Genomic DNA, 42,139 nt, shown 5'->3' with positions numbered 1-42,139 from the left:
CATTCGCCGTAGAGCTTGTCGTCTTCGGTGCCGCCTTCGAGGGTGTCGTTACCGTGGCCGCCAACCAGGAGATCGTTACCGTGCTCGCCGACTAAGTGGTCATCGCCGTCGTTACCATAGAGGCGGTCGTTGCCTGTGCCGCCGTTAACGTAGTCGTTGCCATCGCCGCCGGAGAGGCCATCGTTACCGTCATTGCCGTATACACGGTCATTGCCTGTGCCGCCGTCAATACCGTCGTCGCCAGTCCCGCCGGAGAGGGTGTCATTGCCGTCTTGACCATAGATAACGTCATTGCCTGCGCCACCATCTACGGTATCGTCGCCCGTACCAGCTTCGACATAATCGTTTCCGTTTCCGCCGCTAATCTGGTCGTTACCGTCTTGTCCAAAGAGCCTGTCGTTATCATCACCGCCATCAAGCTCATCGTCACCTGAACCGCCAACGAGAACGTCGTTCCCATCACCGCCGAACAAGCGGTCATTGTGGTTACCACCATCTAAGTGGTCATTGCCAGTTCCACCTACAAGCGTGTCATTTCCATCTTGACCATAAAGCACATCATTTTCGGAGCCGCCGTCAAGAAAGTCATTACCGGTCCCACCTACTAATCGATCTGCGCCACTTTCGCCGTAAAGGGAGTCATTGTCTGCACCGCCATCAAGGTTGTCGTTATCCTCACCACCATGCAGAAGGTCATCGCCAAGACCACCAGAAAGGGTATCGATCCCTTTACCGCCGTGTAACTTGTCGTCACCTGTTTCGCCGTAGAGTTTATCGTCACCACCTTCACCGTAAACAGTGTCATTACCGTCGCCCGCATGGATGGTGTCATTGCCAGCAGCAGCAACAGCAGCCGTTGTTGACAGGTTTCTTGTCGAATTGAGTTCATCGAGAGGTGGGTGAGAGTCGGTTGAGCCGTCTAGGCCCGTATCACCGAATAAAACATCGTCACCTTTACCACCACTAATGGTGTCGTCTCCGCTTCCGCCATAGACGGTATCGTTACCATCATCACCAGCAAGGTTATCGTTTCCGTTGCCTCCAGAGAGGGTATCGTTACCTATGCCGCCTTTGAGGTTATCTGAGCCATCTCCGCCAAACAGTGAATCATCACCGGATCCGCCATCGAGAGTATCGTTGCCAGCGTCGCCATAGAGACTATCATTGCCTTCACCACCGTTTAGGGTGTCATCACCATCTTGGCCATGAAGGTTGTCATCGCCAGCATCACCATTTAACTTGTCATTGCCGTCTCCGCCCCAGAGTCCATCGTTGTCATTACCTCCGTTGAGCGTATCTTCTCCTTCATTACCCCAGAGAATATCATTGCCATTGTCACCATTGATTGTGTCGTGACCGTCGTCACCAAACATGACGTCGTTTCCATCGCCGCCATGTGCAATGTCGTCGCCTTCCCCACTGCGAACTTTGTCGTCACCTTCACCGCCATAAAGATTGTCATTACCTTCACCGCCATAAAGCCTATCGTTACCTGTGCCGCCATAAAGGTTATCGTCACCGTGGAAGCCTTCTATTCGGTCATCGCCCGAGTCGCCATATAGATTGTCATTCAGCAGTCCACCGCGAACCCAGTCGTTTCCTGCATCACCATGCACCTCATCTGTACCATCACCGCCAATAACAGTGTCATCACCATCGCCACCATAGATATAGTCAGTGCCGTCCCAGCCTTCGATGTAATCATCGCCACCATATCCATAGATAATATCTACGCCGTCTGTTCCTTTTATCTTGTCGTTTCCTTCAGTTCCTTTGATGATGTTGGCCATTTTGCTCTCCAGAAATGATGCACTTGTTTTATTGTGAGTGATTGTTTGTTAATGCAATCGATTGATGCATTAATATATATCTAACATTTGTGATTTTTCACAGAGCCAAATGTCTCATGATTGAGGCTGTTAATGTGAGGTTATGAATTGGATTTAAGCTAAGTATGAAGAAAGACTTAATTATATATAATCGGAAGAGCCACACCTGGAGGGTGTGAATGTAGATGCCTATTCTCTCAATATAACTGTTTCACATGTAGAGCTTTGTAATTTAATGATTAAATTGAATGCGAGAAGGTGTGGAAGTATTAAGAGTATTTTTTCATTCGTTTATTCAGCGTTTTCTAATGTTTATATGATTCTATTAGGTATTAAATAAGTATGGAAAAAGTAGGGCATTACATTGAGTAAATGCATTTATCATTGAAACTGAGGTGCATGACTTTCAAGTAGTCAATACTTCAGCGTTACGTTGTCGAAAACATGTTTATATTTCAATGACTTATGCTGTATCGGTGTGGTTGTGTGGATTGGTTGAAAAATACTGAACTCTTCTGGCTAGGCGGCCTTTAGTCTGCATTGGGTGATATGTTGCTAAATGTGAATACTTATACAGATATGATGTTTTAGTATTAATGATTTCTCTTGGTTGATAATTTGGCTCATAGATAAATGATTTACCTTACTCTTTTGCTGAGTGTGTAATTGATTACTAAACTAGATGAGTATCATGTTCGAATAATTAGAACACTCTAATGTTTATTTTTTAAGTGTATGTAAAAGATAGGTTTGGTTTTTTCGTTTGGATGAATGGGGTGTCGTAGCATTAATCAAGGCTATGGGCGTGGGATTTTAGGAAAGAAATAACCCGCTTTATATCGAAATGGGGGTAATCAACAACGTCTCCGAACAATTAGCACGGGCTTCGGGTTCGAGGGAGTTTCCGTTAAGCGAAACCAAGGTGAAGGGGGAGTCAGTGAGAAAGGGACGTGATGGCATTCACCGCCAGGCTTGCAGCATCTAGAGCCCCTTCTAAATAACCGCCAAAGCTATGAGAGGCTTCCGTTCCTGCAAAGAAAATATGTGGGTGTTCGATGTTTTCAATGTCAATGCCATAGATGCCATGTGAGGCTGACAGGTAACTGGTTGTAGTTGTAAAAGTTTCTTGGTACCAATCAACATATTCGATGCTCAGAGGGTGTTGCGCTTCTGGTCCAAATAACTTCGCCGCCTGTTGAAGGATGAGACGTTTCAACGTGCCATCACCAGCTGTTTTTCTTGCCGCACCATTGATGCCAATAAAACCCATCAAGGCTCCATATTCCGGCTCTGCTTGATCATTCTCTGGAGAGGCGTCATGTATTTCCACCATTGGCCCCACGCGGCTAGATGCAGAGCCAGAGAACCCTTTGTCGCGCCAAAAAGGTGTGGCGTATGTTAATACGACTTTGGCGTGGGCGGCCATCCATGTTTCAGTACCATCAAATGCTCTTTTCAGCGCTGGAGAGAGAGCTGGGTGGAAGGATATCGTGTTAGAGATGAGTCTCAGGGGCATGGCAAACACAACATGTTTTGCGACCAATGCGCCTTTGCCACCACGATGCTCATACTCTAATAGATAAGTATTATCGCTTTGTTTGGTGACTGATTTCACTGGTGTACCGAGGAAGCATTGTTCAGAACGTATCTTCTTCAACAAGCCATTGATCAGTGCCTGCATTCCTCCACGAAGACGGTAAGTGTCTGGCATGATGTCCTGACCGATATCGATGGCTTGAGCAGGTGCACCGCGCGTTTCTTCGATGAGATAACGACCTGATGAAAATTGCTTGTAGCTCATGATTTCAAGTGCGGTGACGAGTGCAGATAGTCGTGGATTAATGTTTGGCCAATACCAAGATGGACCTAAATCAACGTTCGCTTGGTTAGCATCATTTGAGGGGAGTGAGATAATTCGACCACCGAAACGCTCTCGAGCTTCAAACAGCACATAGTCTCGCCCTTGTCGTTCTAACAGGTGTGCGGCGAACAAACCGCTTAACCCGCCACCGATGATTGCTGTTTCAACTACTGTGCTCATTCCAAACTCCATAGCCATTTATCCCTTATGGATTTTATCGAACAAACAATCGGTGACGAGGCATGATTTGTTCAGCGGCGAGATAGTTTTTCTTCCCCAGTAAAACGTAGCATTACCGCTGGGTATTGGTATGCTCTCAGCATATTCACTGCCATGATTTATGACGCGCTGTAATACAGTCAGGACATATAAATAGGCCAAACGTGATGTTTTGCATGCTAAATTGATATAACTAAACAACCTGAATTCCGCATCTTCAGGTTGATTGGGTATACAAATGAATGAGTTCGACGACATGACGCGCTTTTATGCACTCAGGCCATGTTAGCAATGAGGTAGATGATGGACGCATCTAATAAACGGCTAAAAAAATTTAGAATGAATAAAATTACCCATCTAAACGGTATACGGGCATTTGAAGCGACCGCGAGGCACCATAGCTTTGCTGGTGCAGCGCAGGAACTTAATGTCACGCCTGCTGCAGTGGGTCAACAAGTCAGACAATTGGAAGACTGGCTCAATGTTCGACTATTTAATCGTGCGACGTCGGGATCATCCCGCTTAACATTGACGGCTGAGGGAGTGAATGCATTCCCTGATATCCATAGAGGGTTTGAACTGATCCTGCGGGGGTTAAATCACCTTATTGATGAACCCGCAGAGGATATTATCACCGTATCTGCTAGCCCTTCGATTGCATCTAAATGGCTGCTAACGCGGGTAAATCAGTATCAAATGCAGCATGATGATATTGATATTCAGGTGGAAACAAGTATCTCCATTGTTGATTACGCCGAGCAAGGAATTGATGTTGGCATCCGTTATGGGCTTGGGCAGTGGGAAGATCTGTGTGCTCAGCATTTAATGTTTGAAGATGTTTTTCCAGTGTGTAGCCCTGAGTTTGCGAAGCAGCATGGCCTGAATGAAACTCCGCCTCATTTGCTGAAAGGTATTCCTCTACTTCATGATCACTCCGTAGCTTCCAGCAGTGGATACCCTTCCTGGCAAGAATGGTCAGATCGCGTGGATGTCGCCGTTCCGAATAAATTGCATGGATTAAAGATTAATGACTTCGCAAGCGTGATTGAACTCGCGCGCAGAGGGAATGGACTTGCCTTGGGCAGAAGTCGATTGATTGAAGATGAACTCAAGTCGGGGGAGTTAGTGTGCCCGTTTGACGTGAGTAAATATCAATTCCGGTCTAGATTTTGTTATTTTCTCGTTTGGAAACAAGATGAAGTGCAGAGTGACATGAGCGAACACATTGATGCTTTTAGGAGTTGGTTGCTTTCTACAGCGTGAATGCGTTGCTTATTACATACCTCGAGGAAAGGGACTCACACATTGTGAGTCCCTTTTTATTACGTTAGCTATTGGCCGGTAAGCGGAAAGTGAGATTGAATGGAATCGCGACGTTCAACAGTTTTGGCTCCAAGAGTGAACGATCTCTTCTGTCTCGCGAAAAGACATATTCATTCAGGGAGGTCTGTTGATTGAGCATGACGTTCCGTCTTTTTTGCCAGTCCAACTTTACATGCGTTGTTGGTGAAGCTCCCAACGGAGGGTAGTCGTGGCAGAGATAAACGGTTGTGTCATTCGGTAACTGATAGAGCTTTTGTATCGAATGAAACAACGTTGTTGAACTACCGCCTGGAAAATCAGCCCTCGATGTGCCCTTGTCAGGGGCAAAAAGTGTGTCCCCAACAAAAATATGACCATCAATTTTATATGTAATGCAAGCAGGGGTATGCCCTGGAGTTTCGATGACTTCGATGACTTTTGAACCAAACGGAATCCTAGAGTCACTATCGACAAAGTAATCGAAATTCGCGACATTTTTCAGGTTTAGCTTTGCTTTCCATTGACTAAATACTTCTTTTATCTTCGCGCTTATCATTGATTTAGCACCTGTGATGTCTTTCACATATTGAGATGCAGAGAGATGGTCAGCATGAATATGTGTCTCTAGCACAAAGCGTAAATCCAGTCCTTTCCGTTTGATATAGTCCAACACAGAATCAACATGTGTGTGCGTAATATTGCCATCTTTATAGTCGAGAACAGGGTCTACAATGAGTGCGAACCCACTGTCAGATACAACATAGGTGAGTGAGCCCGTTTCCACATGAAAAAAAGGTTGTACTTTCATGTTCTCACTCCTTAGTTAGTTTGCCGAGAAACAGTCTCTTTGAGACATGGTTTCGCGCCATGCAATGAGATTTGTCAATTCGCTAGGAATCTGAAGACCTGCAAATTCGGCAAACGCCAGCCCGTAAAACAAGGTGATATCAGCCATAGAAAACGTATTAGCAGCGACGTATAAGTTGTTTTCTAATAGCTTGTTAAAATAGGCAAACCCGGCGAGAGCACGTTGTTTCTGATGGTTGCCCCATTCCGAACATTGGTAGGTTTCTAGCGCTGGGCCTAACCCGTCGGTGGCGTGGTGAAAATAGGTTGCTACCGCATCCATAACCATCGACTCGGCTCTGCGTTGCATCATGTGGATCACCCCACGCTCTAACGGTGTTGTTCCCGTGAGCGATGGACCATCAAAAAGTGCATCAACATATTCAGTAATGGCTGTAGATTCGGAGAGGTATTCACCTTCTAATGTGCGAAGTACAGGCACGGTTCCTGTCGGATTCATGGCATAGAAATCCTCTGAACGATGCTCAAGATTCATGACATCAACTTCGATAAATGCCACCTGATTAAGCGCATTTTTCTCTGCCAGTGCAGCGCGAATACGTGCAGGGTTAGGGAAGCCTGTGGTTTCATAAAGGGTAATTGTATTTTCTGAGGACATGACTTTTCCTTATCCGAGTCTTCTCGGTCGTTATGTTTTTAATCCAATATGATTTTTTGGGAGACTAGACGCGTACTTCGCCTGATCCTATTTTTTGATAAACCACTGCGCCCAATTCCGTGGACATGGTTATTGTGGTACCTGCTGGAAAACGCATCCAAGAGTGGTGTTCGTAACTAACGTCGTTAATGATTGCTGTGCCTGACAACACAAAGAATTCAGTTACTTCCTCATTCTTGATTACGCCCAACGTATAGCCTGGTTTAAATTGATTTAAGGTCGTATCTTCGATGTCTGATTTCCAGAGGCGAAGTTGCATATGCTTATCTTCAATGGTTTCCCAATTCGCGTCATGAGTATTGAGGTAGAAGTAATCAGGCTCGTTAGAGGGTACTTGGGAAAGCTTGACGAAAATTTCACAGCCTTCTTTGGTGAATGGCGCATGGGTTGAACCGACGGGGTTTCTCACATACCAGCCTTTGGTGAAATCGCCGCTGTGATCGGAAAATGTGCCGTCGAGAACAATGTATTCTTCACCCCCGGGGTGGCTGTGAGGTTTAAATGAACTGCCTTGTGCATAGCGAACACACGATGTTGCTCGTCTCGCTATTTCATCACCACGACGTTCAAACATCATTCGTTTCACACCAACCATCGGGGTATCAGAGAAAGGCAATGAACCGCCAGATATGGTAATCGGAACAGACAGATCCACATTCCATTCGATGTATTCTTGGCTGGCTGTTTTTGTGTCTGTTGCTGCCATTTCGTCGCTCCTTATCTTTGATTTATAGCCAGTCTAAGGAGAGTGAATTCTGCGCACGAGGCATAAAATTTATGAGGGTGAGATAGTTTTGGTATGTCGGTGGGGAGGGTTTGGTCTAATTACTTATATCTAAAGGGAAATGGTTTCCATATTACGATCGAGGAGTGGCGTTAAGGCAATAAAAAACCCGCTTATCAGCGGGTTTTTGGAATCAAAAACGTCTAGTGACTGATGGTAAAGACGGCTTATTCAACCAACTCTTTTGCCGTTTCAACCACGTTTTCAACAGTGAAACCGAACATCTTGAACAGCTCACCCGCTGGTGCAGATTCGCCGAAGGTGTGCATACCGATGATACGACCGTCGAAGCCAACGTACTTGTACCAGAAGTCAGCAATACCTGCTTCAATCGCAACACGCGCTGTCACGTCTGAAGGCAATACCGATTCACGGTATGCCGCATCTTGCTTATCGAACACGTCAGTTGCAGGCATAGAAACAACGCGTACTTGTATGCCATCAGCAGTTAGCTTAGTTGCCGCGTCCACTGCCAGTTCAACTTCAGAACCCGTCGCGATAAGGATCAGCTCAGGTTGGCCAATGCTGTCTTTCAGGATGTAACCACCCTTAGCAATGTTCGCCACTTGTTCTGCATCACGCGCTTGTTGTGCCAAGTTCTGACGCGAGAAGATCAGTGACGTCGGACCGTCTTTGCGTTCAATCGCCAGTTTCCACGCAACCGCAGATTCCACTTGGTCACACGGACGCCATGTGCTCATGTTTGGCGTTAGGCGCAGTGAAGAAATTTGTTCAACAGGCTGGTGAGTTGGACCATCTTCACCCAGACCGATTGAATCGTGGGTGTAAACTTGGATGTTTTGAACCTTCATCAATGCAGCCATGCGCATTGCATTACGTGCGTATTCCATAAACATCAGGAAGGTAGCACCGTAAGGTACGAAACCGCCGTGCAGTGCAATACCGTTAATGATCGCGGTCATTGCGAACTCACGCACACCGTAGTGGATGTAGTTGCCTGATGCGTCGTCTGCTGTCACGGCTTTCGAACCAGACCACATGGTCAGGTTTGACGGTGCAAGGTCAGCAGAGCCGCCCATGAACTCAGGTAGCATCGCACCGAACGCTTCTAGCGCGTTTTGAGACGCTTTACGTGAAGCAATGTTTGCAGGGTTCGCTTGCAGGTCAGCAATGATTGCGTTTGCTTTTGCATCCCATTCTGCTGGCAAATCGCCGTTTACGCGGCGCTTGAATTCAGCAGCTAGTTCAGGATGAGCCGCTTCGTACGCTGCCAGCTTCTCGTTCCAAGAAGACTCTTTCGCAGCACCTGCGTTTTTTGCATCCCACTTTCCGTAGATATCCGCAGGGATTTCAAACGGGCCGTGTTCCCAACCAAGCTGTTTGCGGGTTGCTGCGATTTCATCTGCACCTAGTGGTGCGCCGTGACAATCGTGGGTGCCTGCTTTGTTAGGTGAACCGAAACCAATCACAGTTTTGGTACAGATGAGGGTAGGGCGGCCTGTTTCTGCTTTAGCTGCTTCAATAGCGGCATTGATTGCGTCAGCGTCATGACCATCAACAGCAGGAATAACGTGCCAGCCGTACGCTTCAAAACGCTTAGGCGTGTCGTCAGTGAACCAGCCTTCAACATGACCATCGATAGAAATACCGTTGTCATCCCAGAATGCAACCAGCTTGCCCAAGCCTAATGTACCCGCCAGTGAACAGGCTTCGTGAGAGATGCCTTCCATCAAACAGCCGTCGCCCAAGAACACGTAAGTGTTGTGGTCAACGATGTCGTGACCGTCACGGTTGAATTGTGCTGCCAACGATTTCTCTGCCATTGCCATGCCCACCGCATTGGTGATGCCTTGGCCTAGCGGACCGGTTGTGGTTTCAACGCCTGGTGCATAACCGTATTCAGGGTGACCTGGAGTTTTTGAATGCAGTTGGCGGAAGTTTTTCAGATCGTCAATCGACAGATCGTAACCAGTGAGGTGAAGCAGAGAGTAAATCAGCATTGAACCGTGACCGTTCGACAGGACGAAACGGTCGCGGTCAGCCCACTCAGGGTTTTGTGGGTTGTGGTTCATGTGGTCACGCCACAGGACTTCTGCTATGTCAGCCATGCCCATTGGGGCGCCAGGGTGACCAGAGTTGGCTTGTTGTACACCGTCCATGCTTAGCGCACGGATCGCATTGGCAAGGGTTTTACGTTCCATCTTGGGCTTACCTTAACTATGAATTTCAGACCTGATATCAATCAACAGAATGATATAAGAAATAAGAGAGCGGCAATAGCCGCTCTTGAAAATGTGTTTTGCGAGTTTACAGCTTTTCGCGAATCATGACTTCTAGTTTGCCTTGGTCAACCGCGAAATTGCGAATGCCTTCGGCAAGTTTTTCTACTGCCATCGCATCCATATTATGCTCCCAAAGGAACTCAGCGTGTGTCATTGGCGATGGACGTTGTTGAACTTCTACGTCATCAGACAGTTTTTGTACCACTTCACCTTGTTCTTCAGACAGAACTTGTAGCAAGTCAGGGCTGATAGTCAGGCGGTCACAGCCAGCCAATTCCAAGATTTCGCCAATGTTACGGAAGCTTGCGCCCATCACGACAGTGTTGTAGCCATGAGATTTGTAGTAATCGTAAATGGCAGACACAGATTGTACACCTGGATCTTCTGACGCTTCGAAATCGCGGCCTTCTTTCGCTTTATACCAGTCCATGATGCGACCAACGAAAGGAGAGATAAGGTAAACACCGGCTTCTGCACATGCGCGTGCTTGCGCGAATGAAAACAACAGCGTCAGGTTACAGTTGATGCCTTCTTTCTCTAGCACTTCTGCTGCACGGATACCTTCCCACGTTGACGCCAGCTTGATCAGGATGCGATCGTTACTGATACCCGCTTCGTTATACATGCTGATCAGTTTGCGTGCTTTCGCCACGCTGCCTTCGAAATCATAAGAAAGGCGTGCGTCAACTTCGGTTGAGATACGGCCAGGAACGACGTTCAGGATTTCTTTACCGATATTAACAGCAAGGCGGTCACTCGCGTCAGCAAGTTGCTGGTCGGCGTCTTGGCTTTTTGATTTTGCGTAAGTAATCGCTTCTTCAATAAGAGGCGCATACTCAGGAATTTGGGCGGCTTTAAGAATCAATGAAGGGTTAGTGGTGGCATCTTGTGGTTGGTATTTCGCAATCGCATCAATATCACCAGTGTCCGCAACCACGGTTGTGAGCTTGCGTAATTGTTCGAGTTTCGTGCTCATCTTTTAAACCTTTAATGTAGAGTTTCACAATGACTGCTTTGGCAGCCTGCAAGCGCCCAGTGGCATTTTTAGCAACCTGTTTGAATAGCGATCTTCGAGAGAGTCAGTAACAGGTTGAACAAATGCAACACACCTGAGCAAATGATAGGGTTATGTTTGTGTTTTTGTGCGACAAAGTCAACGCTATCATTGGATAAATATCACGACGATCTCACTCATTTTACCCTTAATCACTAAATGTGTTGAAAGGGGGCTGGAAATCTAGCCAATTGAGTGTGATCGCCACGCCAATCATTAACCATTGTCGACCATGTTCAGTAGCGCCATTGCACAACTTGCACTGGTTGCTAACACATCAATGGTTTCGGTTTTTAATGCGCCTAGAATTGACAGTGCCTTTCGGCTTTCACTTGCCATGGCAATAACATTGGGAATGTTGGTGAGGTCTTGCATTTCCAAGCCGACAACACGATCTCGCATCAGGGTGTTGGCGCGACTTCCATCAAGTTTAAAGAAGTCGAATCCGCCTATATCCCCAACGATGCCATCGTTGACTCTCGCCTCGACAAATTCACGGGCAGAAAAGCACCCTAGCTTAACCATGTGACTGTTTTCGTCCATGTCACCGATGCCCACAAGCGCAAACTCCGCTTTGCGTGCTTGGTTCAATGTTTCATTGATGTTTGGATGATTGAGAAAAACATCGCGGATCTCAGGCGTATCAACGTATGCAGGGGCATATAAGGTTTCACTGCTGCCCCCGAACTTCTTGGCAAGGCGGCGACAGATGTGGTCTGCATTGATGATGTCACCACTGCGGTGTGTACCACCAATTGCGCAAACAAATCGGGCGTTACGGTGTGAAACAATACCGGGTTGGTCCGCGACAGCAGCCACGTTTTGACCTTGTCCCACCGCGACGACCATACCATCTTGTAAATTTCCATCGAGAAATGAAGACACCAGGGTGGCCACTTGCGTACGTTGCTCTTGTACGCTGGGCTGGTCAAGGGCGATTAAAGCGCGCTTGAGGTTAAACTTTTCCATTAAACGTTGTTCGAGTTGCGCACTATGTACCGGGTGGAATTTCACCGTTATTTCCACAATGCCTTCTTCGCGAGCACGTCTAAGCAGCCTACTTACTTTGGCGCGGCTAATACCAAATTTCTTTGATATCTCTTCCTGCGTTGTATTTTGTTGGTAGTAAAGAATCGCGATTTCAGTGAGAAGGTTGGTGTCGTCGAGCAGACTTTCAAAGTTGCTACTCAATGTTCGCGTGGTGCTCATTGTAACGTCCTACTCAGATTGGAGTTGGCTTAGTCTACTGACTTTTTTGAGCGTGAACAAATGTTTGATGTTCGGACATCTGTTCACTTGGAGGGGGTGGTCATAAATTGTCGATAATTTGTGCTTAGACCAGCTTTCTTGTTTGAAAAAGTGGTCATCCGTATCTAAATTGAGAGTATATGATTCAAATATTTCTGGCACATAACACATCACTCTTTTGCCAGTGAAGAAAATTAATTTGAACGCATCACATTACTTTTTGATTTCGTCGCTTGTTAGTTGGGTTGTCTATGAAGGTTACACCGAAACCATATATTCCTATATGGGTTGGCATTCTTATTGTTGTTAGATTCATCCCTTTGCAACGTCACTTCTACAGGAGGGTGATTGCATGAGGTACCAGTCTCTCATACCGAATCGCTCTCTTTGGGTTTCAGTCACGTTACTGATTGTTGTTACCTTTATCATTGCAGGCATCCGCTTTGGTGGGTTGTTTCCTTCGTTGTCATCTTTTTCTCCCAACATCAGTGTGAACTATGGGTATTTTGTTGATAGCACCAACAGTCATATTCTTGGCTATGTTAAAGAGTCCGCCATTTTTAGGAGAATTGATGACCCTAAGAATATTCCTTGGAAATTAGGGAACAAGTCGTATTGGGTAAAAATGGATCTAGAGAATTTGGCTATAGACCATCGCCATATGTCTCTGTATTTCGACACACCAATGATAGACAGACTCAATATCTATCAATACACCCCAGACGGAGAAGAGATCAATCAATGGAACTTGGGTGACAGCATTGATAGAGGCTATAGCCAAGGGAACATGCCGCCTTCTGTCCGTTTTACACTTGATGCTTTTGAGCAGTCGACAATCTATTTACACATTTATTCGACGGGCATTCCTGTTATGCCCATTTGGTTGATGGATGCAGAAGAATTCAATTTACTTGCTCAATTGATTCATACGTTATGGGGAGGCTTTATCGCGATTATGATTTTAGTCGCGGTGTATAACCTTGCTGTTTACGTTTCATTGAAAGAACGCGTCTATCTCGTTTATGCCGGTTATGTATTAACAGCCATGGTTCAATTGGGCGCTATTCACGGCTTTGGTATCTATTTGTTTCCACCAGCCCTTCAAATCTTTTTTAGTAACAACGTTGTTGCTCTGACCTTTGGGTTGTTTTTGTTGTCCCTGCTATTCGCACATTTGTATTTAAGAGTGCACAAAGTGCAATCCTTGCTGAAACAAATCGTTCACTACGGGATCATGGTGCTTCTCGGGCTAATGTTGATGTCCTTTGTACTGCCTGAACACATATCTGGAACGTTTTTGATCGCTGTTCAACCTGTGTTTTATTGTCTTATTGGCGTGTTGATTTGGCGACGTTGGAATGTGGGTGGTCGTTGGAGCGGCATGTTCATGTTTTCGTGGTTGCCTTTGGTAGTGGCTGGCATATTCCCTCCGTTGTTGGTGACGGGGGTCATTGAGTACACCTTGCTATCTCGCTATGCGTTTATGCTGGGTACTGTACTTGCCGTGTTGTGTATGGCGCTAGCACTTGCTGAACGCTTTCGCCATCAGCGTGAAGAGTCTGTCTATCAACTTACGCACGATGCGATTTCAGATCTGCCTAATGCGAACGTGCTGCGTTTAGAAATTGAAAACTTGATTGGCAAGAACGTGAGTTTCAGTTTGTGTTGTTTTCAGATTGCGCGATTCTCAAGCCTTGCGCCATATATGTCAGACAAAGAAAAGCGGCATCTTGTTGGTAAGGTCTGTTCGAGGTTGGATACGGCGCTGGACAGTGATGAAGTGCATGTGCTCGAAGTTGGCTATCGACAGTCATATCGCATCGCCAGCATTAAGGAAGGGCAGTTTGGCTTCATTGTGCTGTCAGCGGATGAGGAAAAAGTTCAGCTTCTATTGGCCAGTGTTCTTGACGAGCTAGACAGCTATGTTGAATTGAACAATTTTGCGATTCGGATACAAGGGTCCATTGGAACCAGCGTGCATCCCAAAGATGGTAACCGCACGGACGTGCTGTTCAACAAGGCACTGCAAGCATTAACGGAGACCTCGTCGTCAAATAATAAAGTCAACGCCTACGACTCACTCAACAACTTCAATCGAACTTTGAATATGTCTCTGGTGGCTGACCTAAGAAAAGCCATCGACAACGATGAGTTGCAGCTTTATCACCAACCTCAGATTGATTTACGTACGGGCTCAATTCACGGCTCAGAAGTATTGCTTCGTTGGGAACACCCTAAATTTGGACAAGTTTCACCGGAAGTGTTCGTTAAGCTCGCGGAAGAAGTTGGGATGATTAACGATCTGACCATCTGGGTGATTAAGCGCGCTTTCTATCAACAAAGTAAATTGGTTGAACTTGGTTTTGGCCGTCGTTTGTCTATTAATGTCAGTGCCTCAGATATCGCGATACCGAATTTAGTCGATAAAGTGGCCGACATTGCCCATCACTACAATGTACCCACTGGAACACTGTCACTTGAACTCACTGAATCGACCATGGTGTCAGATTATGATCGATTGAATGATGTGATTGAAAAACTGTCACAGCACGACATTGAAGTCTCCATCGATGACTATGGGACTGGATATTCTTCGTTGACGTATCTCTCCCAGTTACCGTTTACTGAGCTGAAAATTGATCGCAGTTTCATCCAAACCTTAACGAACAGCCCACGTCAGCAAAACATCGTTCGAGCAACGACAGAAATGGCCAAATCATTGGGGTTAATGGTTGTTGCGGAAGGCGTGGAAGACTTAGAAACCGCTGTAGTACTTAAGCGATATGGTGTTGATATCGCACAAGGCTATCATTACTCACGCCCGCTGAGTTTCAGCCAATACTTGCTGTACCTTAAACGGACGTGTGATAAAACGCCAATGCCGACCAAACGTTCACGTCGAATGGGTTCTCAGTCGGGGTAATGCATCTGTTCGATGAATCCTTAGTCCGGATGATAGATAGCACCGAGACGGCATGCTCGGCTTGCGCCTGTGACTTCTGGAAGGTTGCCAGGTTCGCCGTTGAGCGCTTGTCGTGCGAGCCATGCAAACGCAAGTGCCTCTAATGAATCTCCCTCTACGCCTTTGGCATCGGTTGGCATAACGTGCCAGCGAGGAAGGGCGGTTTGCAATGCCTTCATCAGTGCGGTGTTTCTTGCGCCACCACCACACACTAACAACTCTCCCGCATCGTCGTTGCTCAACTCATTGGCAATAGATTGCGCAGTTAGTACCAGCAACGTTGCTTGTACATCTTCTGGTGATATTGCTTGACTGAACTGCGCAAGTTGCGCTGTTAACCATCCGTGATGGAAACGCTCTCGCCCAGTACTTTTCGGCGCAGACAGTGCGAAGTAGTCGTCATTCAGCATTTGGGTTAGAAGGGCTATGTTGACCGTCCCTGATGCCGCCCAAGCACCATCTTTGTCGTAGGGTTGCTGAAGATGTTGATCGATCCAGCTGTCCATCAGCATGTTGCCAGGGCCTGTGTCAAAACCGATCACAGGTGTGTTTGGGGCAAGTACTGAAATGTTGGCGATACCGCCAATGTTAAGCACCACACGAGTTTGATCTGATTTACCGAATAGATAGCGATGGAACGCTGGAACCAGCGGCGCTCCTTGGCCTCCTAAAGCCATGTCTTTTCGGCGAAAATCAGCCACTGTCGTGATCCCCGTTAGTGCCGCGATGAGATTGGCATCGCCAAGTTGCATGGTAAAGGGCATAGGCCCATCGGGTTGATGAAAAACCGTTTGCCCGTGGCAGCCAATGGCAGTGATGTCTTTAGCGTTCAGTCCGGCTTCGCCTAAGAATTGATTGACCACTCTGGCGTAAGTTTTGCCGAGAAAATGGTCAATGGTGCCAATTTCTTGCAAGGTCACAGGTACACCTTGGCTTAGGGCAATGAGTTTGGATTTGAGTTCTTCCGGAAAGGGATACATGGCTTGGTGATGGAGTTGGGCGGAATGATTTTCGAAATCTGCTACGACCAGATCGATACCATCCAAACTTGTGCCGGACATAATGCCAATATACATGCTCACGGATAAGCCTCTTTTTGATTTAGTTTGATAACTTAAGTCTCTCACAGACCAAAGAAATTGGTGATCGAAATTGTGTTGAAGATGTGACTCATCGTAGTATTAACCCTAGAGATATTTATCTAATAGGAGAGCACCATGGGCCCATTGTGGCTTGATGTGGAAGGATGTGAGCTAGACGCAGAAGAGCGTGAGTTATTGGCACATCCGACTGTTGGCGGCGTGATTATTTTTTCGCGTAATTTTCATGATAGCCAGCAACTTGCTGCGCTGAACCAATCGATCCGCAAAGCAGCGAAACGCCCAATTTTAATTGGCGTTGACCAAGAAGGCGGACGTGTTCAGCGATTCAGAGAGCAATTTACAATTATTCCTCCCGCGCAGTCTTATGCACTTATGCCACAAGGTGACGTGCTGGCTCGTGAATCAGGCTGGTTAATGGCAGCAGAACTGATGGCGCATGACTTTGATTTGAGTTTTGCGCCTGTGCTAGATCGTGGATTTGATTGCAAAGCGATTGGTAGCCGTGCATTTGGTGACGACAACGAGACGGTTATTCGCTTCTCTACGGCGTTTATGGCGGGAATGAAAGACGCAGGTATGGCAACAACAGGTAAGCACTTTCCTGGTCATGGTGCGGTTTTGGCTGATTCTCACGTAGAGAGCCCTGTCGATGACCGAGACAATCTGTTTGAGCAAGACATGGCGATATTTAAAGCCCAAGTAGATGCAGGCCTATTGGATGCCATGATGCCAGCACATGTCATTTACCCCCACTATGACGTATTGCCCGCCAGTGGCTCACCGTATTGGTTGAAGAAAATACTTCGAGAACAGCTGGCGTTTAAAGGCATCGTTTTCTCCGATGACCTAAATATGGAAGGTGCTACTGTGATGGGTAGCCCTGCCGAGCGTAGCCAACAAGCGTTGGATGCGGGCTGCGACATGTTGCTGCTTTGCAACAATCGTCAATCCTCGATAGAGGTGCTCGATAACATCGCCATTAGTGATGTACCACAAGCATCAACGTTGCTGAAGAAAACGCAGTTCTCCGTCAAAGAGCTACAAAGCTCAACAAAATGGCGTGAAGTGCAACAACGTGTGATGGCCTTCAATACGCAGTGGCAAGAGAAAAACAGCTAGACTTGAGAGCAAGAGCGGAAGAAAAAGCAAAAAGCGGAAGAGAAGGTCCTAGGTCCTAGTGGCTAGGAAGAGCGGAGCTAAAGAGCGAAGATAAAATGCTGATAGCTTACTTTCTTTTTCGCTTTTGTCTTTTTGTCCGCTCTTAGCTTTTCCTAGGACCTATGTCCTGGCTTTTCCTTCTCTTCCTGGCTCTTGTCCTTCATCAACACAGCATTCATCCTGCAAAAACGCCAATACCGCCTCCAATTGCTCAAACTGAGCGACGCAGTAAAGAACGCGTCCTTCTCGACGTTGTGCAATCAGGCCGGCTGACATCAAACTGGAAAGGTGGTGGGAGAGCGTAGAGCCGGGAATGCCGAGATCCTCTTGAACTTCACCCACGGCGATGCCGTTATAGCCTGAGCGTACCAAGCGCCTAAAAATGGTTAAACGGGTAGGATGTCCCAGTTCTTTCAATGCTTTTGCTACTGCGTCGAGTTCCATAAAACCAGCCTTCGGAAAAATTATATTTCGATAATACCAGAAATATCTTGATCTCGTCTCTATAGATAACTATATTTCGATCATTCTAGAAATATAGTTTAAGAGAGTAACTATGAATACTGACGTTATAACCGCCACGCTCGGCATGTTTGCCTTTCTCGCAGTGGAAATTACCATTTTGTTTTTGGCAATTAGCTATTTTGTGGGTGTATTGCAGATGTACATTCCGCCAGAACGGATCCGCAACATCCTTAGCAGTAAGAACGGCAAGGGCTACTTTATGGCAGCGTTCTTAGGGGCAATTACGCCGTTCTGTTCGTGCTCGACCATTCCCTTCCTAAAGGGATTGATTCGTGCACAAGCGGGTTTTGGCACCATGATGGTATTCCTGCTAGCAAGCCCACTGCTAAACCCAATGATCATTGGGCTGTTTGCGGTCACGTTTGGAATGGAAGTCACGGTTTACTACTTCTCGTCAGCGTTACTGGTATCGGTTATAGGTGGATACCTATTGGAGAAGCTTGGGTTCGAAAAGTACGTGAAAGAAGAAGCGTATGTTGAACCTGAAGCGAAAACGTCAGGATGTGGCGCGTCATGTGGTGGCAAGGCAAAACCCGTAAATAAATGGCTGAAAGTGTGGCAAGGCGTTTGGAAAGATTTCAAAAAGGCGATGCCATATATCTTGGTCGGTGTCGGTATTGGTTCGCTGATCTATGGGGCGATGCCAACTGAATGGATCGCATCTTATGCGGGTAATGACAACCCGTTCGCGATTCCATTTGCGGCGATTGTAGGTATTCCACTCTACATTCGTGCGGAAGCGGTGATTTTGCTGAGTGCGCCATTGGCAGCAAAAGGCATGAGTATGGGAGCAATTATGGCGCTGGTGATCGGCAGTGCAGGCGCGAGCTTAACGGAAGTGATTTTGCTCAAGTCACTGTTTCGTAATCAGATGATAATTGCTTTTCTCGCAGTGGTACTGGGAATGGCAGTATTTACTGGCTATAGCTACGGGATCTTTTTCTAACCAGCCTGTAGGCAGTGAGCTCATAAGCCGAGGGTAAACAATAAAAGCCAGTGATGCGTTGCATCGCTGGCTTTTTGTCATCAATCGAACGGGTAATCCTCGTGGGATGGTCGACTTGGGCGCGGTTTACGGCGCTTCTTGTCGCGTTGAGGAGCGTCTCCGAATTCGTCGTTGAACTTAGAATGTACTTTCTCTTTTCGATTAGTGTCGTTTTTCAGCCACTGTTCCCACTTGGCCATCTTATTTTACCCTGTTCTTTCTCGTTACTTTGGTTGGGGCTTAGAATTCAAGGGAAATATAGCTTCCCGTCGATAAGTCCATGTTTGTTAAATATAGCCAAAGTAACATGACATATTGATGAAGTTTCTTTGGCGTTTGCGTTACGCCAATTCAAAGCAAGCATAGTTCTAGTGTGTTAGTTAAATACAGCAAAAAAATTCATCGTGATTGATTAAAAAAATTGATTGTATCAATGTATAACGTCTCTTTTTTTTAACACTTCTTTTTACGTTCTTGTCTACCTTTGTAGTAGGCACTGAATGTTGGCTGTATCCCTGTAAAAACAGGGCATGTAGAGTAGTGGCTTCTCAGTTTTAATGTGTGATGGCGGGCGTAAATTTGAAGAAAAGTGGCATAATTTTTGTTATATGATGATGTTTTTCACATTGTTACAATAACTTACTTCATTGAGGCTCGACCAAGCAAAAGTTATTGGCTACCTTACGTTTAAAGTTAACCAATGAAGTGGTGTTAAGGGCTCGACAAGCATCCAAAACATCGCTATAACGCAATAAGAATTAAAATTCTTTATTGTCAGATTAATAATATTTTGCTTTACACCTTAATGGTTTAATGAAGAATATTGCGCAAAGTATGTAAAGGAGCTAAATAATGTTTAGTGGTCAAAGGTTTTTTGATGACAGGCATTTTCCAAAAGGTTTTGCTCGATCCGGCTATTTCACCATAAAGGAATCGCAACTTTTGGAAACCTGTGGCCGTACCATGAAAGCGCTGTTTGAAGGCACCATGGTTCCACAAGATGAAGAACAGCAAAAATTTGTTGATGAGATCAATGGCCGTCGTGCTGCGGAAACGCAATACGCGCTTTGTTGGCTAAAGTATCTAAGAGAGATCAACCACAAGCATGTGGTTTATAACCTCTGCTCAACGTCTCGCAATGGCGCAGCGGAAGATTATTCAGAAGCAGAAGCGGACGAATAAGCAGATTTCAGAATGAAAAAAAGCGAGCCTTGGGCTCGCTTTTTTGTTTTGTCGTCGAAAGGTTACCCCAGTAATTGAGCCAATGTGTAAGGTTGTCTCGTGAGGTTTAGCGCCTGTGCTGGCGTGAACCCTTCGTTATTTTGATGACATAAATTGTTCCACGCACGGAATATATCCAACAATGGAAGCAAGCCACCAGGGCGAAGCCGTCTTCTTGGTTCATCAACCAGCGAGCGGAAGTTTATATGAAAGCGGGCTTGATACTCTTCTAGCCTGAAGGTGCTGGCTTGTTGTAGCCACTTATGCTCTTTTCCCGTTTCTCGCCATAAATGGCATATCGCTTTTTCCGCTTTTCCTTTTTGTGTAAACGCCCATCGGTCTCTCCACCAGCTTAGCAACATGATATCGACGTTCTCTGCGTTGTCGTTTTCTTGCCACATTTCGTTTTGTTCTACATAGACGGGATGGCACTGCCTTGTTAGCAATTTGTCTTTGAAAATACTAAACACCGCGGAGCGCAACAGGGGCTCCTGTGGAAGATACAGCGTGATTTCGTCCCAATGAGGAACAAGTTCGCGTAGACGTAAATACTGCGCGTAGGCCGTGTATTGAGGACGAATCAAACACCCTTTCGACGGGTAGTCAATATGGATCGGCCGAGTATATAAATCTTCGACATTACTGCGAGAGAGGACTTCTTGATACTTGGCGTTGACCTGATTGAGCAAGGTGTCTTGTGCGGATTCTGGGCCATCCTCAAGATGTAAGAAACTGTCAGGCATCCGCCTTGTGTTGGGCATATAGACATCAGCATTTTCGTCAGGTTTATCCTCTTCTGGCGAATAGTTGATGTTTTGCAAGAGCACATAGCCGTGGGTAGCATCGCCAGTGGCTAACCACATAACACCATTTTCACTGCGTGGTTGCAGCGTTGTAAGGGTGGAAGCGAGTGGCGCATCTTTGGCGAGTTGTAAGTAACGGGCGTCAACACTGGCCAGTTTGTTGCGGCATCGCGCGGCAATCTGGTCTAGGTGATCATAGAACGTCTTTGGGTTCATTTGCAGTCGGCGGCAAATCTCTCGGACGGGATAACCGGTGAAGAGAAGCCCGAGGAGTTTTTGTTGCAAATCTAGCTTTGGATTTGCATTAGACCAGCGGTCTACAAACGTCGATTGACAATGTTTGCAACGATAGCGTTGTCGTTCCCCGCTATAGCCAAATGCATGGTAAAGCTCACGATGTGTAAGCACCGGCTTACCGTAAGCAATGCATGTATCGGTACTGCAAGCCGCTAAATTTCCAGAATCTTGTTTTTTGAGTCGTGAAAATTCTTTACGCACTGCATGGTTGTTAAGGAGAGGAGGAAAGGCGCCACACTCACGGCACACCAAGCCGGGGCGAGACGGATCTGTGTCTTGAAGCAGGTAATGCTTCTCGTCACTCAATCCAAAGTTTCGACACGCCAATGTTTTACAAAAGTTGAGTTGTAATCCATCTGCCGCCAACGGTAGCTTCCCTGTAGACACCAGTCCTCCTCGGATTATTTTTCTTACGTATTGATTGGTTGTTCGTTATGTGAAAACGCGCCAACCATAAGGGGTTATGAAAAGAAGTTCACTATTGCTATTTCACTTGATTGTGTTCGGGCTACCAGCAAATTTGTAATAGTAATTGTGTATGTCCTGTTAACGTTTCTGAGCCCAGTCTATGAAACCTGCAATATCCATCAGCAGATCATGATCACATTCGTCGGCATTCTATTTGTCTTTTCATCCCTAATTTACCATATGTGTTTATTTGGTGATATTTGTCACACTTTTGCTTGTGTACGTCTAGATTGCTGGTCAGTAATTAACCTTCAACAAATTGATTTTTATAGCCTCTTAATTTTCCTATTTTTTCCTGACTTAAGAAAAATCTTTTAAATCAAGTTAATAGCGTGAGCTTAAATGTGTGGCATTTCTTTGTCGCTAATTTCCACATAAAAACTAGGCTTAAATTGAATCTCAATAATGAGATGGAAATCTCTAGTTGGAAGGTGGACGTGTAAGGGGTGTTTGTATGAAAGGTGTAATTCAGCTCATCGGTATCATTGCGTTTTGCAGTGTGCTTTGGGGGTGTGGTGACAGCGGCTCTACTGCGGCGAGTACGACTTCAACCAGCAGTTTGCAATTACCACAGCAGTTGGAGGTTGTGACAAATGAAAACGACTAACACAGCATGCCTATTGCTTTCGTCAATGATGTGGTCAGGGATTTCTATGGCTGCGTTTAACGACACAGGAACTGAGTACTCCAATGCAACGACGAAGAGCTATGTGTGGAACGAAGCGCTGGAACCGATTGAACTGGTTAATAGTATTTTGTGCTTTACGGCTCAATTCAATATGACGGAATTTGCCAATTCTGGGCCTTATCTGGTGCTTGCCGATGAGGGTGCATGTTTTGATGATTCAGAAGATGGCTCGACAGGTCAGTCATCAGGGGCGAGTAATACGCCATCGTACTTGAAAGCGGTAGCAAATGTGACTCGAGAGTCTGACTCGTCCCCATTGATTGCCAACGTCTGGATCCCTGAGATGGGTACGGGGTCGGATGAACAAGCCATTCGATTTAAAGCCGTGATTACTGAGGGAGCATCAGATTCTGATCCCTTTGGTCAGTTCACCTTCAATTTTGACTTCTTCGATAATTTTTCTGACTTAACCGCACTAGGCGGCGGTGAAGTGCTGACTGTTGATTCGGTGGAAGGCTCTATTGGCTTTACCTTGTATGAGTCGAGTCAACACGGAGCAAGTACATATACCCAAAGCGCCAGTGTTGTGATGTCGAGTGATCGATCTGACGGTATTGCTTTAACGTCATCAGATAACGGTGGCGCTTATGCATTATCGTTTAGTTCAAGCAATGTGTTACTCCAAAATGCGAGTGATTTTAGTAGTTTGCCATACAAGTCGGGCGACAATACAGGCACGTGTCTTAGCCGAACGGCTTTTGATAGCTCGGTGAATCGCTATGATTTGTTTAATGCATCCACCGGAGCGCAAATAGACGTTAACTCAGGTTTCCCTATTCGTTATGCCAGTGCTAACGACGCCAACTACGACAGCTACGGGTACATTGGTTACTGGGGGCTGTGGAGTGAAGTTGAAGGTGCTGTCACGAATGGCGAGACGGTCGTCAAAGATGATGGGGGCGTACAAACGCCCTATACGGTCGTCACTGCACCTGGCCGACTCATAAAGAACACAGTGAAAACCCTGTCTTTATCGGATGCGCGTGGGGTTAGCTTTTCATACTGGGACAATTCGGTGTTCAGTGATAGCAGCTTTGACCAGTGGGTAGTGAGTTACATGACGGCGTCTCAAGACAGTGTGGGATCTGATGGTTTCTATAAAACGGGCAAGCTCAGTTGGGGACAAAATGGACCAACGATCACCGCATTTGGCCCGACACAAATCGTATTGTCGAGTAATGAATCTTTGTACATGTATTCCGAGCAACTCGGTGGTGAAGTGAAGTATCTACAAGGTAAAACATCACTGACGTACTATGAGCAAAGCTTCGTCAATGGCAGTGAAACAGGGTCTGGCGAATTACTGAATGGTGGGTCTGTCACCTTGTACTGTTACGATAATTGCCCTATTGGTACTTTGGCTATTGGTGATTTAGGCACGTGGAGCGGGCCTTTTGAAACCAATGGTGTCCAAAGACAGTTTACCTTTAGTACTTCTGGCGGTAATGCGTTGACATTGGTGAGTGTGAATAGCTCTGAGCCAGTTCGTTACGATGCTTCCCTGACACAAAACGATATCAACTCAACGCCACACAGTTGGGGCGTAAGAAGTGGGCCGATGGTGACATCGACAGTAACTAACTCCTATGACATTTACGATCCTTCGATTGTGACTGAGTACTATGTCTGGGAGACGGGCCTTCAGAATTGGAATCAGTTGACAGCGATCACTGATGGCAGTGGAGATGTGGTGAGTTTTGAAAAGCCAATTCAATTTGCTTATACCCACGCCGATGCGAATGACCGTTCAGGGAATGCTGGTAATTTTGCGGGGCAAACCTTCCTCGTTAATTACGGTGGGAATGGCGATTTTTGGGGAATTCCGTACTCTCAAACAGACGAGCGATATACGCCTGAATTTTCGTTAGCGGATGGTGTATTAATGGGCGCTTCCAACGAGTATGTCATAAAAGCGCGTGAAATTGAGCAATCGATGCAGAGTGCGACAGGGCAATGTTCGGCGCTAACGTTGAGTGACCCAGCGGTTGCAGTACCGACCTCTGTTACGGGTTCTGCCGATATTGGCACGATGCCGATTGTTGAAGGTGACCCTTCAGTAATAGCTGGCGTTACTCAGTAGCGCGGCTGTCAACGCGGAAGGATCTTGGGAGTTACAACGGAAAAAGCGCCAGAGAATATCTGGCGCTTTTCTTGTTTAGCTGTTCTGTCCCTCAGTGGTTCACCTGAAGTTCACCGCTGAAGATGTTCATGCAGGAGATATTCATGATGAACATAGATCACCGTCAGCGGTTTTGTTATCGCTTATCCCACGCATCAGCCCAGTAAAGGCTATCACCCGGTGCGTAAGACGCATTGGCACACCAGCTGGTGTAAGGCCAAGGCTTACATTCGTAAATGTTGCCATCCACGCCAGTTACCATGTCGCCCGCTGCATAGGCAGTACCAGACACATAATTAGGGTATTCACCGCCAGGAGGCGGCGTAATTGCTTCATCTTTTACGGTAAATGCCGCGTTTTGTTGTACAGTTGTGCCGCTTTCGGTTTTACCAACAACAGACACGGCATACTGACCCACTTCCACATTGCTCAACGTCAGAGAAACAGCCAACTTACCATCAACGGACACTTGAGTTTCACCGCCAGACACCACCGACGCACCTGTTACTTTGATCTCAGCGGTCATCGCTTGGTTGCTTTCAAGAGAAAGATCGAGCGTCATACTGCCATTGTTGGCTGTGTAAGTGTTTTTCACGCCTGACAGTTTCAGTGTTGCCGTGGGTGTGCCTGTGTCACCACAATCGCTGTCGCCTGTTTCGCGCCAAACACCCCATTCGCCCGTTGTGCCAGGTTCTTCACCGCGCGTCCACCAACCCGCTTGCCAGGTTTTTCCTGCATGGCTCACGATATCGTCCGTGTTGTAAACTTCAGAGGCATCCCATGCGTTTACACAGGTGCTGCCGTCGGTAACAGAAATCATGCGGTCTACTGTCACGGTTTGAAGCGCACTATCGGTGACGCTGTAACTTATGTTGTATTTACCAACAAGGGATGTATCGACGTTACTTTCAACCGATACGGTGCTGGTTAGGTCGCCATCTTCTGCATCAGTGGCTTTTACGCCTGCCATTGCGTCGAATTCAGTGCCCAGTTTTAGGGTAAGTTTTTCCACGCCAGAGAAAACAGGTTTTTGGCTGTAAACCTCAACAGTGCGCGTTGCTTTGGTTTCGTTGTCGTCTTCATCAGAAACACTGTAAACCAGCACGTATTGACCCAAACGCGAGGTATCAACGCTGCCATCAACCACAATGCTAAAGGTCAGGTCGCCATTTTCTTCGTCCATCGCAGAAACGCCTGCCATGGCATCGAATTCATCACCGTGGCGAACGCGAACGTCAATCACACCGCTGAACACAGGTTTACCTTCCGCTGGTGGTGGTGGCGTTTGACCGTGAATAAATGGACCGTAATCTTTAATGAACTGCTCGTTGTATTGGTTACCCGCTGCATCTGTTCCCATGTCCCAGTTTACTGACCATGTCATAACACCGCGAAGTGGTTGACCTTGGTTACTTAACTGACCAAAGGCCGCATATAGCTTGGCAGGATCTTTTACAAAACCGGTTGCTGCCGCATCGTCGCTTGAAGGAATACCGAATACCAGTTTGTCGTGCGGGATCTTGTGGAAGCCACGGGTACCGTTGATCAACGAATCAGAGATGTAATAGATAAACTCTTGTTTTAGCTCATCGTTGTTTTGTGCGATCCAGCCCACACCATCAATCCAAATGCCGTCGCCGCCTTGGTTGTAAAACTGTGGGTTGATCCAATCGTAGTAACCTTCCAGAGCCGTTATGTAGGGTACGTATTTACCGCTATCGGTCAGGTAAGGAAACTCTGGTGCCATGGTGATCAGGAAGTTTTTACCTTGCGCTGCATAGTGGTCTTTGACCATACGCAGTGCAGCAGGAATCACGGTTTGGTTGTCTGCCGCGGTAACCGCCGCTTGTTCTAGGTCGATGTCTAAACCATCGAAGCCGTACAGGTCGGTAAGACGAATGATTTCATCGGCAAATGCTTGTTCATCGCCAGTCTTCAATTCTACATGTGCATCCGCACCACCAAGAGCTAGCAAGACAGAACGACCTTGACGGTTTAGCTCAGCGATTTCGTTAATGAAATCTTGCTCAGACAAGCCAATCATAGGGTCAAGACGGAAAGTAGGAATGCGACCTTCTGCGGTATCGAACACTTTCATGAAAGACACGTCGACCACGTTATACATTGGGTTCACTTCTTCCAACGTGACACACGGTGCGTTGCCGCGTTTATAACCTGCACCATCACACCAGTTGTGCCAGTAACCCACAACAACGCCACCCTTAGGGTTCACCATATCGTCGCCGCTTACAGCTGACACAGAAGCGTGAGAAGAGAAGCTCGCTAAGCCCAGAAAGAGCGCAGCACAAATTGCATTCGGCTTGAACGTCATGGCCGTTTTATTCCTTAAAAAAGAAGAGACAGGTATTTTCGCCAGTAAGTTACGGGATGTTTTTAAAAGACATAAGCGAAATCTATGTCTGCTTTTTTTACATGGAAGTACGATCACGCCTTGTCCACTATTCTGACAAGGCTATACAAAATTCTTCTGTGTAACTCACTGAAAATCGGCGCGAATTGTAGGGGTGGGATGTAGGCGAAATATCAGGGCAATGATGAAAAAACGTCAGGGGAATGTCAGGAGTCGCCGTGTTGAACAATAAAAACTCAGGCATATAATGAGTTTCCAGACAGCCGTGACGATGCTTTTGTATATAGGCACGTTTGTTCTGGTTTCATCCTTGGGTGAGTGCTCTACTATTTTGTCGCTTGAGAGCAATCCTTTAAAAGGCTGCTTTTCCAGCCAATGGACTTTTATATTCACTTTATGCCCGTATACTGGCAGAGCGACGGGATCATATTCAAAGCAGGGAAATGCGAATGAGCAATTTTGAAGTTTTATTAGACTTTGCAAAAGAGAACAAGAAAATAGTGGTTCCTATATTATTGGTTGTTGTTACGGTTGCGGGACTGTATGCGTATCGTTTACCGGATTTCATCTACGGATGGAAAGTGCAGTATGACTTGAAGAAAGAAACGGAAGTGCGTTTATTAACTGGCCAGTGTGTCGTTAATGTCAGTAAGAGCGAAGATCAGGCGCCCGATTGGATCCATTGTGAGCGATTGTTCGGCACTACGGCGAGCGAGGGCGGTGTAGATTTGCCTGAGTGATATAAGCGTGAAGAAAACAGGGACACGCTTTAAGAAAAGTACCCATGTATCAGTTTCATGGGTATGTGTATTTATTCTCATCATCACTCAATCGTTTCAAAGTGGAATTTGTAATCACGGACACCGTCTATCTGCACGCCTTTCTCTCTCAGCTCAAGGTACTGCTTGAGTTTCACGGTTCTGAAATCCATCGCCTTGAGCGCAAGGATGATCCTCAGTTCGTCCATTGAACGTGATTTAGCCTCAGAGCCACACGTACCGCAGACAACATGCGCTTTTTGCTTAAAGCCCACCTTATCCAGCCAGTGCAGTTCTTTGGGCTCTTTACGTGCGCCACAGAAGTAGCATTGATTATCTTGTTTCAATGCGGCTTGTTCCCTTAGCGCTTTAGGGTTTGGCGGTGTGTTTGCTGGGATTGTGTTGGTCTTTTTGCTACCACCAAACTTAGAGAACTGGACGACATTAGACATTGGGATTGCTCTTACTCATGAAGGTATAAGGCATGTCACGGAACATGATTATTACGCGCCTTTATATCCTATTTTCTGAGTACTGAATGAGTCAAATTTATCTATGCATACTTGTTCCGGAATGATGCGAATGCGTTAGCTAACGGGCAGTTGCATCGGCACTAAATCGGGTGATACCAGAAGCGTGGCTTCCGTGGCTGCTTGAACCTCTTCGATGGAAAACTCAGGGGCAAGCTCAGTGAGCACCATGCCACGTTCGTTGATTTCAAATACCCCCATTTCTGTCACGATCAGGTTGACTTGATTCGCAGCGGTGAGTGGTAAAGAGCAATGCTTCAGCAGCTTTGGCTGTCCTTTCACGGAATGCTCCATCGCGACAATGACCTTTTTGGCACCGACGACCAAATCCATTGCGCCGCCCATGCCCGGCACCATTTTCCCTGGAATGATCCAGTTGGCGAGGTTGCCCTGTTCATCGACCTGTAGTGCGCCCAATACGGTGGCATCGACATGACCGCCACGGATGATGGCGAAAGAGTCGGCGCTGTTGAAGTAACACGCCCCTTGTACGGCAGTAATGTGTTGACCACCAGCGTTCACCAGATCGGCATCTAGGGTGTTTTCACACGCCAATTGATCAATGCCCAACAGGCCGTTTTCCCCTTGCAGTAACAACTCGACCTCTTTGTCGACATGATTGGCAACCAGTGTGGGTAAGCCAATACCAAGGTTAACCACATCGCCGTCTTTCATCTCGCGGGCGACACGCCATGCAATGCGGTGGCGGATGGTGTCTTTATCTAATTGCGCTGTCATTGCATGTCCTCCGCCTGAATGTGATCGACATTGATTTGATCGACCAAGATATGATCGACAAAAATACTTGGGGTATGAACCGCTTCAGGTGCAATCTCGCCAAGCTCAACAAGTTGTTCAGGTTCGACAATGACGGTTTCTGCCGCGGTCGCCATGAGCGGATTAAAATTCTGGGTGGTTTTGCTGTAAAACACGTTGCCACGACGGTCGACTTTTGAGCCCCTGATCAAAGCCAAATCGGCTTTTAGCGGTGTTTCGAGCAAAAATGTTTGCCCATCGACGTCTATCACGCGTTTGTTTTCCGCGACGATGGTGCCGAGCCCTGTTGGCGTGAGTACGCCGCCTAACCCTGCACCTGCAGAGCGAATGCGCTCCGCGAGCGTGCCTTGCGGAACCAGCTCAACCTCCAACGTGCCTTCGTTCATTTGCTTGCCCGTTTCGGGGTTCGTCCCAATGTGAGAGGCATACAGCTTTTTCACCCGCTTATCAGCAATCAAACGGCTTGAACCACGACCGGGAGAACCGGTGTCAGTGGTGATCAGCGTAATGTCTTTGATGTCTTTTTTAATCAAGAGATCGATCAGGCGCTCTGGTGCACCTGTCGCCATAAAGCCACCAATCATGATGGTCATGCCGTCATGCAAAAGGTGTTCAATCTGTTGGGTGGTCGCTGCTTTTTTCATGGTGTCCATTCCCTTAGCAACGTTTCAGAATGAGTGCGGTGCCCATGCCACCACCAATGCATAGCGACGCCAGACCATACTCTTGCTGCGTGCGTTGCAGTTGGTAAACAAGGGTGGTGACAATACGGTTGCCAGACGCGCCAATCGGGTGACCGAGGGCAATCGCGCCGCCGCTCAGGTTGCTGCGTTCCAACAGCCAGTCTTGTTCGATCTGATGCTCTTCAGCGACGTCTTTGATCACACCAAGCGCTTGTGCCGCAAACGCTTCGTTCAGTTCGAATACATTGATGTCTTCGATGGCCATTTTGGCCTTGGTCAAGGTGTTGGCGATGGCTGAAACAGGCCCAAGTCCCATCACTTCTGGTGCAATGGCGCCCTGTCCGTATTCCACCAACTCAGCCAGTGGGGTGAGGTTGTGACGTTTCACCGCGCTTTCTGATGCCAGCAAAATGGCGGATGCGCCATCGTTAATGCCAGACGCGTTGCCCGCCGTCACGCTGCCTTGTTTGTCGAAGGCTGGGCGCAGCGCTTGAAGCCCTTCAAAGGTGGCGTTTGCTTTGGGGTATTCATCGTCTTTGACGTCAAACTGGCGTTTTCGCTCAGTCACCGTGATTGGCGCGATTTCCGCTTCGAAATGACCGTTTTCAATGGCATTCACGGCTTTCTGTTGGCTCTGCAAGGCAAACTGATCTTGCGCTTTGCGGCTGATATTGCACTGAGAGGCGATGTTCTCTGCGGTCACACCCATGTGGTAGTGATGGAAAGCATCGGTTAAGCCGTCTTTGATGATGCTGTCTTCCTGCATTTGTTGGCCCATACGAACGCCGCGGCGAATTTGCCCAGAGGTGATATACGGCGCGTTGGACATGCTTTCCATGCCGCAAGTGAGAACAATTTGCGCATCGCCGGCGCGGATGTGGCTGGCACCGTCCATGATGACTTTCATGCCGCTGCCGCAAATCATGTTCAGCGTGTAGGCGGGCACCGTATCTGGAACGCCAGCGTTAATGGCAGCTTGTCGGCCTGGCCCCATACCCGCACCGCCGGTCAGCACATTGCCAACAATCACTTCGTCGATAAGATCCGGAGTGATGTCTACCTGTTCAAGTGCGGCTTTCATCGCATGTGCGCCAAGCTCAACGCCTGACAATGACGCGAGAGAACCATTAAAGCTGCCGATTGGCGTGCGCTTTGCCGCCACAATATAGATGCGTTCCATGTCACCTGTGCTCCCATGCTTGCGATGTGTTATTTGCTAACTGCTTTCTAGCTTACGGAAGGGGAGCGAGTGGCGATATAGACAGAAATTCAAAGTGGCTTTGCGAAAATGCAAAGCAGGGGGGAGTGAGGTGTGTGAAGCCCTATTAGCAAGGCGTCAATAAGACGCGGTCACAAAGGGCTCAGCAAGGGTTTTCCAGTAAGAAATCTTTAAATTTACTGGCGACGGGCGAGGCCACCGAAGCGGGGTGATAATACAGGTTCAAACTCCAAGTACTGGTTGTAAAGTCTTGCAGCAAGGGAATTAGCGCACCGTTTTCAACCGCATCTTGGGTGACGAATTGGGGAAGGTAAGCAATCCCCGCACCTTGGGAGACGCCGCGTAGCAAGAGGTCGCTGTCATTCACCTCAATGGTTTTCGGTACTTTCAGCACGATGTTTTCAACGCCTTTTTGGAAGATCCATTCGTTACTGCCCGTGAGTGTGGTCGCGACCAAACAGGCGTGATCCTGTAAATCTTCCGGTTGGGTGGGTAGCCCTTGTTGTTCTGTGTAGTGTGGCGCAGCCACCACCACAAACGGAGAGGCCAACAGTTCTCGTTTGACCAAGAGTAAGTCTTTTTCTCGGTAGCCCTGAAAGCGGGCGTTGGCACTGATCATTAAATCGCTGGTACTCGCATGGTCGAGCGCCCAAGGCGTGACGTTGATGTTGAACGTGACTTTTGGGTTGAGTCGGGTGTACTCGGTGATTTTGTCCATCAAATAATGGTTGGCATAAACCGGCGTGCAGGCAATGTTGATATGGCCTTTTTCGTTATCCTGAAACCCTGCCAGCTTCTGGCTTATGCGCTCGGCTTTGTCGACGATCGGCGAGAACTCTTCATAGAGAGTTTGACCCGCCTGTGTGGCTTCTAACAGGCGGTTAGAACGGTGGCAAAGGGTAGTGCCGAAATGTTGTTCCAATTCTTGTAGCCAGCGGCTTCCCGCAGAGACGGAGACATTAAACTGACGCGCTGCCGAAGAGATAGACCCTGTGCGGATCACGTAGATAAAGAATGCCATTTTATCGAGCATGAAATCTCTCCGAGGCTGTTTAGGTATATGCTAAATCCCTTTGTAAAAGATTCGGTTAACTTTTGCACGTGCGCCACGGGCAGTTTTCAGATTTAGTGAGTTGTTATCACGGGGGATAGCAGTTATTCGAATGGTTGGTGGTCATTACCCGCGATTTCGTCGGCCTTACATGCTACGGCGATTGAATACGGGATAAACCAAAAAATGCGCTTTGGCAACGAAACCAAAGCGCGGTGGAAAAGAGACTGTAAATCTAACGGAACTGACTACATTTGTGCTCCAAGTTGCCAAGGAACAAATTCATGATCACCCAGCCCATTCTGCTCGCTTTTGGACGCATCCCCAGAAGCGACGGCAATGATCAGGTCAAAGACTTCCTTTCCTTTATCTTGCAAGGAAACGCCTTCATCGATGATGTCACCGCAGTTGATATCCATATCCTCTTCCATTTTTTCGTAGAGGTTGGAGTTAGTGGCTAGCTTGATCGAAGGTGCGGGCTTGTAGCCAAATACCGAGCCACGTCCTGTGGTAAAGCAAATCAGTGTTGATCCAGAGGCGACTTGTCCCGTGATGGCGCACGGGTCATAACCAGGTCCATCCATAAGGACAAAGCCTTTCTTATCAATTTTTTCTGAGTATAAGTACACACCCATCAACGGAGAGGTTCCTGCTTTGGCGATAGCACCCAATGATTTTTCGAAAATGGTGGTTAATCCGCCCGCTTTGTTGCCGGGCGTTGGGTTGTTGTCCATTTCCCCACCGTTTTTAGCAGCATAGTTTTCCCACCACTTGATCCTCTCTACCAACTTTTGCCCAGCTTCTAGCGTTGCGGCTCGCTTTGTGAGCAGGTGTTCCGCGCCATACACTTCAGGGGTTTCAGAAAGCACTACCGTCCCGCCTGCGCTCACCAACAGATCAGCAGCGACACCCAATGCAGGATTGGCAGTGATCCCCGAATAACCATCAGAACCTCCGCACTGGAGTGCGATAGTGAGCTCTGATACTGGCTGCTCTGTTCGCTTGCACTCATTGGCGGTGAGCAGCATAGCTTTGATGAGCTCGACGCCAGCTTGGATCGTTTTGCGTGTCCCACCTTCATCTTGAATGATGAGTTTTCGAAATCCTTCGCCTTCAACGATGCCCGTTTCTTCGACCATTCGAGAGATTTGCATGACTTCGCAGCCTAATCCCACCATGAGCACGGATGCGAAATTGGGGTGGCAAGCGTAACCCATAAATGTGCGTTGAAGGTTATGGTATCCCTCGCCATCAGATTTGATGCAGCAACCTGCACCATGCACGAGCGGCACGACGCCATCAATATTGGGATAATTCTTGAGGATGCCGCTTTCCTTTACTGCTTCGGCGATCAGTTTTGCCACGGTAGCTGAGCAGTTCACGCTGGTCAGGATACCAATGTAGTTACGGGTTCCCACTTTTCCAGACCTACGCTTAAAGCCCATAAAGGTGCGGTCAGCCTGACTCAAATCAGGCGTAAACCGATTGGCATCACTGCAGAAATCGTAATCCCGTTCAACATCTTCTATGCCACAATTATGGCTGTGGACATGATCCCCTGCCGAAATAGCCGTTTTGGCAAACCCAATCACCTGCGCATATTTGGTGATTTCATCACCCTCGCTGTGGGCATTAATCGCCACCTTGTGACCTCTTGGGATGCCGTTTGTTACAACCAGATCGCCTACCGAGATGCGGGATCCGGCAGGAATATCTTCAAGTGCCAGTGCGACACTGTCTTTTTCATTGAGGAGTGCGACTTTCTTTATTGATGGGTTGCTCATAGCGACTTTCCCTTTTCCCAAACGAACGCTCTAGCTTTCAGAGCCGTTAGATTTCCATTGTTTAAATGAACGAAGCATGTCGTTTCTCCACGCAACCGCATCCTTCAATCCCATCCCTTTCTCAAGCGCATCTACCTCGGCAGCGGCATTTTTAGCAGCGTTAAGATCCCACTTAGTTGGGTTGGAACGACTTTGAGCGATACCGAAGTTAAAGCCTCTGAACCTTTCCGCGTAATCAACCAATCCCCCTGGCGCATTGTGAGAAATCGTTTGAAATGGCCCCATGAATGCCCAGCGATGACTCAGCCCGTCGCTTATGCACTTATCAATGACGTCGACGGACGCATAACCTTCTTGGTATAGCCACCATGCTTCATTGAGCAGCGCGCCTTGCAGTCGGTTCAAAATAAAGCCTTCTATTTCTTTGCTCACCACCACAGGGGTTTGACCAATGTCGTCCATTAGCGCCGTGGCTTTTTCCGTGACATTTGGATCTGTCCAAGGGGCAGGCACCATTTCAACTAAAGGGATCAAGTGCGGGGGGTTAACAGGGTGCGCGATAAGGCACTGCGCTCTGTGGCTTAACGCTTCAGAAAATGCCGAACAGGGAATGCTGGATGACGAGCTGGCAAGAATGACATCGTCATCCACCAAGCTATCCATAGCCGAGAAAATCTCTTGTTTGGCCTCCAGTGTTTCAAAAATCGACTCTTGAACATAACCTGCGCCATTTAACGCTTCAGCCAGCGATGCGGTGTACTTGATTCGTTGAATGACCTCATCCGCATTCGCACTTGTGTTTAACGATGCAAGCTCTTGTCGGATATAACGCTCAGAGTTCGCAAAGGATGTGTCATCTCTGTCATATATATGAACGTCATAGCCAGCATTAGCAAATGCGATAGCCCATGAGGAGCCAATGAGCCCGGAACCAATTACGGTGACTTTAAACATGAATATTCTCTTTTCAGTATCTGCTTTAATTGGTTGTGAGATAAATCATTCAAAATAGAATGTCTCACTGTTAGGGTTAAATAATGTCATTCACCCAAGATCGTAAGAGGTAACCATAGAGTGAGTTGCGGCCAAATTAATGCAATAGCCAAACCCAAAACCTGAATGATGACAAAGGGAATAATGGCCCGATATATTGTTTTAATATTGATGCCTTTAGCGACACCCTTTATATAAAACAATGCGTAGCCAAAAGGTGGTGTGAGAAAACTGGTTTGAAGATTAATCGCCACCAACATCGCAAACCATAGCAATTGTTGTTCGGGTGTTAGGCCAAGACCAAAATCCATATTGGCAATAATCGGGGCGAAAAGCGGGAGCACAATGAAGCTGATTTCTACCCATTCAAGGAAAAAGCCCAGAACAAATATGATTCCCAACAAAAGTAAAAGGGTTCCGTATGGGCCAAAATCGAATGAAAAGATGGCAGCTTCAATCATTCCATTGCCTTTAAGCCCTTTAAAAACCATGCTGAACAGCGTCGCACCAACAAGAACGGCCAAAATCATCCCTGATGTCCTTCCTGTTTCGAGAACACATGTCTTCAGATTTTGATACGTGAGTTTTCGGTTTATAGCAGCAAGGATAATTGCACAAATCACCCCGAGGCCTGCCGCTTCTGTTGGCGTTGCAACTCCCGTAGCAATGGTGCCAAGAACGGTCAGGATGAGCGCCAAAGGCGCAAAGAGGTCTCGACATAAAGCAAGGAATAGCGAACCTTCGTTTTCCCTTTTCTTCACAGCGGGTGCGACATCGGGTTTGATAATGGAAATGAAAATGATGTATCCGATATAGAGCCCGCCAAGCAACATGCCGGGGAAGACAGCAGCAAGAAAGAGATCTCCTACTGATATTTGTAGGATATCGCCCACAAGCACCAACATGATGGAGGGCGGAATTAATATCCCCAAGGTGCCGGATGCGGCAATCGTCCCGACGGCGAGCTTGGGGTCATATTTCTCTTTCAACATGACCGGCAAGGCTAGCACACCCAGCATAACGACGGATGCCCCCACAATACCCGTACTTGCCGCCATAATGATGCCAAGTAACGCCACGGATATTGCTAACCCACCTCGGCGACCCCCTAAAAGGCGTTCCAATGAATAAAGAAGGTTTTCAGCAAGCCCTGATTTATCTAATAACGTGCCCATGAAAACAAAAAGGGGAACAGCGAGAAGAAGCCAGTTGGAAATAACACCGGCATAAATACGTGACACACCGATGCCGAGAAATGCATATGGTAAATCTCCGACAAAGGCAAAAACAACGCCAACGCCACCAAGAACAAAGGCAACAGGATAGCCAACAAAAATACCCATCATTAAACAAATAACCATGGATAGCGGGAGGATATATTCCATTTATTTACCCTCACTCTGGTTGGGTTTAATTAAACGCTTAATGTTCTTGATGATAAGGAAAACACCTGCGGCCATTAATAAAGCAAAGCCAATTGGGATGGTTGATTTAATTAAAAACCGGTCATATAAACCGTCATAGTCTGACCCTTCATCAATCCTTAATGCGCGAGCCGTGGAGTCTATGCCAAGATCAACAACGACATAGCAAAACGGGAGAAGAAAAATGATGTGCCCAATCGTGTCTACGATACGTTTGGTTCGGCTAGACATATTCTGGCGGATAAAATCGACTCTGACATGAGAATCTGTCACCAGTCCACCTGCAATGGTTAGCATCAGCATAAGACCAAACAGGTGCCATTGAAGATCACCAAGACTTGCTGACGTCAATCGCGAGCCAAAGAGTAGGATGTCGTCCTTCCATTCAGCAATTTTGCCAATGTCTAGAAGGGAGGCCAAAACTGAAAGGCCCACAAGGAAGACTATCGGGATAATGAGCCACGCTGCGATTTCACTCACCCAAACAATCCCTTTCAGGACTGTTTGGGTGATACCGCGCTGGCTGTCATGAGTTTTTAATTCATCACTCATTACTGCCAACCTGCTTTATTTAGGGATTGATTGAAGCGAGTTCCAGCGGTCCGCTGCAGAAGCGTAGGCTTTCATCGACTGATAGGCTTCGCCATACAGTGCGTCTTTTGCCGCTTCTTCTTCCAACACTGCTTCTGCAACCGTGCGGAGTTCCGCCAATACCGGATCAGGGAATCGTTTTACAACAGTTCCCGTCGCCTCAAACGCTTCGATTTGAGGTGTTTGTGCCGGAGGTGCTGCGTTCAGCGTCCACATTAGGCTGGTCTGACACGCAGCTTCCATCATTGCTTGCTCCTGTTTGGAGTAGCTTTTCCACACATCCATGTTGATCAGTAACGTGTCGACACTGGCTGGCTGATGCCAACCTGGGTAGTAGTAAAACTTGGCAATTTTATTAAAGCCCAGTTGCTTATCAATGATTGGGAGGGAAAACTCGGTCGCGTCGATACGTCCGCGTTCCAATGCCAGATAGATTTCGCCAGCAGGTAAATACTGTGCAGAGGCACCGAGTTCATTCAGTACGCGGGCACCGACACCGGCCATACGCATTTTCAACCCGTTAAAATCTTTGATGGAATTGATTTCTTTATTAAACCAACCGCCTGGCTCTGGGTTTGTCACGTGGCATGCGAGTACTTTGACATTCAGCTTATCAAAACCACGTTGGATGATTTCAAGGCCGCCACCAAGGTGTAGCCATGAAGCTAAAACACTTGGGTCAGCGCCAAATGGGGTTGCAGCAATTTTAGCGACCGGAACTTGTCCACCCCATTGACCGAGGAATGTCCAACCTGCTGGAATTGCGCCTGAGCCGACGCTTTCAAGGATCTCTCCTGCAGGAACGAGTTCACCTGCACCATAGAGTTTAAAACCCATTTTCCCACCCGACATATCTCTCAACGTTTTATCCATGAGTTTTGTACTGTCACTTAAAAAAACGAGGTCTTTAGGGATACTCAAGTGAACATCTAACTCTTTGGCAGACGCGGCTCCACTTGCTAGTACAGCAATCGCAGAAACAGCAACCATGCTTTTCATCAATAGTTTCTTCATGCGTTTTCTCCAAACGTTTTAGCGTTACATTATGGAAATAAAAACAGGGTAAACGATTACCTAAAAGTCTGCTGATTGATTAACAATTTGTCAACATTGCAATTGTAGTTGTGCTGAGACAACGTCAGCCATTCTGTAATTTTATTAACTTAAATAATTGTTATTTAACAAATATATTTTATTTAAAAGAATTGAATTGCGACATTCAGGTGCTGAATGTATGTTATGTTGCTTGACAAAGATGTACGTCATAGCCACTATTTTAGGTAAATCGATTACCCTTCATGTGTTCACCTGACTTTCACAATACTGGTAGATGTGAGTGGATAATCGGCACAATTAGAGATAGGAAAATAGAGTGGCAGACAAGGCCAAAAAAGCGAAAATCACAGATGTTGCAAACCTTGCCGGTGTGTCTGTTGCCACCGTGTCGAGGATAATTAATGGCGTGGCGAAAAAAGCCTCGCCCGACACTGTGCGTAAAGTAAAAGCTGCGATTGCAGAACTGAATTACCAGCCTTCTGGCGTAGGTAGAGCACTGCGCCGCAACAAGTCCCATTTAATCGCGATGGTGATACCAGACGCGAATAATGCGTTTTACGCTGCGGTAGCTACATCCGTCGAGTCAGCACTTCGCCAAAAAGGTTACTCGATGATTCTGTGTAACTCAGATGAAGACGCAGACACACAAGATCTCTATTTAACAGAGATGCGCTCGCTATTGGTCAGTGGGGTGGCCTTACTCGGGGCTGTGCCCAGTCCTGAACTTGAAAAAATGGTAAACAGCGGATTTCCTGTTGTCTTTATTAACCGTAAAGCGCCGAAAGGTTTGATGGCTCCCTTTGTAGGAATAGACAACTATGCGGCTGGAGCCTGTGTCGCCGAGCAGTTTATCAATCAAGGGTACACTGAATGTGCCGCGATTCATGGACCATTGCACTCGCCAGCGCAGCAGGATCGCTATCAAGGCTACGTTGATAGGCTATCGCAAGAAGGGATTCAAATACGACCAGAATGGGTACGCGAAGCGAAGCTCACCATTGAATCAGGTTACTCTGCCGCTTCATCTTTGCTGACAGGCTCAGACAAGTCTTTTCCAAGAGCAATATTTTGCGGAAACGATCCGATTGCCTACGGGACTTATCGACGCTGCCAAGATCTGGGCCTACAGATACCTAAAGATATCGCGCTATTCGGATTTGATGACAATCCCCTTAATCAATGGTTAGCGCCTTGGTTGAGTACCATTCATGCACCCTATGACAGTTTTGGTGCTGCAGTCGTGAGTGCGTTCGAACGCACTTGGGGTAATGAATCAGGCTCACAGGAAATGGAAACGATTTTGCCATTTTCTGTTACACAAAGAACTTCGGTTTAATACCAAAAGAAAAATTCGGCGTCATTCTGCGCCGTTTTTTTTAAACGAATAGGGTAAACGATTACCTTTTCGTGAAAGCGATTAAACCGGCGTGATTGTCATGAAAAACAGTGACGCCACACAAGGAGTAAATCATGAAAGTTCAGGAGCGGTTTACGTTAAAACCGGGGCTAAGGGTTTTGATCACGGCTGGTGCCTCTGGCATTGGAAGAGCCATGGCGGAACGTTTTTCTGACAGTGGTGCCAAGGTGCATGTCTGTGACATTTCTGAAGAAGCGCTTGTGCGTGTTCAGAAAGAGCGCCCAGAATTTGGGGTGACGCGTTGTGATGTCAGTGACTCATCTCAAATTAAACAGCTATTTAATGACGCTATCCACCATCTTGGTGGTCTTGATGTGCTGATCAATAACGCCGGTATCGCAGGGCCAACAGCGGCAATAGAAGACATTGATGAAGAACAGTGGAATCAGACGATCAACATCAACTTAAACAGTCAGTACCTCTGTACACGGTTAGCGGCACCAATCCTTAAACAACAAGGTGATGGTGTGATCATTAATATCTCGTCTCAAGCCGGCCGTTTTGGCTTTGCCAACCGCACTCCCTACGCCGCTGCGAAATGGGGAATAGTTGGGCTGACCGCGAGTTTAGCCAAAGAGTTGGGGCCTGATGGCATTCGGGTAAACAGTATCTTGCCTGGCATCGTCGAAGGTCCACGTATCGAGGGAGTGATTCGCGCCCGTGCTGAGCTTACTGGAACGAGTTATGAAGAAACTAGGCAGCAGAGCTTAGATCAAATTTCACTAAGGCGAATGGTGTCAGCAGAGGACATCGCTGACATGGCGCTGTTTCTGTGTATGCCTGCTGGGGGCAACATATCTGGACAATCTATCAGCGTGTGTGGAAATGTTGAATCGCTGTAGCGCGTGAATCGTGTTCCCAACCTAGTGAGAAATAATATGGCTAAATCGAACAAAGTAATCATCACTTGTGCGGTGACAGGTGCAATTCATACGCCCTCTATGTCACCTCATTTACCCGTGACGGCAGAGGACATTGCGAAATCTGCCATTGAAGCAGCGGAAGCGGGTGCGGCAGTGCTTCACCTGCATGCCAGAGACCCCATTGATGGGCGACCGACTCAAGAACCCGCAGAGTTTGAAAAGTTTCTACCACACATCAAAGAAAGTACCAACGCGGTCATTAACATTACAACGGGCGGCAGCCCCCACATGACGGTTCAGGAGCGATTACAACCCGCACTGAAATTTCAGCCTGAATTGGCTTCGCTAAACATGGGATCAATGAATTTTGGTTTGTACCCGATGTTGAAGCGGTTTAAAGATTTCAATCATGAGTGGGAGAAAGCACACCTAGAGAACAGCCGTGACTTGGTGTTTAAAAACACCTTTTCCGACATTGAGTACATATTGGAAACTTGCGGCAATAATGGCACAAGGTTCGAATTTGAATGTTATGACACTTCTCACCTCTATAACTTGGCGCACTTTGTCGACCGTGGACTCGTAAAACCCCCTTTCTTTGTTCAGACAGTCTTTGGGCTGTTAGGCGGGATTGGCGGACATCCGGAAGATCTGATGCACATGAAAAGGACCGCTGATCGGTTGTTTGGTGATGAATATCATTGGTCAATTCTGGGTGCGGGGCGTAGTCAGATCTCGCTCGCCACTATGGGTGCATCCATGGGGGCTAATGTGAGGGTAGGACTAGAGGATTCTCTTTGGGCTGGCCCCGGTCGTATGGCCGAGTCAAATGCCACTCAGGTATCGATGATTCGGCAAGTGCTTAGCGGGCTTTCGCTCGACATCGCGACGCCAGAAGAAGCAAGAAAGATGTTGGCGCTGAAAGGGGCGAATAACGTCGCGTTCTAGTTCAGCGATAAGCATGCTTTTAGACGCAAAATACACCGGATCCAAGCACATGACGCGTAATCTGAAATGAAAGGAACATAATCATGATATATCAGCTGGATGAAGCCCAAGTTCACTATGATCCAGAAAACTGTTTTATTGCAGAAAGCGCAGATGTGATTGGCTCCGTCACTTTAGGCGAGTCTGTCAGTGTATGGTTCCATGCTGTTGTACGAGCAGACACTAGCCCAGTTGTGGTTGGCATGAGAACCAATGTCCAAGATGGTGCCGTTTTACACGCCGATCCCGGCTATCCGCTCCACATTGGTTGCAACGTGACTATAGGCCATAAAGCCGTGATTCATGGTTGTACCATCGGTGATGGCAGTCTCATTGGTATTAATACCGTTGTCTTAAATGGTGCATCAATCGGTCGGAATTGTTTAATTGGCGCGAACGCGCTGATACCTGAGGGAATGAATGTTCCCGACGGTTCACTCGTGATTGGCTCTCCAGGAAAAGTGAAACGACAGCTTTCAGACGCAGAGAAAGAGGGCTTATACGAGTCTGCAAAACACTATGTGGAAAATGGTATTCGTTTTCGGGAAGGGCTTAAAATTCAACAGTAAAGTGACAACATAAAAGCGCCGTGTGAACGGCGCTTTCTTATCTAATTCGAATCCGTAAATAATTAACGAATCACATCAATCTCGACTTTCTTACCGAGCGACATAGCAAGGTTGTTGTCGTAATACGCGGCTTCATTAATGAAATGCGGGTAAGCATCGTAATCGCCTTCCCAGCAAACTTCGGTGCCGTCAAACAGGGTGAAGATAGGGTCGCCGTTACGCAGTACGGTGAAGTCAGCATCTTGTACATTCTTATGTACCATACCAAGGCGTTCACCCTCTTCACTTTCAGGTAATTTGAGCGTCTCTTCGTAGCGGTAGGCAGAAACGGTGGCTGGCAGTTCAGGCACTTCGTTCTTGTTGAACAACTCGACAAAATCCAGAATGTGGGCGGTCATTTCGTCCATCCAATCCAGCACATCTTGTCGAACCACAGATTGAGATTGCGGGCCGATTTCTACGATGATGCCTTGGTCTGCGATTGAGCAGAGGAAGTAATGCTCTTCGACCGAACAATGGTCTTCAAACAGAATCACGGCGTTGGCCATACGGGCAGACACATACGCGGCTAGCTGGGTGTTAAACGCATCTGCTTTCAGCAAAATGATGGTCGGGCCCATGTTGCTGGTGGTGTTGTGCAGGTCGATAACCAAATCAGTACGGGCATTGCCT

Annotated in this window: 36 protein-coding genes (1 of these 36 cut by a window edge); 12 read left to right on the top strand and 24 right to left on the bottom strand. The window is 47.2% G+C overall.

Annotation, left to right across the window (positions count from 1 at the left end; genetic code table 11):
- Both LRP50_RS13160 and LRP50_RS13155 read right to left on the bottom strand, forming a co-directional pair.
- On the bottom strand, positions 1–1,790 hold a 1,790-nt coding region (locus LRP50_RS13160; RefSeq protein WP_274164925.1), incomplete at its 3' end, for a calcium-binding protein.
- Between the two features lie 973 nt (positions 1,791–2,763).
- Positions 2,764–3,870: a flavin monoamine oxidase family protein gene (locus LRP50_RS13155; protein ID WP_274164924.1), complete on the bottom strand. Its 1,107-nt coding sequence runs from the start codon at positions 3,868–3,870 to the stop codon at positions 2,764–2,766.
- A 339-nt stretch (positions 3,871–4,209) separates the two neighbouring features.
- Here LRP50_RS13155 and LRP50_RS13150 point away from each other — a divergent pair, with 339 nt between their 5' ends.
- A complete protein-coding gene (locus tag LRP50_RS13150; RefSeq protein WP_420791222.1) occupies positions 4,210–5,172 on the top strand; it encodes a LysR substrate-binding domain-containing protein in 963 nt (320 codons plus the stop codon).
- Positions 5,173–5,236: 64 nt separating this feature from the next.
- Here the strand turns inward: LRP50_RS13150 and LRP50_RS13145 are convergent, their stop codons facing one another.
- From LRP50_RS13145 to LRP50_RS13120, 6 genes are all read right to left on the bottom strand, one after another.
- Positions 5,237–6,019 carry an MBL fold metallo-hydrolase gene (locus LRP50_RS13145; RefSeq protein WP_274164922.1) on the bottom strand — a complete coding sequence of 261 codons (783 nt, stop codon included), beginning with the start codon at positions 6,017–6,019 and terminating at the stop codon, positions 5,237–5,239.
- 15 nt (positions 6,020–6,034) lie between these two features.
- Complete coding sequence (locus tag LRP50_RS13140; protein ID WP_274164921.1) at positions 6,035–6,676, bottom strand: glutathione S-transferase; 642 nt, start codon at positions 6,674–6,676, stop codon at positions 6,035–6,037.
- Between the two features lie 64 nt (positions 6,677–6,740).
- On the bottom strand, positions 6,741–7,442 hold the full coding sequence (locus tag LRP50_RS13135) for a cupin domain-containing protein (protein WP_274164920.1): 702 nt from the start codon (positions 7,440–7,442) through the stop codon (positions 6,741–6,743).
- A gap of 245 nt (positions 7,443–7,687) precedes the next feature.
- Positions 7,688–9,682, bottom strand: coding sequence for a transketolase (gene tkt, locus LRP50_RS13130; protein ID WP_274164919.1), 1,995 nt, complete (start codon positions 9,680–9,682; stop codon positions 7,688–7,690).
- A 106-nt stretch (positions 9,683–9,788) separates the two neighbouring features.
- A complete protein-coding gene (gene tal / locus LRP50_RS13125) occupies positions 9,789–10,739 on the bottom strand; it encodes a transaldolase (protein WP_274164918.1) in 951 nt (316 codons plus the stop codon).
- Positions 10,740–11,033: 294 nt separating this feature from the next.
- A complete protein-coding gene (locus tag LRP50_RS13120) occupies positions 11,034–12,026 on the bottom strand; it encodes a sugar-binding transcriptional regulator (protein WP_274164917.1) in 993 nt (330 codons plus the stop codon).
- A 391-nt stretch (positions 12,027–12,417) separates the two neighbouring features.
- On the opposite strand from LRP50_RS13120, the gene LRP50_RS13115 reads away from it, so the two are divergent.
- Positions 12,418–14,988: an EAL domain-containing protein gene (locus LRP50_RS13115; RefSeq protein WP_274164916.1), complete on the top strand. Its 2,571-nt coding sequence runs from the start codon at positions 12,418–12,420 to the stop codon at positions 14,986–14,988.
- Positions 14,989–15,008: 20 nt separating this feature from the next.
- Here the strand turns inward: LRP50_RS13115 and LRP50_RS13110 are convergent, their stop codons facing one another.
- A complete protein-coding gene (locus LRP50_RS13110; protein ID WP_274164928.1) occupies positions 15,009–16,103 on the bottom strand; it encodes an anhydro-N-acetylmuramic acid kinase in 1,095 nt (364 codons plus the stop codon).
- A gap of 141 nt (positions 16,104–16,244) precedes the next feature.
- Here LRP50_RS13110 and nagZ point away from each other — a divergent pair, with 141 nt between their 5' ends.
- Positions 16,245–17,249 carry a beta-N-acetylhexosaminidase gene (nagZ, locus tag LRP50_RS13105; RefSeq protein WP_274164915.1) on the top strand — a complete coding sequence of 335 codons (1,005 nt, stop codon included), beginning with the start codon at positions 16,245–16,247 and terminating at the stop codon, positions 17,247–17,249.
- A 159-nt stretch (positions 17,250–17,408) separates the two neighbouring features.
- On the opposite strand, the gene LRP50_RS13100 is transcribed toward nagZ, so the two are convergent.
- Positions 17,409–17,732: an ArsR/SmtB family transcription factor gene (locus tag LRP50_RS13100; RefSeq protein WP_274164914.1), complete on the bottom strand. Its 324-nt coding sequence runs from the start codon at positions 17,730–17,732 to the stop codon at positions 17,409–17,411.
- A 112-nt stretch (positions 17,733–17,844) separates the two neighbouring features.
- Here LRP50_RS13100 and LRP50_RS13095 point away from each other — a divergent pair, with 112 nt between their 5' ends.
- Positions 17,845–18,759, top strand: a complete 915-nt coding sequence (locus tag LRP50_RS13095; protein WP_274164913.1) for a permease — start codon at positions 17,845–17,847, stop codon at positions 18,757–18,759.
- A gap of 80 nt (positions 18,760–18,839) precedes the next feature.
- On the opposite strand, the gene LRP50_RS13090 is transcribed toward LRP50_RS13095, so the two are convergent.
- Entirely contained in the window at positions 18,840–18,998 is a 159-nt protein-coding gene (locus tag LRP50_RS13090) for a hypothetical protein (protein ID WP_274164912.1), read from the bottom strand.
- A gap of 652 nt (positions 18,999–19,650) precedes the next feature.
- On the opposite strand from LRP50_RS13090, the gene LRP50_RS13085 reads away from it, so the two are divergent.
- On the top strand, positions 19,651–19,980 hold the full coding sequence (locus LRP50_RS13085; RefSeq protein WP_274164911.1) for a MaoP family protein: 330 nt from the start codon (positions 19,651–19,653) through the stop codon (positions 19,978–19,980).
- Positions 19,981–20,042: 62 nt separating this feature from the next.
- Here LRP50_RS13085 and LRP50_RS13080 read toward each other — a convergent pair whose 3' ends face one another.
- Positions 20,043–21,506, bottom strand: a complete 1,464-nt coding sequence (locus tag LRP50_RS13080) for a lactate dehydrogenase (protein ID WP_274164910.1) — start codon at positions 21,504–21,506, stop codon at positions 20,043–20,045.
- 535 nt (positions 21,507–22,041) lie between these two features.
- On the opposite strand from LRP50_RS13080, the gene LRP50_RS13075 reads away from it, so the two are divergent.
- On the top strand, positions 22,042–22,194 hold the full coding sequence (locus LRP50_RS13075) for a hypothetical protein (protein WP_274164909.1): 153 nt from the start codon (positions 22,042–22,044) through the stop codon (positions 22,192–22,194).
- On the top strand, positions 22,181–24,355 hold the full coding sequence (locus LRP50_RS13070; RefSeq protein ID WP_274164908.1) for a hypothetical protein: 2,175 nt from the start codon (positions 22,181–22,183) through the stop codon (positions 24,353–24,355). The genes LRP50_RS13075 and LRP50_RS13070 overlap by 14 nt, the downstream gene beginning before the upstream one ends.
- 175 nt (positions 24,356–24,530) lie before the next feature.
- Here LRP50_RS13070 and LRP50_RS13065 read toward each other — a convergent pair whose 3' ends face one another.
- A complete protein-coding gene (locus LRP50_RS13065) occupies positions 24,531–26,726 on the bottom strand; it encodes an immunoglobulin-like domain-containing protein (protein ID WP_274164907.1) in 2,196 nt (731 codons plus the stop codon).
- Positions 26,727–27,214: 488 nt separating this feature from the next.
- On the opposite strand from LRP50_RS13065, the gene LRP50_RS13060 reads away from it, so the two are divergent.
- Positions 27,215–27,505, top strand: coding sequence for a hypothetical protein (locus LRP50_RS13060; RefSeq protein WP_274164906.1), 291 nt, complete (start codon positions 27,215–27,217; stop codon positions 27,503–27,505).
- Positions 27,506–27,588: 83 nt separating this feature from the next.
- On the opposite strand, the gene LRP50_RS13055 is transcribed toward LRP50_RS13060, so the two are convergent.
- The 10 genes from LRP50_RS13055 to LRP50_RS13010 form a co-directional block, all read right to left on the bottom strand.
- On the bottom strand, positions 27,589–27,975 hold the full coding sequence (locus LRP50_RS13055; RefSeq protein WP_274164905.1) for a hypothetical protein: 387 nt from the start codon (positions 27,973–27,975) through the stop codon (positions 27,589–27,591).
- Between the two features lie 135 nt (positions 27,976–28,110).
- Positions 28,111–28,791 carry a 3-oxoacid CoA-transferase subunit B gene (locus tag LRP50_RS13050; RefSeq protein ID WP_274164904.1) on the bottom strand — a complete coding sequence of 227 codons (681 nt, stop codon included), beginning with the start codon at positions 28,789–28,791 and terminating at the stop codon, positions 28,111–28,113.
- Entirely contained in the window at positions 28,788–29,474 is a 687-nt protein-coding gene (locus tag LRP50_RS13045) for a CoA transferase subunit A (protein ID WP_274164903.1), read from the bottom strand. The genes LRP50_RS13050 and LRP50_RS13045 overlap by 4 nt, the downstream gene beginning before the upstream one ends.
- 13 nt (positions 29,475–29,487) lie before the next feature.
- Complete coding sequence (locus LRP50_RS13040; RefSeq protein WP_274164902.1) at positions 29,488–30,693, bottom strand: acetyl-CoA C-acetyltransferase; 1,206 nt, start codon at positions 30,691–30,693, stop codon at positions 29,488–29,490.
- Between the two features lie 181 nt (positions 30,694–30,874).
- Positions 30,875–31,765, bottom strand: coding sequence for a LysR family transcriptional regulator (locus LRP50_RS13035; RefSeq protein WP_274164901.1), 891 nt, complete (start codon positions 31,763–31,765; stop codon positions 30,875–30,877).
- A 266-nt stretch (positions 31,766–32,031) separates the two neighbouring features.
- Positions 32,032–33,567, bottom strand: coding sequence for a UxaA family hydrolase (locus tag LRP50_RS13030; RefSeq protein ID WP_274164900.1), 1,536 nt, complete (start codon positions 33,565–33,567; stop codon positions 32,032–32,034).
- Positions 33,568–33,597: 30 nt separating this feature from the next.
- Positions 33,598–34,521, bottom strand: coding sequence for a 3-hydroxyacyl-CoA dehydrogenase (locus tag LRP50_RS13025; protein WP_274164899.1), 924 nt, complete (start codon positions 34,519–34,521; stop codon positions 33,598–33,600).
- A gap of 86 nt (positions 34,522–34,607) precedes the next feature.
- Positions 34,608–35,945 carry a TRAP transporter large permease gene (locus LRP50_RS13020; protein WP_274164898.1) on the bottom strand — a complete coding sequence of 446 codons (1,338 nt, stop codon included), beginning with the start codon at positions 35,943–35,945 and terminating at the stop codon, positions 34,608–34,610.
- Positions 35,946–36,536, bottom strand: coding sequence for a TRAP transporter small permease subunit (locus LRP50_RS13015; RefSeq protein WP_274164897.1), 591 nt, complete (start codon positions 36,534–36,536; stop codon positions 35,946–35,948).
- Positions 36,537–36,551: 15 nt separating this feature from the next.
- A complete protein-coding gene (locus LRP50_RS13010) occupies positions 36,552–37,589 on the bottom strand; it encodes a TRAP transporter substrate-binding protein (RefSeq protein ID WP_274164896.1) in 1,038 nt (345 codons plus the stop codon).
- Positions 37,590–37,947: 358 nt separating this feature from the next.
- On the opposite strand from LRP50_RS13010, the gene LRP50_RS13005 reads away from it, so the two are divergent.
- From LRP50_RS13005 to LRP50_RS12990, 4 genes are all read left to right on the top strand, one after another.
- Positions 37,948–38,967 (top strand): LacI family DNA-binding transcriptional regulator, encoded by a 1,020-nt coding sequence (locus tag LRP50_RS13005; protein ID WP_274164895.1) that lies wholly within the window; start codon positions 37,948–37,950, stop codon positions 38,965–38,967.
- Positions 38,968–39,101: 134 nt separating this feature from the next.
- Complete coding sequence (locus LRP50_RS13000; RefSeq protein ID WP_274164894.1) at positions 39,102–39,890, top strand: SDR family oxidoreductase; 789 nt, start codon at positions 39,102–39,104, stop codon at positions 39,888–39,890.
- A 36-nt stretch (positions 39,891–39,926) separates the two neighbouring features.
- Complete coding sequence (kce, locus tag LRP50_RS12995; RefSeq protein ID WP_274164893.1) at positions 39,927–40,859, top strand: 3,5-dioxohexanoate:acetyl-CoA acetone transferase; 933 nt, start codon at positions 39,927–39,929, stop codon at positions 40,857–40,859.
- A gap of 83 nt (positions 40,860–40,942) precedes the next feature.
- The gene (locus tag LRP50_RS12990) at positions 40,943–41,467 is read left to right on the top strand and encodes a gamma carbonic anhydrase family protein (protein WP_274164892.1); all 525 of its coding nucleotides are present in this window, start codon (positions 40,943–40,945) and stop codon (positions 41,465–41,467) included.
- A 62-nt stretch (positions 41,468–41,529) separates the two neighbouring features.
- Here LRP50_RS12990 and LRP50_RS12985 read toward each other — a convergent pair whose 3' ends face one another.
- Positions 41,530–42,139, bottom strand: partial view of an aspartoacylase gene (locus tag LRP50_RS12985; protein WP_274164891.1) — the 3' portion only. 281 nt of this gene lie beyond the right edge of the window; the window shows 610 of its 891 coding nt (coding positions 282–891); its start codon lies beyond the right edge, outside the window; the stop codon is at positions 41,530–41,532.

Source organism: Enterovibrio gelatinilyticus, assembly GCF_028683095.1.
Taxonomy (GTDB): Bacteria; Pseudomonadota; Gammaproteobacteria; order Enterobacterales; family Vibrionaceae; genus Enterovibrio; species Enterovibrio gelatinilyticus.
The sequence above is the reverse complement of the archived record's forward strand: the minus strand, read 5'-3'. Positions and strand labels throughout refer to the sequence as shown.

Excerpts from the sequence above, each read along its gene's own strand:
- LRP50_RS13155 (WP_274164924.1), bottom strand. The coding sequence starts at position 3,870 with ATGAGCACAGTAGTTGAAACAGCAATCATCGGTGGCGGGTTAAGCGGT.
- LRP50_RS13150 (WP_420791222.1), top strand. The coding sequence starts at position 4,210 with ATGATGGACGCATCTAATAAACGGCTAAAAAAATTTAGAATGAATAAA.
- LRP50_RS13145 (WP_274164922.1), bottom strand. The coding sequence starts at position 6,019 with ATGAAAGTACAACCTTTTTTTCATGTGGAAACGGGCTCACTCACCTAT.
- LRP50_RS13140 (WP_274164921.1), bottom strand. The coding sequence starts at position 6,676 with ATGTCCTCAGAAAATACAATTACCCTTTATGAAACCACAGGCTTCCCT.
- LRP50_RS13135 (WP_274164920.1), bottom strand. The coding sequence starts at position 7,442 with ATGGCAGCAACAGACACAAAAACAGCCAGCCAAGAATACATCGAATGG.
- tkt (WP_274164919.1), bottom strand. The coding sequence starts at position 9,682 with ATGGAACGTAAAACCCTTGCCAATGCGATCCGTGCGCTAAGCATGGAC.
- tal (WP_274164918.1), bottom strand. The coding sequence starts at position 10,739 with ATGAGCACGAAACTCGAACAATTACGCAAGCTCACAACCGTGGTTGCG.
- LRP50_RS13120 (WP_274164917.1), bottom strand. The coding sequence starts at position 12,026 with ATGAGCACCACGCGAACATTGAGTAGCAACTTTGAAAGTCTGCTCGAC.
- LRP50_RS13115 (WP_274164916.1), top strand. The coding sequence starts at position 12,418 with ATGAGGTACCAGTCTCTCATACCGAATCGCTCTCTTTGGGTTTCAGTC.
- LRP50_RS13110 (WP_274164928.1), bottom strand. The coding sequence starts at position 16,103 with ATGTATATTGGCATTATGTCCGGCACAAGTTTGGATGGTATCGATCTG.
- nagZ (WP_274164915.1), top strand. The coding sequence starts at position 16,245 with ATGGGCCCATTGTGGCTTGATGTGGAAGGATGTGAGCTAGACGCAGAA.
- LRP50_RS13100 (WP_274164914.1), bottom strand. The coding sequence starts at position 17,732 with ATGGAACTCGACGCAGTAGCAAAAGCATTGAAAGAACTGGGACATCCT.
- LRP50_RS13095 (WP_274164913.1), top strand. The coding sequence starts at position 17,845 with ATGAATACTGACGTTATAACCGCCACGCTCGGCATGTTTGCCTTTCTC.
- LRP50_RS13090 (WP_274164912.1), bottom strand. The coding sequence starts at position 18,998 with ATGGCCAAGTGGGAACAGTGGCTGAAAAACGACACTAATCGAAAAGAG.
- LRP50_RS13085 (WP_274164911.1), top strand. The coding sequence starts at position 19,651 with ATGTTTAGTGGTCAAAGGTTTTTTGATGACAGGCATTTTCCAAAAGGT.
- LRP50_RS13075 (WP_274164909.1), top strand. The coding sequence starts at position 22,042 with ATGAAAGGTGTAATTCAGCTCATCGGTATCATTGCGTTTTGCAGTGTG.
- LRP50_RS13070 (WP_274164908.1), top strand. The coding sequence starts at position 22,181 with ATGAAAACGACTAACACAGCATGCCTATTGCTTTCGTCAATGATGTGG.
- LRP50_RS13065 (WP_274164907.1), bottom strand. The coding sequence starts at position 26,726 with ATGACGTTCAAGCCGAATGCAATTTGTGCTGCGCTCTTTCTGGGCTTA.
- LRP50_RS13060 (WP_274164906.1), top strand. The coding sequence starts at position 27,215 with ATGAGCAATTTTGAAGTTTTATTAGACTTTGCAAAAGAGAACAAGAAA.
- LRP50_RS13055 (WP_274164905.1), bottom strand. The coding sequence starts at position 27,975 with ATGTCTAATGTCGTCCAGTTCTCTAAGTTTGGTGGTAGCAAAAAGACC.
- LRP50_RS13050 (WP_274164904.1), bottom strand. The coding sequence starts at position 28,791 with ATGACAGCGCAATTAGATAAAGACACCATCCGCCACCGCATTGCATGG.
- LRP50_RS13045 (WP_274164903.1), bottom strand. The coding sequence starts at position 29,474 with ATGAAAAAAGCAGCGACCACCCAACAGATTGAACACCTTTTGCATGAC.
- LRP50_RS13040 (WP_274164902.1), bottom strand. The coding sequence starts at position 30,693 with ATGGAACGCATCTATATTGTGGCGGCAAAGCGCACGCCAATCGGCAGC.
- LRP50_RS13035 (WP_274164901.1), bottom strand. The coding sequence starts at position 31,765 with ATGCTCGATAAAATGGCATTCTTTATCTACGTGATCCGCACAGGGTCT.
- LRP50_RS13030 (WP_274164900.1), bottom strand. The coding sequence starts at position 33,567 with ATGAGCAACCCATCAATAAAGAAAGTCGCACTCCTCAATGAAAAAGAC.
- LRP50_RS13025 (WP_274164899.1), bottom strand. The coding sequence starts at position 34,521 with ATGTTTAAAGTCACCGTAATTGGTTCCGGGCTCATTGGCTCCTCATGG.
- LRP50_RS13020 (WP_274164898.1), bottom strand. The coding sequence starts at position 35,945 with ATGGAATATATCCTCCCGCTATCCATGGTTATTTGTTTAATGATGGGT.
- LRP50_RS13015 (WP_274164897.1), bottom strand. The coding sequence starts at position 36,536 with ATGAGTGATGAATTAAAAACTCATGACAGCCAGCGCGGTATCACCCAA.
- LRP50_RS13010 (WP_274164896.1), bottom strand. The coding sequence starts at position 37,589 with ATGAAGAAACTATTGATGAAAAGCATGGTTGCTGTTTCTGCGATTGCT.
- LRP50_RS13000 (WP_274164894.1), top strand. The coding sequence starts at position 39,102 with ATGAAAGTTCAGGAGCGGTTTACGTTAAAACCGGGGCTAAGGGTTTTG.
- kce (WP_274164893.1), top strand. The coding sequence starts at position 39,927 with ATGGCTAAATCGAACAAAGTAATCATCACTTGTGCGGTGACAGGTGCA.
- LRP50_RS12990 (WP_274164892.1), top strand. The coding sequence starts at position 40,943 with ATGATATATCAGCTGGATGAAGCCCAAGTTCACTATGATCCAGAAAAC.